The organism is Phenylobacterium sp., from assembly GCF_030646615.1.
Taxonomy (GTDB): Bacteria; Pseudomonadota; Alphaproteobacteria; order Caulobacterales; family Caulobacteraceae; genus Phenylobacterium.
Window position 1 is genome coordinate 1 of record NZ_JAUSLG010000050.1, and the last position, 42,338, is coordinate 42,338.

The 42,338-nt window shown below is 68.6% G+C and carries 42 protein-coding genes; 25 read left to right on the plus strand and 17 right to left on the minus strand.

Annotated features, from left to right (window positions below; genetic code table 11):
• The coding region (locus Q7S93_RS08730; RefSeq protein ID WP_304713498.1) for a 4-hydroxyphenylpyruvate dioxygenase family protein at positions 1 to 715 on the minus strand (715 nt) is incomplete at its 3' end.
• A gap of 170 nt (positions 716 to 885) precedes the next feature.
• On the opposite strand from Q7S93_RS08730, the gene Q7S93_RS08735 reads away from it, so the two are divergent.
• Both Q7S93_RS08735 and Q7S93_RS08740 read left to right on the plus strand, forming a co-directional pair.
• On the plus strand, positions 886 to 1,401 hold the full coding sequence (locus Q7S93_RS08735) for a disulfide bond formation protein B (RefSeq protein WP_304713499.1): 516 nt from the start codon (positions 886 to 888) through the stop codon (positions 1,399 to 1,401).
• Positions 1,398 to 1,961: a demethoxyubiquinone hydroxylase family protein gene (locus tag Q7S93_RS08740; protein ID WP_304713500.1), complete on the plus strand. Its 564-nt coding sequence runs from the start codon at positions 1,398 to 1,400 to the stop codon at positions 1,959 to 1,961. Before Q7S93_RS08735 ends, Q7S93_RS08740 begins: the two co-directional genes overlap by 4 nt.
• A gap of 66 nt (positions 1,962 to 2,027) precedes the next feature.
• Here the strand turns inward: Q7S93_RS08740 and Q7S93_RS08745 are convergent, their stop codons facing one another.
• Positions 2,028 to 2,309 carry a hypothetical protein gene (locus tag Q7S93_RS08745; protein ID WP_304713501.1) on the minus strand — a complete coding sequence of 94 codons (282 nt, stop codon included), beginning with the start codon at positions 2,307 to 2,309 and terminating at the stop codon, positions 2,028 to 2,030.
• Positions 2,310 to 2,488: 179 nt separating this feature from the next.
• Between Q7S93_RS08745 and Q7S93_RS08750 the strand changes: the two genes are divergently transcribed.
• The 3 genes from Q7S93_RS08750 to Q7S93_RS08760 all read left to right on the plus strand — a co-directional run bounded on the left by Q7S93_RS08750 (position 2,489) and on the right by Q7S93_RS08760 (position 5,551).
• A complete protein-coding gene (locus tag Q7S93_RS08750; RefSeq protein ID WP_304713502.1) occupies positions 2,489 to 3,358 on the plus strand; it encodes a UTP--glucose-1-phosphate uridylyltransferase in 870 nt (289 codons plus the stop codon).
• A gap of 119 nt (positions 3,359 to 3,477) precedes the next feature.
• Complete coding sequence (locus Q7S93_RS08755) at positions 3,478 to 4,686, plus strand: NAD-dependent epimerase/dehydratase family protein (protein WP_304713503.1); 1,209 nt, start codon at positions 3,478 to 3,480, stop codon at positions 4,684 to 4,686.
• A gap of 4 nt (positions 4,687 to 4,690) precedes the next feature.
• On the plus strand, positions 4,691 to 5,551 hold the full coding sequence (locus Q7S93_RS08760) for an SDR family oxidoreductase (protein WP_304713504.1): 861 nt from the start codon (positions 4,691 to 4,693) through the stop codon (positions 5,549 to 5,551).
• Here the strand turns inward: Q7S93_RS08760 and Q7S93_RS08765 are convergent.
• Positions 5,536 to 6,291 (minus strand): alpha/beta fold hydrolase, encoded by a 756-nt coding sequence (locus Q7S93_RS08765; RefSeq protein WP_370652108.1) that lies wholly within the window; start codon positions 6,289 to 6,291, stop codon positions 5,536 to 5,538. The two genes, Q7S93_RS08760 and Q7S93_RS08765, sit on opposite strands and share 16 nt — an antisense overlap.
• Before the next feature lie 81 nt (positions 6,292 to 6,372).
• Here Q7S93_RS08765 and Q7S93_RS08770 point away from each other — a divergent pair, with 81 nt between their 5' ends.
• The 9 genes from Q7S93_RS08770 to pheT all read left to right on the plus strand — a co-directional run bounded on the left by Q7S93_RS08770 (position 6,373) and on the right by pheT (position 16,279).
• Positions 6,373 to 7,536: a glycosyltransferase family 4 protein gene (locus Q7S93_RS08770; RefSeq protein ID WP_304713506.1), complete on the plus strand. Its 1,164-nt coding sequence runs from the start codon at positions 6,373 to 6,375 to the stop codon at positions 7,534 to 7,536.
• Positions 7,536 to 8,528, plus strand: coding sequence for a glycosyltransferase family 9 protein (locus Q7S93_RS08775; protein WP_304713507.1), 993 nt, complete (start codon positions 7,536 to 7,538; stop codon positions 8,526 to 8,528). Before Q7S93_RS08770 ends, Q7S93_RS08775 begins: the two co-directional genes overlap by 1 nt.
• Positions 8,529 to 8,638: 110 nt before the next feature.
• Positions 8,639 to 9,160 (plus strand): translation initiation factor IF-3, encoded by a 522-nt coding sequence (infC, locus tag Q7S93_RS08780; RefSeq protein ID WP_304713508.1) that lies wholly within the window; start codon positions 8,639 to 8,641, stop codon positions 9,158 to 9,160.
• A 120-nt stretch (positions 9,161 to 9,280) separates the two neighbouring features.
• Positions 9,281 to 10,570: an MFS transporter gene (locus Q7S93_RS08785; protein ID WP_441339427.1), complete on the plus strand. Its 1,290-nt coding sequence runs from the start codon at positions 9,281 to 9,283 to the stop codon at positions 10,568 to 10,570.
• Positions 10,567 to 11,781: an MFS transporter gene (locus tag Q7S93_RS08790; protein WP_304713510.1), complete on the plus strand. Its 1,215-nt coding sequence runs from the start codon at positions 10,567 to 10,569 to the stop codon at positions 11,779 to 11,781. Before Q7S93_RS08785 ends, Q7S93_RS08790 begins: the two co-directional genes overlap by 4 nt.
• Positions 11,782 to 11,927: 146 nt before the next feature.
• Positions 11,928 to 12,128 (plus strand): 50S ribosomal protein L35, encoded by a 201-nt coding sequence (gene rpmI, locus Q7S93_RS08795; protein WP_304713511.1) that lies wholly within the window; start codon positions 11,928 to 11,930, stop codon positions 12,126 to 12,128.
• Between the two features lie 17 nt (positions 12,129 to 12,145).
• The gene (rplT, locus tag Q7S93_RS08800) at positions 12,146 to 12,502 is read left to right on the plus strand and encodes a 50S ribosomal protein L20 (protein ID WP_304713512.1); all 357 of its coding nucleotides are present in this window, start codon (positions 12,146 to 12,148) and stop codon (positions 12,500 to 12,502) included.
• A gap of 123 nt (positions 12,503 to 12,625) precedes the next feature.
• On the plus strand, positions 12,626 to 13,735 hold the full coding sequence (gene pheS / locus Q7S93_RS08805; protein ID WP_304713513.1) for a phenylalanine--tRNA ligase subunit alpha: 1,110 nt from the start codon (positions 12,626 to 12,628) through the stop codon (positions 13,733 to 13,735).
• Positions 13,736 to 13,846: 111 nt separating this feature from the next.
• Positions 13,847 to 16,279: a phenylalanine--tRNA ligase subunit beta gene (pheT, locus tag Q7S93_RS08810; protein ID WP_304713514.1), complete on the plus strand. Its 2,433-nt coding sequence runs from the start codon at positions 13,847 to 13,849 to the stop codon at positions 16,277 to 16,279.
• 34 nt (positions 16,280 to 16,313) lie between these two features.
• Here the strand turns inward: pheT and Q7S93_RS08815 are convergent, their stop codons facing one another.
• Together Q7S93_RS08815 and Q7S93_RS08820 are read right to left on the minus strand one after the other, a co-directional pair.
• Entirely contained in the window at positions 16,314 to 16,934 is a 621-nt protein-coding gene (locus Q7S93_RS08815) for a DUF1134 domain-containing protein (protein ID WP_304713515.1), read from the minus strand.
• Positions 16,935 to 17,045: 111 nt separating this feature from the next.
• The gene (locus Q7S93_RS08820; RefSeq protein ID WP_304713516.1) at positions 17,046 to 18,563 is read right to left on the minus strand and encodes a CehA/McbA family metallohydrolase; all 1,518 of its coding nucleotides are present in this window, start codon (positions 18,561 to 18,563) and stop codon (positions 17,046 to 17,048) included.
• 84 nt (positions 18,564 to 18,647) lie between these two features.
• On the opposite strand from Q7S93_RS08820, the gene Q7S93_RS08825 reads away from it, so the two are divergent.
• Both Q7S93_RS08825 and Q7S93_RS08830 read left to right on the plus strand, forming a co-directional pair.
• Positions 18,648 to 19,898: a hypothetical protein gene (locus Q7S93_RS08825; protein WP_304713517.1), complete on the plus strand. Its 1,251-nt coding sequence runs from the start codon at positions 18,648 to 18,650 to the stop codon at positions 19,896 to 19,898.
• A gap of 93 nt (positions 19,899 to 19,991) precedes the next feature.
• A complete protein-coding gene (locus Q7S93_RS08830) occupies positions 19,992 to 20,837 on the plus strand; it encodes a universal stress protein (RefSeq protein WP_304713518.1) in 846 nt (281 codons plus the stop codon).
• 19 nt (positions 20,838 to 20,856) lie between these two features.
• On the opposite strand, the gene Q7S93_RS08835 is transcribed toward Q7S93_RS08830, so the two are convergent.
• Both Q7S93_RS08835 and Q7S93_RS08840 read right to left on the minus strand, forming a co-directional pair.
• Positions 20,857 to 21,789, minus strand: coding sequence for a phytanoyl-CoA dioxygenase family protein (locus tag Q7S93_RS08835; RefSeq protein WP_304713519.1), 933 nt, complete (start codon positions 21,787 to 21,789; stop codon positions 20,857 to 20,859).
• A 73-nt stretch (positions 21,790 to 21,862) separates the two neighbouring features.
• Positions 21,863 to 24,064: an arylsulfatase gene (locus Q7S93_RS08840; protein WP_304713520.1), complete on the minus strand. Its 2,202-nt coding sequence runs from the start codon at positions 24,062 to 24,064 to the stop codon at positions 21,863 to 21,865.
• A gap of 167 nt (positions 24,065 to 24,231) precedes the next feature.
• Between Q7S93_RS08840 and Q7S93_RS08845 the strand changes: the two genes are divergently transcribed.
• Together Q7S93_RS08845 and Q7S93_RS08850 are read left to right on the plus strand one after the other, a co-directional pair.
• Positions 24,232 to 25,884 carry a sulfatase-like hydrolase/transferase gene (locus Q7S93_RS08845; protein ID WP_304713521.1) on the plus strand — a complete coding sequence of 551 codons (1,653 nt, stop codon included), beginning with the start codon at positions 24,232 to 24,234 and terminating at the stop codon, positions 25,882 to 25,884.
• Complete coding sequence (locus Q7S93_RS08850; RefSeq protein ID WP_304713522.1) at positions 25,884 to 26,018, plus strand: hypothetical protein; 135 nt, start codon at positions 25,884 to 25,886, stop codon at positions 26,016 to 26,018. Before Q7S93_RS08845 ends, Q7S93_RS08850 begins: the two co-directional genes overlap by 1 nt.
• 15 nt (positions 26,019 to 26,033) lie before the next feature.
• On the opposite strand, the gene Q7S93_RS08855 is transcribed toward Q7S93_RS08850, so the two are convergent.
• From Q7S93_RS08855 to Q7S93_RS08880, 6 genes are all read right to left on the minus strand, one after another.
• Positions 26,034 to 27,116 carry a DUF2855 family protein gene (locus Q7S93_RS08855; protein WP_304713523.1) on the minus strand — a complete coding sequence of 361 codons (1,083 nt, stop codon included), beginning with the start codon at positions 27,114 to 27,116 and terminating at the stop codon, positions 26,034 to 26,036.
• Between the two features lie 99 nt (positions 27,117 to 27,215).
• Complete coding sequence (locus Q7S93_RS08860; RefSeq protein WP_304713524.1) at positions 27,216 to 28,115, minus strand: haloalkane dehalogenase; 900 nt, start codon at positions 28,113 to 28,115, stop codon at positions 27,216 to 27,218.
• A gap of 25 nt (positions 28,116 to 28,140) precedes the next feature.
• Positions 28,141 to 28,296, minus strand: a complete 156-nt coding sequence (locus tag Q7S93_RS08865; protein ID WP_304713525.1) for a hypothetical protein — start codon at positions 28,294 to 28,296, stop codon at positions 28,141 to 28,143.
• The gene (locus Q7S93_RS08870; RefSeq protein ID WP_304713526.1) at positions 28,254 to 28,805 is read right to left on the minus strand and encodes a hypothetical protein; all 552 of its coding nucleotides are present in this window, start codon (positions 28,803 to 28,805) and stop codon (positions 28,254 to 28,256) included. Before Q7S93_RS08870 ends, Q7S93_RS08865 begins: the two co-directional genes overlap by 43 nt.
• Positions 28,806 to 28,887: 82 nt before the next feature.
• Complete coding sequence (locus Q7S93_RS08875) at positions 28,888 to 29,982, minus strand: MBL fold metallo-hydrolase (protein WP_304713527.1); 1,095 nt, start codon at positions 29,980 to 29,982, stop codon at positions 28,888 to 28,890.
• A 30-nt stretch (positions 29,983 to 30,012) separates the two neighbouring features.
• Positions 30,013 to 31,059, minus strand: coding sequence for a formylglycine-generating enzyme family protein (locus tag Q7S93_RS08880; protein WP_304713528.1), 1,047 nt, complete (start codon positions 31,057 to 31,059; stop codon positions 30,013 to 30,015).
• A 207-nt stretch (positions 31,060 to 31,266) separates the two neighbouring features.
• On the opposite strand from Q7S93_RS08880, the gene Q7S93_RS08885 reads away from it, so the two are divergent.
• Positions 31,267 to 31,911, plus strand: coding sequence for a TetR/AcrR family transcriptional regulator (locus Q7S93_RS08885; protein WP_304713529.1), 645 nt, complete (start codon positions 31,267 to 31,269; stop codon positions 31,909 to 31,911).
• A gap of 19 nt (positions 31,912 to 31,930) precedes the next feature.
• On the opposite strand, the gene Q7S93_RS08890 is transcribed toward Q7S93_RS08885, so the two are convergent.
• Both Q7S93_RS08890 and Q7S93_RS08895 read right to left on the minus strand, forming a co-directional pair.
• On the minus strand, positions 31,931 to 34,183 hold the full coding sequence (locus Q7S93_RS08890) for a TonB-dependent receptor family protein (protein WP_304713530.1): 2,253 nt from the start codon (positions 34,181 to 34,183) through the stop codon (positions 31,931 to 31,933).
• 124 nt (positions 34,184 to 34,307) lie between these two features.
• Positions 34,308 to 35,501 (minus strand): serine hydrolase domain-containing protein, encoded by a 1,194-nt coding sequence (locus Q7S93_RS08895; protein WP_304713531.1) that lies wholly within the window; start codon positions 35,499 to 35,501, stop codon positions 34,308 to 34,310.
• A 173-nt stretch (positions 35,502 to 35,674) separates the two neighbouring features.
• Between Q7S93_RS08895 and Q7S93_RS08900 the strand changes: the two genes are divergently transcribed.
• A complete protein-coding gene (locus Q7S93_RS08900; protein WP_304713532.1) occupies positions 35,675 to 36,691 on the plus strand; it encodes an aldo/keto reductase in 1,017 nt (338 codons plus the stop codon).
• A gap of 12 nt (positions 36,692 to 36,703) precedes the next feature.
• Positions 36,704 to 37,405: a GNAT family N-acetyltransferase gene (locus tag Q7S93_RS08905; protein WP_304713533.1), complete on the plus strand. Its 702-nt coding sequence runs from the start codon at positions 36,704 to 36,706 to the stop codon at positions 37,403 to 37,405.
• Positions 37,406 to 37,445: 40 nt separating this feature from the next.
• Here Q7S93_RS08905 and Q7S93_RS08910 read toward each other — a convergent pair whose 3' ends face one another.
• Positions 37,446 to 37,916 (minus strand): hypothetical protein, encoded by a 471-nt coding sequence (locus tag Q7S93_RS08910; protein WP_304713534.1) that lies wholly within the window; start codon positions 37,914 to 37,916, stop codon positions 37,446 to 37,448.
• A gap of 264 nt (positions 37,917 to 38,180) precedes the next feature.
• On the opposite strand from Q7S93_RS08910, the gene Q7S93_RS08915 reads away from it, so the two are divergent.
• The 4 genes from Q7S93_RS08915 to Q7S93_RS08930 all read left to right on the plus strand — a co-directional run bounded on the left by Q7S93_RS08915 (position 38,181) and on the right by Q7S93_RS08930 (position 41,149).
• Positions 38,181 to 39,068: a DNA/RNA non-specific endonuclease gene (locus Q7S93_RS08915; protein ID WP_304713535.1), complete on the plus strand. Its 888-nt coding sequence runs from the start codon at positions 38,181 to 38,183 to the stop codon at positions 39,066 to 39,068.
• The gene (locus Q7S93_RS08920) at positions 39,065 to 39,691 is read left to right on the plus strand and encodes an SMI1/KNR4 family protein (RefSeq protein WP_304713536.1); all 627 of its coding nucleotides are present in this window, start codon (positions 39,065 to 39,067) and stop codon (positions 39,689 to 39,691) included. Before Q7S93_RS08915 ends, Q7S93_RS08920 begins: the two co-directional genes overlap by 4 nt.
• A gap of 93 nt (positions 39,692 to 39,784) precedes the next feature.
• Positions 39,785 to 40,672 carry a hypothetical protein gene (locus Q7S93_RS08925; RefSeq protein WP_304713537.1) on the plus strand — a complete coding sequence of 296 codons (888 nt, stop codon included), beginning with the start codon at positions 39,785 to 39,787 and terminating at the stop codon, positions 40,670 to 40,672.
• 87 nt (positions 40,673 to 40,759) lie between these two features.
• Positions 40,760 to 41,149, plus strand: a complete 390-nt coding sequence (locus Q7S93_RS08930) for a VOC family protein (protein ID WP_304713538.1) — start codon at positions 40,760 to 40,762, stop codon at positions 41,147 to 41,149.
• A 31-nt stretch (positions 41,150 to 41,180) separates the two neighbouring features.
• Here the strand turns inward: Q7S93_RS08930 and Q7S93_RS08935 are convergent.
• Positions 41,181 to 42,338: ABC transporter permease (locus Q7S93_RS08935; protein ID WP_304713539.1), on the minus strand; the 1,158-nt coding region annotated here is incomplete at its 5' end.

Consider the following 42,338-nt stretch of genomic DNA (forward strand, 5'->3'; position numbering starts at 1 on the left):
CCTCGATCTGCGAGTGGTCGTCCTGGCTCTCGTTCAGCGGGATGCGGATCTTGCCGCAGGGGCTGGTCATGGCCTTGGACAGAAGGCCCGTCTGGGCGCCCTCGATGTCGAAATAGCGGACCTCGCGGAAGTTGAAGATCCGCTCATAGAAGTCCGCCCACCTGGCCATGTTACCGCGGAACACATTGTGGGTCAGATGGTCGAGATAGGTCAGGCCAACGCCCTTGCCGGCCTCCGCCTCAGCGGCGCCGGGGATGGGGACAAAGTCGACGTCGTAGATCTCCTGAGCCCCGTAGCGGTCCACCAGATAGAGGTTCGAGCCGCCGATGCCCTCGATGGCCGGGATGTTCAGCTCCATGGGTCCCACGGGCCCCTGGACCGGGGTCGCCCCACGCTCGATCGCGAGCGCCAGCGCCTTGCCCGCGTCGCGCACCCGGAAGGCCATGGCGTTGGCCGAGGGACCGTGCACTTCACGGAAGTCGGCCGGCTGGCCCGAAGGCTCCATGTTGAGCAGGAAGTTGATGTCCCCCTGGCGATAGCGGACGACGGTCTTGGACCTGTGCCGCGAGACGGCGGTGAAGCCCATCAGGTCGAACAGGCCGCCCAGCCGCTCGGGCTCGGGAGAGGTGAACTCGACGAATTCGAAGCCGTCTGTGCCCAGCGGGTTCTCGAACAGGTCGGGGGTTGTGGTCGGCGCGGGCGCAAGCTTAGCCATGAACGTCTCCTGCCAGCGAGATAGTATCATATGCAACTATCAACCCGGCGGCGGCGAGAGACAAGCCACCGCGTCCCTGCTAGCAAATGGAGGGTCGCTAGCCAGCCGGGCTTGCGCTTTCTTCAGTCCCCCGTGGCTTACAGGCCGAATATGCAGTTCAATCGGACTCCATGATCAAAGGTCTCGACCCGATCCTTCATCGCTGGCGGCTTTCGGCCCTGGTGGCCTCGGCCGGCATGCTGGCCATCGCCCACGGATTCCAGACCTTTGGCGAACTCGCCCCCTGCGCCCTGTGCCTGCGCCAGCGGGAGGTCTACTGGGTCGCCGTTGGCCTGGCGCTGGCGGGCATGATCCTCACCCGGCTGCAGGGCGGCGCGAAATTCCGCCCGGCGTTTAATCTTGGCCTCGCCGTGGTGTTCGCGGTGGGCTTCGGTGTCGCGGCCTATCATGCCGGCGCGGAGTGGAAATGGTGGCCCGGCCCGTCCACCTGCGCCTCGACCGGCGCCGCCGTCAGCCTGGAGGCCCTGACAGGTCTGCTGGACGGCGCCGCCGTCCGCGCCCCGGCCTGTGACGAAGCGCCCTGGGTGTTCGCCGGCCTGTCCATGGCCGGCTGGAACGCCCTGATCTCCCTGGCCCTGGCGGCGCTGAGCCTGGCGGCTGCGTTTTATGAAAGAGGCAAGCGATGAGCGCGAAGCCCATTCCCGCCCGTCCTGGCGCCGGAACCCTTGAAGCCCGGCTGGCGGAAATCCTGCGGGTCGATCACGCCGGCGAACTGGGCGCGGTCCATATCTATCAGGGCCAGCGCGCTGTGCTGGGCGCGGCCAAGGACAAGGCGCGGATCGCCGCCCAGCTGGAGGAGATGGAGGGGCACGAGGCCGTCCATCTGGCCCGCTTCGACGCCCTGCTGAATGAACACGGCGTGCGCCCCACGGTCATGACGCCCCTGTGGCGTCTGGCCGGCTTCGCCCTGGGCGCCGGCACGGCCCTGATGGGGGAGAAGGCGGCCCATGCCTGCACCGAGGCCGTGGAGTCGGTGATCGAGCAGCACTATGCCGGTCAGGTGGCCGAACTGGCCGAACGCGAGCCGGAGCTGGCGGCGGAACTCTCCCGTTTCCGGGACGAGGAGCTGGCCCACAGGGACCTGGCGGTCGAGGAAGGCGCCCACGGCGCGCCGGGCTACGGCCTGCTGTCGGCGATCATCCGAGCCGGATGCCGTACGGCCATCAAGATCAGCGAGAAGGTCTGAGGGCGACAGAACGTCCCGACAAGAAAACGGCCCCGCCTGAGCGGGGCCGTATCGTCGTCACTCGGATCAGGGCGCCGGCGGGGCGCCGGTGGCCGGCGAGGTGGCCGCCCCATCCATGGCCGCGGGGTCATTGACCGGAGGCGGGGTCATGCCGTCGGCGGGCATGGCCGGATCCATCGCCGGATCCGTGGTCGCGGGCGGCATGGGCTCGGCCGGGGTGGTGGTCATGCTGTCGGCCGGCGCGGGCGTCAGGTCCGCGGTGTCGCCCGCATTGTTGTCAGAACAGGCGGCGAGCGTCAGCGCGGCGAGGGCGCCGACGGTGAAGGTGGAAAAGGTGCGAATGCTCACGGTTTTTGGCTCCCTGGGGCGAATTGCCTTTTCCCGGAACGCACGATCACAAGGCCGTGTTCCCAGCTTTTTAGCCCGATTGGGCCAAGGGCGCCCGGAACCGGGAATGTTTCGCTGATCGGCGGTGGATTTCGCGCAGCGCCTCGTCTAGGCGAGTCTGAACGCCAGTGGAGGACGAGATGAGCACCAAGGTTCGCAAGGCTGTGCTGCCGGTTGCAGGACTAGGGACCCGGGTCCTGCCCGGCGCCAAGACCACGCCGAAGAACATGCTCAACGTCTTCGACCGTCCCATCCTGTCCTACATCGTCGAGGAGGCCCGCGCCGCGGGGATCGAGCACTTCGTGTTCATCGTGGGCCGCGGCCAGGGGGCGATCGAGGACTATTTCGACGCCTCCCCCGAGATCGAGGGCGCCCTGGAGGCCAAGGGCAAGGCCGACATCCTGGCCGAGGTTCGCCGCGACCTGCCCCAGCCTGGCCAGATGAGCTTTGTCCGCCAGATGGCGCCCCTGGGCCTGGGCCACGCCGTCTGGTGCGCCCGCGACATCATCGGCGACGAGCCGTTCGCCGTGATCTTGCCTGACATGCTGATGGCCGCCGACACCCCGACCCTGGCCCAGGCCGTGGCCGCCTATGATCAGGTGGGCGGCAATATCATCGTCGTCGAGCCGGCCCCCGAGGGCGAGGCCCACAAGTACGGCATCGTCGACCTTGAGAGCCAGAAGGGCCGCATCAACCGCATGCGGGGGATGGTGGAAAAGCCCGCTCCGGGGACCGAGCCCTCGAACCTGTTCATCAGCGGCCGCTACATCCTGCAGCCCGACATCTTCCCCTTGCTGGAAAAGCAGGGGAAGGGCGCCGGCGGCGAGATCCAGCTGACCGACGCCATGGCCGAGCTGATGAAGGTCCAGGACTTCCATGCCCTGGAATATGAGGGCGTGACCTATGACTGCGGGGACAAGATCGGCCTCCTGCGAGCCAATGTGGCCTTCGCCCTGCGCCATCCGACATTTGGCGGAGCTGCCCGAGAGGCGATTACGGCCCTGCTCTGATAACCCGCGGAACGTCTGAACCCTGACCTCTTGAGCCCGTTCTGACGGACGACGCTTTCACAACGCCCCGGCGTTTGTTAGCCCTGGCGCAGGTGAAACCTGTACGGATCGGAGCGGCGATGCGCGTACTCATTCTCGGCGGTGACGGCTTTTGCGGATGGCCTACAGCCCTCCACCTCTCGGCCCGTGGCCATGACGTGGCGATCGTCGACAACCTGTCCCGACGCCGCATCGATGACGAACTGGGGGTTCAGTCCCTGACCCCTGTGCGCGACATCCAGGCGCGGATCGCCGCCTGGAAAGAGGTCTCCGGACATGAGATCGGCTTCCACGACATCACGGTGGGCAAGGACTACGACGCCCTGCTCGAGCTGCTGACCAGCTGGCGGCCCGACTCCATCGTCCACTTCGCCGAGCAAAGGGCCGCGCCCTATTCGATGAAGTCGGCCAAGCACAAGCGCTATACGGTCGACAACAATCTGAACGCCACCAACGACGTCCTGGCGGCCATCGTCGATTCTGGCCTCGACATCCATCTGGCCCACCTGGGGACGATGGGGGTCTATGGCTACGGCACGGCGGGCGCGGCGATCCCCGAGGGCTATCTGACCGTCAAGATCGAGACCCCGGACGGTTGGGTTGAACGGGAGATCCTTTATCCGGCGAATCCGGGGTCGATCTACCATATGACCAAGACGCAGGACGCCCTGCTCTTCCAGTTCTACGCCAAGAACGACCACCTTCGGATCACCGACCTGCACCAGGGCATCGTCTGGGGCACCCAGACCCAGGAGACCCGGCAGGACGAGCGGCTGATCAACCGGTTCGATTATGATGGCGACTACGGCACGGTTCTGAACCGCTTCCTGATGCAGTCGGCGGTGGGCTATCCCCTGACCGTCCACGGGGCCGGCGGCCAGACCCGGGCCTTCATCCATATCCAGGACACGGTGCGCTGCGTCGAACTGGCGCTCGCCCACCCGCCCGAACGCGGGGACCGGGTGAAGGTGATGAACCAGATGACCGAAACCTGGAGGGTCCGGGACCTGGCGCAGATGATCGCCAGGCTGACCGACGCCGAGGTCGCCCATCTGCCCAACCCCCGCGCCGAGGCCGACGAGAACGACCTGGTGGTGGAGAACAAGTGCCTGCTGGACTATGGCCTCAACCCCATCCGGCTCGAGGATGGCCTCCTGATGGAGGTCGCCGAGATCGCCCGGGCCTATGCTGACCGCGCCGATCTGAGCAAGATCCCCTGCCACTCGCACTGGAACGCCGAGCGCGCGGCTGCGGCCAGCGCGCCGGGCAAGGCGGTGGCGGCGGAATAGGGCCGTGCGGCTCTTCACCTTCGGCTACGGGTTCTCAGCCCAGGCCCTGGGGACGCGACTGATGGCCCTGGGCTGGAGCCTGGCGGCCACCTATCGCCGAGCCGAAGACGCCGAACGGCTCAAGGCGCTGGACGTCGAGGCGGTTTCCGTAAGCGATCCGGCGGCCCTGGCCGAGGCGGTGAAGGCCGCCGACGCGGTCCTGGTCACCGCGGCCCCCGACACCGAGGGCTGCCCGGGCCTGCGCGCCCTGGTTCCGGCCATGGCCAGGGCCGGGGCCTTTCCCGACTGGCTGGGCTATCTCTCCACCACCGGCGTCTATGGGGATCGCCAGGGGGGCTGGGTCTTCGAGACTGGCCGTCTGGCGGCCCAGTCCATGGAGGGCGCCCGCCGGGTCGCCGCCGAACGGGACTGGCTGGACGTGGGCAAGGGCATGGGCCTGACCACCGCCATCTTCCGCCTGCCCGGCATCTATGGCCCGGGGCGCTCGACCTTCGATCGGCTTCGGGCCGGCCGGGCCAAACGGATCGCCGCGCCAGGCCAGGTCTTTTCCCGCATCCATGTGGACGACCTGGCCGCAGGCCTGGCCGCCTCCATCGCCCGGCCGCGGGCCGGCGGAATCTACAATCTCTGCGACGACGAACCGGCCCCCAACAGCGCGGTGGTGGCCTATGCGGCGGAGCTGCTCGGCCTGCCCGTTCCCCCGGAAATCCCGGTGGAGGCGGCGAACCTGGCGGGGCCTGCGCAGCGCTTCTATGCCGAGAGCAAGCGGGTCTCCAACGCCCGGGCCAAGGCCGAGCTCGGCTGGCGACCGGCCTATCCCACCTATCGCGAAGGCCTGAGCGCCATCCTTCAGGCCGGGGGCTGAACCAGCTCCTCCACCGCCGCGATCAGGCGGGCGAGATCCTGGGGCCGCGACAGGCGGTGGTCGCCGTCCTCGATCAGCTGGAAGACCACGTCGGAGCCCTTGATCGCCTGGGCCAGCTCCAGGGCGTGGCGCCAGGGCACGTCCGGATCCTCCCCGCCCTGCAGGATGCGCACCGGCGCGGTCACCGGAACCGGACCCGGGAGGATCGACCAGCGATCGCCATCCTCCAGCAGGTTGCGGGTGATCGGATAGGGCGCGCCATAGTCCGAGGGGCGCATCCAGACGCCGGTCTCCTCCAGCGATCGCCGGGCCGCCGCATCGATCTCCGGACCCATCAGTTTTTCGGTGAAGTCCGGGGCCGGGGCGACCAGCACCAGACCCTGCACCGGCTCGGGCCGGACCATGGCGACGAGGCAGGCGATCCAGCCCCCCATGGACGAGCCGACCGGAACGACCGGCCCCGGCGCCAGCTCGTCGAGAACGGCGAGCGCATCCTCCCGCCAGCGGGTGATCGTGCCCTCGGCGAAGTCACCCTCGGACTCTCCGTGACCGAAATAGTCGAAACGCACATAGGCCCGGCCGGTCGCCTGCGCCCACTGCGCCAGGGCCTGCGCCTTGGTCCCGGCCATGTCGGACCGGAAGCCGCCCATCCAGACCACGGTGGGCCCCTCGCCCGCCACGCGGCGCCAGGCCAGGTCCGCCCCGTCGGGCCGCTTCAGCATGCCAGTCTCTTCGCCCATGAGGGTCTATAGCGCGGGTCCAGGCGCCTTCCCAGGTGGTGCGGGGTTTACCAAGCCGTGTTCTGCGTTATGCAGGGCGCCGTGACATTGCCCCCGGACTTCACGCTTCTGCAGGTCGTGCCCGAGCTCGACACGGGCGGAGCCGAACAGACCACGATCGATGTCGCCCACGCCATCGTGCGGGCCGGCGGCAAGGCGCTGGTGGCCACCCGTGGGGGGCGCATGGCCGCGCGGCTGGAGTCCGACGGCGGCCGGCTGGCCCAGATGCCGGTGCAGACCAAGAATCCCCTGGTGATGCTGGGCAACGCCGCCCGGCTGGCGGACCTGATCCGCCGCGAAAAGGTGAGCCTGGTCCACGCCCGGTCCCGCGCCCCGGCCTTCTCGGCCCTGTGGGCGGCCCAGGCCACCGGCACGCCCTTCGTGGCCACCTATCACGGGGTCTACAACGCGCGCTCCAGCCTGAAGCGCTGGTACAATGCGGTGATGACCCGGGGCGATCTGGTGATCGCCAATTCCGACTTCACCCGCGACCACGTGCTGGCCGAACACCAGCTCGATCCGGCCCGTATCGTCAGCATCCCCCGCGGCGTCGACCTGGAGCGCTTCAATCCCAACTGGGTCACGCCTGAGCGGGTAGAAACCCTGCGCCAGGCCTGGAACGTCGCGCCCGACCCTACCCGCACCACCTTCCTGCTGGCCGCCCGCCTGACCCGTATCAAGGGCCACGGCCCGGTGATCGAGGCCTGCGCCCGGCTGAAGGCCCAGGGCCGCGAGGACTTCCGTCTCCTGCTGGTCGGCGACGACCAAGGGCGGGTGGCCTATCGCGCCGAGCTGGAGGCTCAAATCGAGGCGGCCGGGCTCGGCGATCAGGTGAGGCTGGTGGGCCATTGCGACGACATGCCGGCGGCCTATCTGCTGGCCGACGTGGCCATTCTGCCGTCGATCGTGCCGGAGTCCTTCGGACGGACAGCGGTGGAGCCCCAGGTCATGGGCCGGCCGGTCCTGGCCTCGCAGCTGGGCGGCATGATCGAGACCGTGATTCCCGGTGAAACCGGCTGGCTCATTCCCCCTGGCGATGTCGACGCCTGGACCGCAGGCCTGGCCCGGGCGATCGAGGCCGGCCCCGTCCGCCTGGCCGCCATGGGCGCCGCCGCCGCCAACCGGGCGCGCCAGCTCTATTCGGTGGACGCCATGTGCGCCGCCACCCTTGAGGCCTATCAACGGGTTCTGGAGGCGCGCGCCTGATGGCCCCTCGCGAGATCAAGAAGGTTCTGGTCATCAAGCTGTCGGCCATGGGGGATTTCATCCTCGCCCTGGCGGCGGCCAAGAAGATCCGCCAGGCCCATCCGAAGGCGCAGATCACCCTGCTGACCACCCCGCCGTTCGAAGGGCTGGCCAAGCTCTGTCCCTATTTCAACGCCGTGGAGACCGACGGGCGACCGGAGGGACTTGGCGACTGGCTGGCCCTGGTGGGACGCCTGCGCAAGGCGCGCTACGACCGGATCTACGACCTGCAGACCTCGTCCCGGTCGAGCATGATCTTCTATGGCCTGTCGCCCTTCGCCCCGGAGTGGTCCGGGATCGCCGCCGGCTGCGCCCTGCCCCATCGCAATCCGCGGCGCGACCAGATGCACACCCTGGAGCGGCATGCCGACCAGTTGAAGGCCGCCGGCATATGGCCCGACGCGCCCACCGACCCCGGCTCGGCGCCTGGTCCCGACGTCTCCTGGATCCTGCGCAAGGTCGAGGCCCCGCGGCCGGTGGCCGGCGGGATCGAGGCCAGGCCCTATGTGCTGATGGCGCCCGGCGGCTCGGCCCATCGGCCGGAGAAACGCTGGCCCATCGAGAGCTACGCCCAGCTGGCGCGCGAGCTCTATGATGTCGGGTTCGACATCGTCGTGGTCGGCGGCCCCCAGGAAAGCGCCCTGGCTCGCACCATTCAGAAGTCGGTCGGCAAGGCCCGCGACCTGACCGGGCGCACCGATCTCGCCCGCATCGCCATGCTGGGCGCCCGCGCCGCCCTGGTGGTCGGCAATGACACCGGACCCGTTCACCTGGCCGCCGCCGCCGGGCCGCCGACCCTCGTGCTGTTCTCCAAGGCCTCCGATCCGATTCTGTCGGCGCCCCGGGGGCATGTGGCGGCTCTGCAGGCTCAGGACCTGGCCGACATGCCCGTCGCGCAGGTCATGCAGGCCGCCCGCGCCCTGACGCGGTTTCCGGGCGGGGCGAATGCTTGATCGCGTCCAGCGCCATCGTCATATAGTCTGTCGTTCGGTGAGCGCGCCCGCGCGCCCCCACGACGTTCGTCACTGAAACAGACTTAGGAGCTTTGCCTATTCGCCGCCCCATGCAAGCGCCGCCCCAAAAGGAAGGGCCGCGCATCAACGAGGACATCCGTGTTCCGCGCGTCCTGCTGATCGATCAGCAGGGCGAAAAGCAGGGCGTCATGCCCACGTCGTCCGCTCTCGAAGCGGCCGCGGAAGCTGGCCTCGATCTGGTGGAGATCGTGCCCAACGCGGATCCGCCCGTTTGCAAGATTCTGGACTATGGAAAGTTCAAGTTCCAGGAACAGAAGAAGAAGAACGAGGCGCGCAAGCGGCAGAAGGTGGTGGAGATCAAGGAGATCAAACTCCGCCCCAACATCGACACCCACGACTACGAGGTGAAGTCCCGCTCGATGCACCGCTTCTTCGAAGAGGGCGACAAGGTGAAGGTCACCCTGCGCTTCCGCGGTCGCGAGCTGGCTCACCCGGAACTCGGCATGAAGCTCCTGCAGAAGGTCAAGGCCGACTTCGAGGAAGTGGCCAAGGTGGAATACGAGCCCCGGATGGAAGGCCGCCAGATGATCATGATCCTGGCGCCCCGCTAGAGCCGGGCGATCTTAACGACAGATGAAGGGCCGGCGGCGACGCCGGCCCTTTTTTGACGCCGGCATCAAAGGCGCGAGGCGGACTGACGCGGGCCTCAGAAAATCTCGTTACGAGAGGCCTTGCCGGAATTCGAGGCTGCGCCTAACAACCCCGCCATGTCGAAGACTGCGCGTAGCGCGGCGACTCCGTCCGCTATGGCTGCGCCGTCGCTGATCGCCGTGATCTTTATCAATATGCTGGGCTTCGGGATCATCGTTCCGTTGCTGCCCTTCTACGCCAAGTCGTTCGACGCCCCGGCCTGGCAGATCGCCCTGATCTTCTCCGCCTATTCCGCCGGCGCCTTCTTCGGCGAGCCCTTCTGGGGCCGGCTTTCAGACCGTTATGGCCGCAAGCCGGTCCTGATCAGCACCATCGCCGGCAACTGCCTCTGCTATCTGGCCCTGGCCTTCGCGCCCAATGTCTGGATCGCCCTGGCCGTGCGGTTCCTGGGGGGCCTGGCCAGCGGCAACGGCTCGGTGATCCAGGGCTATATCGCCGACGTCACCCCGCCAGAGAAGCGTGCGCGCCGCATGTCCCACATGGGGGCGGCGTGGAATGTCGGCCTGATCGTCGGCCCGTCGGTCGGCGGCATCTTCGCCCACCCCGAGGCCGGGCCGCTGGGCTTCCGCCTGCCGCTGCTGATCGCCTCGGGCCTGGCGGCGGCCTCGGCCCTGTCGATCCTGGTCTTCATCCGCGAAAGCCGCGCCCGGCAGGAAGTCTTTGAACACCAGCCCAGCCGCTGGTCGGCCATCGGCGAGGCGGCCAGCCACCCCGTGGTCGGGCGCCTGATGCTGCTGACCTTTATGGTCGGCTTCGCCTTCACCGGCGTCGAATCGATCTTCGGCCTCTGGACCCAGGCGCGCTTCGACTGGGGTCCGCGGGAGATCGGCGTCTGCTTCGCCTTCGTGGGCGTCTGCGCGGCCACCACCCAGATGTTTGTCACCGGCCGCCTTTCGGAGCGCTATGGCGAGGGCAAGATGCTGGCCGTCGGCATGGGCCTGACCATGGTGAGCGCGCTCGCCCAGCCCTTTGCGCCCAACGGCACGGTGGTCATCGCCCTGATGTGCTGCATGGCCGTGGGCCAGTCGGTGGCCTTCCCCAATGTCAGCGCCCTGATCTCACGCACGGCCGACCCGCACCGCACCGGTCAGATTCTGGGGCTGAACAACGCCATGGGCGCCCTGGCCCGGGTGATCGGCCCCTTCTGCGCAGGCCTGGCCTTTGCGGGCATCTCCATCAGCGGCCCCTTCTTCATCGCCGCCCTCATGCTGGCGCCGGCCATATGGCTGGCCCTGGCCGCCAGCCGGCGCGCGCCGGCCCTGGAAGCCCAGGTTGAAGACCTGGCTGAAGTCGAGGCCAGTCGGCCGTGACCTCCGAGGCGCCCAAGGATGATCCCCGGGCGCTGATCGTCCTATTGTCGGTCATTTTTCTCAACATGGCGGGCTTTGGCCTGGTCATCCCGCTGCTGCCATTCTTTGGCCAGGCGTTCGACGCCCCAGCCTGGCAGATCACCCTGATGTTCTCGGCCTTCTCGGTAGGCCAGTTCATGGGCGAGCCCTTCTGGGGCAAGCTTTCGGACCGCATCGGCCGGCGCCCGGTTCTGATCCTCACCACCGCTGGCGGGGCGCTGGCCTATGTGGCCCTGGCGCTGGCGCCCGGCATCTGGGCGGCGCTCGCCGTTCGCCTGGTGAGCGGCTTCCTGTCCGGCAATATCTCGACCCTGCAGGGTTATCTGGCCGATATCACCCCGCCCCTCCAACGGGCCGGGCGCATGGGGATCATGGGATCGGCCTTCTCGCTGGGCTTCATGGTGGGTCCAGCCTTGGGCGGCCTGCTGGCCCGGCCAGAGCTTGGGCCGACAGGCTTCCAGATCCCCCTCTATGCGGCCGCCGCCTTCGGCCTGGCCTCGGCGCTCGGCGTCGTGCTGTTCATGCGTGAGACCATCGTTCCGCAGGCCAAGGGCGCAACCCGGCCGCCCACCGCGCCGCGGGGCTTGGTCCTGCGGGAGGCCCTGGCCGATCCGGTGATCCTGCGGGTCTTCCTGATCAGCTTCGTGACCATATCGGGCTTCGCCGGCATCGAGGCCACCTACGGCCTCTGGACCGAGGCCCGCTTCGGCTGGGGTCCGCGGGAGATCGGCCTGGCCTTCATGCTGGCCGGGGTGATCGGCGTGGTGGCCCAGGGCTCGCTGACCGGCCTGCTGGTGCGCCGCTATGGCGAGGGCCGCGTCCTGCTGGCCGGCCTCTGCCTGATGTTCGTCGGCATGCTGACCCAGTTCGCCGCCGTGGGCTGGCCCATGGCGGTCCTGGGCCTGGCCATCGTGGTCTTTGGCCAGTCGCTCACCTTCCCCAACCTGGTGGCCCTGATCTCCATGGCCACCCCGGCCGAGCGACAGGGAGAGGTGCTGGGACTCAACATGTCCAACAGCGCGCTCGCCCGCATCGGCGGACCGGTGCTGGCCGGCCAGCTCTTTTCGCTGGTGGCGCCGGGGGCGCCCTTCGCGCTGACGGCCCTCCTGATCCTGCCGGCCATCTGGCTGTGCCTGCAGATCATGGCCAGGGTCCCCGACCGCAGAGCCTGAACCGCCGACCAAGGCACGGGTCAGACTTGCCTTTTGTCCGAGCCTGGCGTAAGCACCCGCCCCTTCGGAGCCGTCTGGCCAACAGGCATGCCAGGACGGCTCATCAATACGCCAGAGGACGGGGCGCCTGGCGCTCCGCAAGTGAAATGCCGAAACTGAAGACGAAGTCAGGCGCCAAAAAGCGCTTCAAACTGACGGCGACCGGCAAGATCAAGGCCGGCGTCGCGGGCAAGCGCCACCGTTTGATCAGCCATAACAGCAAGTACATCCGCCAGAACCGGGGTACGAAGGTGATGAGCGCGGCTGACGCCAAGATCATCAAAACCTACCTGCCCTACGGCCTGTGATCGGGAGCGCATAAGATATGGCACGCGTCAAACGCGGTGTGGTCGCCCACGCCAGACACAAGAAGGTTCTCGAGCAGGCCAAGGGTTTCTACGGCCGCCGCAAGAACACCATCCGGACCGCCAAGGCCGCCGTCGACAAGGCCGGCCAGTACGCTTACCGCGACCGCAAGGTGCGCAAGCGTAACTTCCGCTCGCTGTGGATCCAGCGGATCAACGCCGCCGCGCGTCTGGAAGGCATGACCTATTCGACCTTTATCTTCGGCCTCGACAAGGCCGGGATCGAGATGGATCGCAAGGTGCTCGCCGACATCGCGGGCAATGATCCGACCGGTTTCAAGGCCATCGCAGACAAGGTTCGCGCCTCGCTGGCTTAAGGATTGCGGGGGGTCTCCGACCCGCCTCCGATCTCACAGAGAAGCCCTCCGGCGCCGCCGCCGGAGGGCTTTTTGCTGCGCGCCCTTCCCGCCGATACGACCACGCGATAGAGCACCCAGGCCATGACCGATCTCAACACCCTGAAGACCGACCTGATCGCCCAGGTGGAGGCCGCGCCCGACGCCGCCGCCCTGGAGGCGATCCGCATCTCAGCCCTCGGCAAGAGCGGCCAGATCTCCGAGCTGCTCAAGTCCCTGGGCAAGATGAGCCCGGACGAGCGCCGCGAGCAGGGGCCGCTGATCAACGGCCTGCGCGACGCCGTCGCCGCCCGCATCGCCGAGCGCAAGGCGCAGATGGAGGCCGCCGAGCTGGATCGCCGCCTGGCCGCCGAGGGCGTCGACCTCTCCCTGCCCGCCCCGCCCCGGCGCCGCGGCAGCGTCCATCCCACCATGCAGGTGATGGACGAGATGGTCTCGATCTTCGCCGAGATGGGCTTCTCGGTGGCCGAGGGGCCGGACATCGAAACCGACTTCAACAACTTCACCGCGCTGAACTTCCCCCCCAAGCACCCGGCGCGGGAGATGCACGACACCTTCTTCATGGCGGCTGACGAGGCCGGCGAGCGCAAGGTGCTGCGCACCCACACCAGCCCGGTGCAGGTGCGGGTGATGCGCCAGATCAACGAGAAGGTCCCGGCCTGGGTCGCCACCGGCCAGGCGCCGCCGATCCGTGTGGTGGTCCCCGGCCGCACCTATCGCTGTGACTCCGACGCCACCCACACCCCCATGTTCCACCAGATGGAGGGGCTGGTCATCGACCGGGCGGTCCATATGGGCCACCTGAAATGGACGCTGGAGACCTTCATCTCGCGGTTCTTCGAGACCGAAGGCGTGGTCAGCCGCTTCCGGCCGCATCACTTCCCCTTCACCGAGCCCTCGGCCGAGATGGACGTCCAGTGCGACCGCTCCGGCGGCGACATCAAGATCGGCCAGGGGACCGACTGGCTGGAAGTGGTCGGCTGCGGGATGGTGCATCCCAATGTGCTGCGCAATTGTGGCCTGGATCCCGAGATCTGGCAGGGCTTCGCCTTCGGCTTCGGCGTCGATCGGCTGGGGATGCTGAAATACGGCATGCCCGATCTGCGCGACATGTTCGCCGGCGACACCCGGTGGCTGGGCCACTACGGCTTCTCGCCCTTCGCCGCCCCCAACCCGGCCACGGGCCTGAGCTGACCTCTGTTCGAAGCGCCCCTCTGGGGGCGCCCCCCGGGCGCAAGCGCGAGGTCCGCCTCGCGGCTTGGCCAGCCCCCTCGCAGGAGGGGATGGACCTGACGAGCTGATACGATGAAGTTCACCCTTTCCTGGCTCAAGGAACACCTGGAGACCCAGGCCACCGTCGATCAGGTGGTCGAGGCCATGACCATGGCCGGCCTGGAGGTCGAGCATGTGGAGAATCCGGCGGCCAAGCTGGCGGCCTTCTCCGTGGCCAAGATCGTCGAGGCGGTGCAGCACCCCAACGCCGATCGCCTGCGAGTCTGCCAGGTGGACACCAAGGATGGCCGCAAAGAGATCGTCTGCGGCGCCCCCAATGCGCGGCCAGGCCTGACCACCATCTATGCGCCGCTGGGGGCCTATGTGCCCGGCTCCGGCATCACCCTGGAAGCGCGGCCGGTGCGCGGCGTGGTCTCCAACGGCATGCTCTGCTCGGCGTCCGAGCTTGAGACCGCCGAGGAGTCCGACGGTATTATGGAGCTGCCCGGCGATCTCGCCGTGGGGACGTCAGCCGCCGAGGCCCTGGGGCTGGAAGCCGTGATCGATTTCGAGGTCACCCCCAACCGCCCGGACTGGCTGGGCGTCGCCGGCATCGCCCGCGACCTGGCCGCCGCCGGCCTGGGGGTGCTGAAGGATACCTCGGCCGACCCGGTGAAGGGCGCCTTCCCCTGCCCGGTGGCCATTCGCCTGGATGCGCCTGACGCCTGCCCCATCTTCGCCGGGCGGCTGATCCGCGGCGTGAAAAATGGGCCTTCGCCCGCCTGGCTGCAGCAGCGGCTGATCTCCATCGGTCTGCGGCCGATCAACACCCTGGTCGATATCACCAACCTGGTCTCCTACGACCGCGCCCGGCCCCTGCACGTCTATGACCGGGCCAAGCTGGTGGGGGATGTCATCGTCGCCCGCCTGGGCGCCGGTCGGGATGCAAACGCCCCGGCCCACACCGATGAAGCGACGCCGGCCGAGCACCATGACGAGCAGTTGATCGCCCTGGACGGCAAGACCTACGACATCACCTCGGAGATGTGCGTGATCGCCGACGCGGCCGGCGAGCGCCCGGTGGGCCTGGGCGGGGTGATGGGCGGCGAGAGCACCGGCTGTTCGGAGGACACCACCGAGGTCTTCGTCGAGAGCGCCTGGTTCGACCCGATCCGCACCGCCCAGACCGGCCGCACCACCGGCATCACCTCCGACGCCCAGTATCGCTTCGCCCGCGGCGTCGATCCGGGCTTCGTGGTCGATGGCCTGGAGTTGGCCACCCGGCTGATCCTGGACCTCTGCGGGGGCGAGGCGTCCGACGTCGTCGTGGCCGGCGAGGCGCCCGCGGCGCCGGGTCCCATCAGCTTCGACCGAAGCTATGTGCGCCAGCTCACGGGCCTGGCCCTGACCGATGACCGCATAGATCAGATCCTGAAGGATCTGGGCTTCGCCGTGGACGGCGCACAGGTCACCCCGCCGACCTGGCGTCGGGACGTGGACGGCCGCGCCGACCTCGTGGAAGAAGTGGCGAGGATCGAGGGCTATGGCGCCCTGCCCACCGAGCCGCTCCCGGAGATGCCGCGGCCCGCCGGCGGGGTTCTGAGCGTACGCCAGGGCCGCATGCGGATCGCCCGCCGGGCCATGGCGGCCATGGGCTTTTCCGAAGCCGTCTCCTGGAGCTTCCTGCCGCGCGCTTCGGCCCGCCTGTTCGGCGGCGGCGATGACGCCCTGATGATCGCCAATCCGATCTCGGCGGATCTGGACTGCATGCGCCCCTCGGCCCTGCCCAATCTGATCGAGGCGGCAGGCCGCAATGCCCGCAAGGGCTTCGCCGATGTGGCCCTGTTCGAGATTGGCCCGATCTATCGGGACGATACGCCAGAGGGCCAGTCCATGGTGGTGGCCGGCCTGGTGGCGCCCCACCCGCCGCGGCGGTGGGACGGGGGCGGCGATGACGCCCTGTTCGCCCTGAAGGCCGATCTGACCTCCCTGCTTGAGGAGCTGGGCGCGCCGGCCCTGCAGACCGCCCAGGGTTCAACCTCGGCCTGGTGGCATCCCGGTCGCTCGGCCCGTCTGCAGCTCGGCCCCAAGACCATCGTCGCCGAGTTCGGCGAACTGCACCCGCAGGTGCTGAAGGCGCTGGATGTGGCCGGTCCGGTGCTGGCCTTCGAACTGAACATCGACGCCCTGCCCGAGGGCAAGCGCAAGGCGGTGAAGACCAAGCCCGCCCTGGCCTTGTCGCCCTACATGCCGCTCAGCCGCGACTTCGCCTTCGTGGTCGAGGAAAAGGTGGCGGCCGGCGATCTGATCCGGGCCGTAGCCGGGGCCGACAAGACCCTGATCGCCCAGGCGCGGGTCTTCGACGTCTATCGCGGGCCGAACCTGGGCGAGGGGGTGAAGTCCCTGGCCGTCGAGATCCTGGTCCAACCCCAGGACCACACCCTGGCCGAGGCCGAGATCGAGCAGCTCTCGGCCAAGGTGCTGGCCGCCGCGGCCAAGGCGGTGGGCGCGAAACTGCGGAGCTAGGATAATGGGCGCGGCGAGGGCCGCGCCCGACCCTTTAGAACGGGAAGATGTTGCGCTGCCGGCTATAGGCCAGGTAGCCGACATTCGCCCCCAGCCGCAGGCCCGCCCCAGCGCGGATCGGCGCCAGGATGATGTCGTTGGCCCGCTGGTAATTCACCCCCATGCCGCCGATCAGATAGGCCGTGCCTTCCACCCCAGGGAAGCGTTGGAAGATGGCGTCGGGGTAGTGCAGGTTGTAGCAGAGGGTGAAGACGCGGCTGGCGTTGCCCCCGAAGTCCCAGCCCACGGACGGCCCCTGCCAGAAGACCTCCTGCGTCGGCCGGTTCTTCATGTAGAGCAGGCCGCGACCGTAGCGGGCGCCGATGGCGATGGCGGCTGAGCCTTCCTCACCGGCGATATAGCCCGTGGGACGGCCGTTTTCGGCGAAGATGCGCTCCACCGCGCCGCCGGCGGCCTCGGCGGTCACCCCCATGAAGTCCGACACGTCGCGGACGATCTCGTCGCGGGAATAGGTCTCGGCCTGGCCTGAGGCCGGATAGTTGGGATCGTGTTGCGGCGGCGGCAGGCCCTCAGTGGTCTGGGCTGTGGCGCAGGCTCCCAGGCCTGCCGTGCCGGCGGCCGCCAGGCCCGATACGATCAGCGTGCGACGGTCCATGCGAATATTCTCCAAAGGCGGTGGCGATCCTCCCGTCTCTCGAAGGCATGAATGGGGCAGCTTGGTTAAACCCCGATTAAGCATGTTCGGCTGGACGGCGCCCTGCCCAACCTAGGGGGTGTCCCCCCAGTTCAGATAGATGGGATTGCCTATGGCCAGGAGGGCGCCGTGCTCGTTCCTCAGGTTGATGCGCAGCCAGCGCCGCCGACCATCGCTGCGGCGGGTGAAGGTCTGGACGATCGAGTCTCCAGCCTGGGCGGGCAGCAGCTCGCGGGCGCCGCCCGGCTCGATCACCTCAATCCGCGCCCCCGCGGCGCCGTCGACTGTGACACGGAATGAGACCAGCGCGCCGTCGGCGGGATCCAGGGCGCCGCCCATGGCCGCCGTGCGCCCGGCCGCCGTGGCCTCGAGCTCGAGCCGCTTCAGGCCGGGCAGGCCAAGATCGACGAAGGCCCGGCCGGCCCGGAGGCCCGCCATCAGGTCAGACTGCGAGAGACTGGCGGCGTGAATGACCGTGGCCGGCCGCCCAAGGGCGCCGGCCTCCCCCGCCGATCGGTCTGGATCGTGGCTGTCGCTTCCGCCGATGGCGGTCAGTCGGTGGCCTTGGTCCAGCAGGCCTTCCCAGAAGCCGACGCCGCTGAGCGGGCTCTCGGCGCGCCCCCCGAACGCGGCCATGGCGCCGCCGTTGAGAACCTCGATGGCGTGGACCTTCGACCAGTCGGTCTGCGCCTGCCAGCCACACCCCATGCAGGCCTCGCCTGACGGCATGCGTGGATGGTTGACCGAGATGGTCGCGCCCAGATCCGTGGCCCTGTCTAGCACCATGTCCAGGTCTGCCGCCCCCGGCGCACCGAGCCGGAACTCCAGCGGGGCGATCAGGCCAAGGAGATTGGCGTGCCCCTGGAAGGTGGGCAGCTCGCGGCCGGGGATCAGCAGGATGTCGTCGAAATAGGGCTGCAGCTCCCGCAGCGCCTGGGCGTGGGAGGCGGCGTTGTGTTCGGTGAGGGCGATGAAGTCGAGGCCCCGCTCGGCGGCGGTCTGGACGACACGAAAGAGCGGACAGGGGACGGCCGCGCCACGCCGGCTGCGGCAGGTTCCGTCGCTGTGTCCTGAGTGGACGTGGAGATCGCCGCGCCACCAGGCCGGGCCTGGGGCCAGGGGCGCGTCCGACAGGCCCGCAAAGGGCGCATCCTCTGGGTCGAGCCAGATCTCGGCGACATATGTGGTCGTCACCCCGGGGCGGAGGTTTGGGACACCCATGACGAGGTTCCAGGTCCCGGCTGGGAGCGGGCCGGGGAGGTAGGCCGGCGTGGCGTCGGCCTCGGCGACGGTGAAACGATCCCGCGCCCCGCCGCTCCAGCCGCGGAACCGATGAGGATCACGCAGGCCAAGATCGATCGTCGTACGGTCGGCGGCCCCGTCATGCCGAAACACCACCGTCAGCCGCCCGGTCCCTGGCGGCACGGCGAAGGGCAGCTCCACATAGGTCTCATGGCGCTGGCGGTTGAGTTCCCCCTCAAGGCGAATGTCGGCGGGGCGCTCTGCGAAGGCCGGGGCAGGCGCGGTGGTCCACGCCACCGCCAGGGCCACGATCCACGCCCTGGCGCCTGAGATCAGCAATCGGCCCATGTCAGCCTCCCTGGGGTCTATCCTGGCGCTAACGGCCCCTTCACCCCGCCCTGCAAGGTTACGCGTCTTTGGAGGAGTGCGCCCGTGTCGGCCCTGGCTTGTCTGCGCGTTGTGGTTCGTTCCGAGCAGGCCAACCTGTCAGAAGCCATGTTCAGCGCGCTTGTCGCCAAGTTCACCAGCGCCTTTCTGGAAGTGCGCTGGTCGTGGCCGCGCAAGTTTTCGGCGTTGAATCCCTACGCCTTTCTGCTCAGCGACCCGACGGCCTCCGAACTGGATACCGCCGAGCTCGGCCGGCTGTCGGCGGAACTTCATGCGCACCTGTTCGGCGTGACCGATGATGAGAGCGCCAAGGTGATCGTCCTGCTGTTCGAGGGCGAAGACGCCGCCATGGCGAAGTTCGCCGAACTCAGCGACGGCGAGCTTGAACGGGCCATGGTCGAGCCGGCGGCGGCTCCGGAAGGCGGCCGGCTGAGCCGCATCGCCATCGACGGGACTCGCCTGCAGGTGCCGCCCCCCGAAGGCTCGAACCCTGCTGAAGCCGAAGACGAGGTCCGGCCCCGGCGCCGTCCTGCCCCGCCCCGCGATCGCGAGCCGAATGTGGAGGGCTTGCAGGGCATCTATTACGCCGCCCGCCAGATCTTCGTCGGCGACGTGATCAGCAGCACGCCCGGAGAGTCTCGCACCCGCTACAGCCTGGTGGACGGCGAAGAGCATCTTCCCCCGGAAGCGGCGGCCTTCGACGCCGATTGCGTCATCGCCGCCATGGCCTTCCTGGCCGAGAGCCAGGCCGACACACCGCTCTACCTGCCGGTCTCGTTCTCGACCCTGCTGCGGCCGTCCACGCGGGCGGCCTATGCCGAGATCCTGTCGATCCTGCCGCATTCCGAACGACGACGGCTTTCCGCGGCCGTCTATGACGTGCCCCGCGCCCCCTCGTTCCAGGCGTTGAAGCAGCTGCACAGCGCTTTGGACGAGCATTTCAGCGCCATCGACCTACGCACCCGCGACCCCGCTTTCGAGATCGAGCAGCTCAACCCCGAGGCGGTGACCAGCGTCACCCTGGTCCTGCCTCAGGCCGAACCGGAGCGGCGGCTCATCGTGCTGCGGCGCTTCCTCAGCAAGATCGACGCCTATAAGCGTCGTCGGATCTGGCCAGCGCTGACCAATGTGCGGCACCAGCGGGAACTGGACCTCGCCCTGGAGGCGCGGCTGCCGTTCGTCACCGGCCCCGCGGTCTGCCGGCTGCAATCCAAGCCCATGGGCGGGCGGTCCTGGCCGGTCGATCAGTTGCCCGTGCCCTCCATGGCCGAGACCCTGCAGAAGGCCAGCGCTTGACGGCGCGCCCCAGGGTCTGACCCAGATCAATGGCGAAGAGGATCGTCGGGCTCAGTATCCTGATGGCCGACAGCCAGACGCCAGGAGATGCCCATGCCCGCCCCATCCAAAGCCTCACCGCCCGCCATCGGGAGCATCCTTGTCCATGTCGGTCCAGGCGAGGACTCGGCCAGTCGGCTACGCGTAAGCGTCGCCCTGGCCGAAGAACTGGACGCCCGGCTGATCGGCCTGGGCGCCGAGATGGTCGAGCCCCTGCTGGCCACCCCCTACAGCGGCGTGAACACCGCCGAATGGGTCACGGCCATGGCCCAGCAGGTGGAGACCGACCTGATTGCGGCCAGGACGAGCTTCGACCATCTCGCCGCCCGCGTGGAGCGCGAATGGCGCGAGGCGCGCGACATGCCCGCCCACGCCCTGGCCCTCGTCGCCCGGGCCTGTGACCTGATCGTCGTGTCGGCCCATCCGAGCACGAACTATTTCCATGCCGCCGACCCCGCCGAGGTGGTCATGCGCAGCGCTCGCCCGGTGCTGGTCATGCCTGACTCCGCCGAGCCTCTGAGCGGCAAGCGCATCGTCGTGGCCTGGAAGGACGCCCGGGAGGCTCGACGCGCCTTGGCCGACGCCCTGCCCTTCCTGCATCGGGCTGAGGAGGTGCTGGTCATGGGGGTGTGCGGCAAGGATCAGCAGGGCGCCGTCCAGGCGCAGGTGGATGACGTGACCGCCTATCTCGTTGGCCGCGGCGTGGCGGCTCGGGGACAGGTCAGCCTCGCCGCCGAGGCGGGCGTGGTCGGCGAACTGAACAAGGCCGCCGAGGCTCTGGGCGCCGATCTGATCGTCGCCGGCGCCTATGGCCAGAGCCGGCTGCGGGAATGGGTGTTCGGCGGGGTGACCCGTACGCTGCTGGACGAGCCCGGCCGCTATCTGCTGCTCAGCCACTGAAGAGACCCGAGCCCGGGCCTCAGACCTGATTGACGATATTGCCCTTCACGGCCGCGCGGCCGTCAGGGGCCAGGTCGGTGCGGGTCTGTGGCAGGGCGAGCGGGCCCGTCAGGCCGGCGTTCACCGTGTCCAGGCCGGCGGGACCATGCCCCCGGGCCAGGAGATAGCGCAGGGATATCCGCTCGTGGTCGGCCGCGTCGGGCTGAGTGCCATGCAGGGTGCAGGCGTGCCAGATGGCGGCGAAGCCCGCCGGCCCGGTGAGCAGGCGCTGATGGACCGTCACCTCGCCCCCGCGGCCGTCGCGATAGGTCCAGGCCTCAGCGCCATCCCGCTGAAGATCGTGGGGAAACACCGTGCCCCCCAGGCGATGGCTGCCGGTCAGCAGGAACAGGGGCGCATCCTGCCGCCCCACCGGATGCAGATAGACATAGAGGGTCAGGAAGTCGGCCGGCCGGTCTCGGTAGTCGATCAGGTCCTGGTGGAAATCGATGCCGTAGAAATAGGTCACGTCCCGGTATTCCGGCCGCACATAGGCGCCGAGATTGTTCACCGGGTTGCCGAGGATCCGTTGGCGCAGCCAGTCGGGCACGGAGGCCTGAGGCACGCCGCAGACCACCTTGCGATTGAGCAGTTCGTAGCCCTCCCCCAGCAGGGCCTGGAGGGCCGAGGCGATGTGGGGCGCCTGATCGACGAAGCCCAGCCGGTCTTCAAACCGCTCCAGCAGGTTACGCCCCGGACGGGGATTGACGCCCACATATTGCGGATCGGCGTCGAACTCGGCCTCGGTGAGGAACAGCCGATGGTCGAAGGGGCGCGTGGCGCGGATGTCGGCCAGGAGGGCGGCCGCCGCGGCGGGATCCACCAAGTCCTCAAAGACGTGCGCGCCATCCCGCGCAAAATCGTCGATGGCGGGATGACTGGAAACCGGGGTTGAAGCGCGGACGGCGGGCATGGGGCCTCCCAGAATGCCCCGAAGTCTCACCCCCTGGCGCTGAAGATAGCGTTAACCATAGCTTGTGAGACGCTCACCGGGGCGTGAGAACGCGCCAGCCCGCGGCCAGGATGAGGATGAGCGCCGCCTCCAGCACCATGGGCGGAAGCGACATGAGGTCCCAACCGCCCGCCAGCAGGCTGACGACCCGCCCCATCAGGGCCAGGCTCAGCAGCGCCTGGGCTGGCGCCAGCCAAGACCGCTTGTCCCGCACCGCCGCCGCCAGGACGAACAGCCCGCCGCCGGCGAAGAATGCGCCCATGTCGGCGCGCAGGGTGGCCAGGCCAAGCGGGCTCTGGGCGGCGAGGCCCAGGGTGGCGGCCATGGACTCCGGGCGCGTCCAGATGCGCAGGGCGATGGCCACGAAGAGCAGGCCCACCGCGCCCAACAGGCCCCGCATCGCCAACCGGCCCAGGCGCGCCGCCCGCTCCGGCTGGCGGCGGCCATAGTGACGCGCGCCAAGGACGACGGCGGCGATGACGGCAATGACCAGGCCGAGGCCCGCCAGCAGCGGGATGCGGAAGTCCGCGAGGATATGGAGCCCCAGATTCGCCGCGACCTGCCGGTCGGCGGAAAAACCTTCCGGAATCTCGGCCGCGCCGACAGCCTCGGCATAGGCCTGATAATCGGCCAGCATCTCGGCGACCCTGGCGGGCTGTTCAGCGGCCAGGTCCCGGGTCTCGCCGGGATCACGGACGATGTCATAGAGCCGCCAGGCCGGATCGCCCCAGGCGCCGGCGTTGCGGGTGAGTTTGTAGTCGCCCTTGAACAGGGCCGCCTCGCCGGCCGCCTCCAGTCCCACCGGGTCCTGCGGCCCATAGACGGCGCTGGCCTGCCCGCGAAGAACCGGACCCAGGGTGCGACCCTGCATGGGGGGGCCGCTACCGGGGACTCCGGCCAGATCCAGCACGGTGGGCGCGATGTCGGAAATCAAGGTGAAGGCCCGCTCGGTCTGGCCCTGTGGCAGGCCGGGACCGGCCAGGATCAGCGGCACGCGCAAGCCGCCCTCGCCGGCATAGAACTTGTAGAGGGCGCCGGGCGCCGCCGCCGCGCTGGCCCAGCCGGGACCGATCGCAGCGTAGGTTCCCGGCCCGCCGAGGGTCTCGACCTCCTGGCTATAGCCCTGGCGCCGCATCCAGGCCCGAAACAGGGGATGGGCGGTCGGGTCGCCGGCCTCTGGACCATTGTCAGACAGCACCACGAACAGGGTGTTGTCGTACTGGCCGCGGGCCTTGAGGTGCGCCACCAGGCGGCCGAGGTGGTGATCCATGGCCTCGAGCATGGCGGCGTTCACCGCCATGCTACGGGCGGCCAGGGCCTGTTCGTCAGCCGTCAGAGCATTCCAGTCGGCGACGCTGCCGGGCGCTGGCCCCATGGGGGTGTCGGCGGCGATCAGGCCTGAGCGGATCGCCCCTTCTCGACGCCGGGCGCGTTGCGCGGCCCAGCCGTCCAGATAGGTCGCCTCGTACTTGCGGACGAAGGTCTCCGGCGCCTGGACCGGAATATGGATGGCGAGGAACGGCAGGTAGGCGAAGAAAGGGCGGGCCGCCTCTCCCCCTGGCGCCCCGTCGATATAGGCGATCATCCGGTCGACCAGGAAGGCGGAGGAATAGAAGTCCTTGGGCAGAGTCGCCGGCTGGCCGTCCTCGAACCAGGGCGCCCGCTCATAGAGGGGGAAGTAGGATCGCTGGTCCCAGTTGTCGGCGCCTGTGGCGTCCATGGCGAAGGATCGGTCGAACCCATGGGAGTCGGGCAGGTCGCCGGGTCCATGGCCCAGGTGCCACTTGCCGGCCATGTAGGTCCGGTAGCCGCCGCGCTTCAGCCGGGTGGCGAGGGTCTCCACGCCCGGCGCCAGACGCCCCTGATAGGCAGGAAGGTCCCGGTGCGCCCGGGGCGTCGATTCCGGCAGGTTGGCGACGCCGGCGTTGTGGCTGTCCACCCCGGTCATGAGCATGGCCCGCGAGGGCGCGCACATGGGGGTGGCGTGGAAGTTGGAAAAGCGCACGCCGCGGGCGGCCAGGGCGTCGATGGTCGGGGTGGCGATCTCGCTCCCATAGGCGCCGAAGTCGGTATAGCCGGCGTCGTCCACCAGGATCAGGACGATATTGGGCGGCCCGGCCGCAGGCTGCGCCAGGGCCAGGCTGGCGGCCAGGACGGCGAAGACGACCCCGAGCCCGCAGGCGCCGGACGCTCGACGGGTCCGGGCTATTCCTGTCCAGATCGCGCGGATCGACATCGAAGCCTCCACCTGACGCTTATTGTTGCATGTTAAGTGCCATAATAGGCCGCGGCGAGGACTGTCGTCCAGGGGTGATCCCCCGGATGCGCTCGGGGAAAGCCCTTGAGCCCCGCACACATTGGCGTGTATCGTGCCAATATAATGACAGCCTGGGGAGGGCGACAATGGCGCGGAAAATCTGGCTCGGCCTTGCGGCGGCGCTCGTCGTCGTGGTCGCCCTCGGAGCGGCCAACTACAAGTCCATCCTCCTCTTCCTGGTGGGCAATCTGGGCAAGCAGGAGATCGCCGCCAACCAGGAGATCATCTGGGATCGAGGCCCGGCCCAGGCGGTGGGCGGGGAGCGCCCGCCGAACGTCATCGTCATCCTGGCTGACGACCTGGGGATCAACGACATCAGCACCTTCGGCGGCGGGATCGCCGGGGGTCTGGTGCAGACGCCGCATATCGACGCCCTGGCCGCCCGGGGCGCCAACCTGACCCAGGCCTATGCGGGCCAGGCGACCTGCGCGCCGTCCCGGGCCATGATCATGACCGGACGCTACGCCACCCGGCACGGGTTCGAGTTCACCCCGACCCCCGACGGCATGACCCGCATTCTCCCGCTGTTCTACAATGACGGCTCGCGGCCCCATCCCATGCTGCGGGACGCCGAACGGGCCCGCGAGATGCCGCCCATGGTCGAGCAGGGCCTGCCAGGCAGCGAGATCACCCTGGCCGAGGTGCTCAAGGCCCGCGGCTACCACACGGTCCACATCGGCAAGTGGCACCTGGGCGACACCGAGGAGTTCAGCGCCAACGCCCAGGGCTTCGATGAAAGCCTGCTGATGGCCAGCGGCCTCTATCTGCCCGAGAACGACCCTAATGTGGTCAACGCCAAGGTGGACTTCGACCCGATCGACAAGTTCCTCTGGGCGCGGATGCAGGCGGCCGCCAAGTTCAACGGCGGGCCGATGTTCGCCCCGCGGGGCTATCTCACCGACTATTACACCGAGGAGTCGGTGAAGGTGATCGAGGCCAACCGCAACCGCCCCTTCCTGCTCTATCTGGCGCACTGGGGGATGCACACCCCGCTACAGGCCACCCGGGCCGACTATGACGCCCTGCCCCAGATCAAGGACCACCGCCTGCGGGTCTATGGCGCCATGATGCTGGCCCTGGACCGTAGCGTCGGTAAGATCATGGCCGCCCTCGAGGCCCAGGGCCTGGCGGACAACACCATCGTGGTCTTCACCAGCGACAATGGCGGGGCCGGCTATATCGGCCTGCCCGAGGTCAACCAGCCCTATCGCGGATGGAAGATGACCTTCTTCGAGGGCGGGCTGCGGACGCCGATGTTCATCTCCTGGCCCGGCCGGATCGCCGCGAGCACGGTGCTACGCGATCCGGTGGCCCATATCGATCTGATGCCGACCCTGGCGGCGGCGGCCGGCGCGCAGACGCCGACCGACCGGGTGATCGACGGGGTGGACCTGACGCCCTGGCTCACCGGCGCGAGCCCTGGCCGGGCGCCGCACGACACCCTGTTCTGGCAGAGCGGCTATTACCGGGCCGTCCTGCACAAGGGCTGGAAGCTGCAGACCTCTGACCTGCCCAAGAAGGACTGGCTCTACAACCTGGCGGTCGATCCCACGGAGCAGACCAATCTGGCGCAGGCCAATCCCCAGAAGGTGGCGGAGCTGAAGGCCCTGCTGGCGGCCCATCAGGCGGCCGGGCGCGGGCCCTTGTTCCCCAATGTCGGTTCGGTGCCCGTCATGGTCGACAAGACCCTTGGCGATCCCGCCACCGAGGCCGACGAATTCGTCTACTGGCCCGGATGATGGGCCAGCCCCACCCTCCCCGGATCACCGCCGACGGCGTCGCCTATCTGCGCACGGCCGAGGCGGCCTTCGCCGCAGTGGCGCGCCGCCCTTCAGACCTGGATCTGTTCCTGCAGCGACGGGGCGCGGCCTAGCCGCCGAGAACTCTTTCAGGCGAGGCTGGCGATCAATCCGACCGTGGGCGGCGTTCGGCCCGCGACAAGATCGCTCATCGCCGCACGCACGGCGTCTGGGCCGGAAACATGGCGCAGGGACAGGCTCCCCTTCAGCTCCTCGACCATCCGCATGGTCTCCGCCTGGATGCGGCGCTGGATGACGCCGGGTCCAAGATCGCCGTCGCGCTTGGCGATATGGGCCGGGATGAAGATGAAGTCGTGGGAGGGCGCGCCCTCCACCTTGCCGGTGGAGCGGGGTTGATCCCAATGGGTGAGGCCCACCGCGCAGCTGAGCTTCAGCTGCGGACCGAACCGGCGGTGGACGGCGCCGATGACCGCCCCGTCGCCGGCCATGTCGATAAAGGCCGAGGCGACCGCGCCGTCGAGGCTGTCAATGTCCCCATAGGCGACCACCTGGTCGCAGAGGCCGAGCCCCTCGACGAAGGCTAGATTGCCCGGCGAGGTCAGGCCGATCACCCGGGGCCGCGGCGCCGGATGGCGGGCCAGCATGTTGAGCAGGCCGATGGCCGTCTTGGACGAGGCGCTGCCCACCAGCACCTGTTCGGCGCCGAAGACGCCGTTATCGATCAGATAGTCATAGAGCAGATAGCCGGTGCCCAGCAGCGGCAGGAGCAGGCACCGCTCGTCCTCGAGGGCCGTCATGGCCTCAGGCTCGCCCGTGGTCCGCTGGTAGTGATTGTAGAAGGCCGGCAGCTCCGCGCGATGGGCCGCTGAATCCACAAAGCCCCGCGGTCCGACCGCATCCGGGGCCAGGACGACGTGGGAGGCGGTGGGAAAGAAGCCATAGATCCGCTCGCCCACGGCCAGATCGGGATGGCCCGAGGCGACCACATCGGCGAACCCCCAGACCGGGACGAGGCCCCAGGGCTCGGGCGCCGGGAAGTATCCCCAATAGCCGATGGTGGCGCCCGACAGGGCGTAGCTGACATTGTTGGCGGTCAGAGCGAACCGGTCGATGGCCAGCAGCACCTCGCCCTCGGCCAGTTCGGGGACCGGCAGCTCCACAACACGGCTTTCGGTCAGCGCGTCGCGCCGGAGTTGGAGTTGGATGATCATGGCGACGCCCCCTTCCGCCCGCATCGGGAGAGGACCAAGAAGACCACGGCCAGAAGGACCTGGGCAACCCGCGGGGAGCCGCAGGCCGGCCAGATCCGCCTAGTTGACCGCCAGGAAGGCCGTGACGGCGGCCACCAGTTGGTCCGGGGCGTCCTCCTGGATGAAATGGCCGGCCCCGGGGATGATCTGGTGCTTCTGGCCCTTGGCGCCGGGGATGCTCGCCTGGGCGCGGACCTCCCAGCCCTTGGCCACGGGGTCCAGCTCGCCAAACAGGGTCAGGAACGGCTTGTCGAAGCGGCAGAGCTTCTCCCAGGCGGCCTTGTTCAGGGGAACGCCGGGATTGTCCGGCTGGACGGCGATCAGCAGGGGGAAGGAGATCAGGCCCCACTCGTAGTCCGAGGATGGGAAGGGGGCGAGATAGGCCGCCCGCTCGGCCGCGCTGAGCTTGTTCTCCATCCCCTGGTCGAGCATGGGCCAGGGGAAGGCGGTGGCGGCGTTCATCATGCCGACCCACATCTTCATGAAGTCGCTCTCGCCCTCGCCGATGGGCAGGCCGGTATTGGCCGCCACCACCCGGTCGAACCGCTCAGGGTTCTCGGCCACCAGATAGAGGCCGATGGTGCCGCCCCAGTCCTGGCAGAAGAGCGTGATGTGGCGCAGGTCCATGGCGGTGAGCCACTTGCCCATCCAGTCGTAGTGGCGGGCCAGGGTGTAGTCTTCCTTGGCGGCCGGCTTGTCCGACCGGCCGCAACCCACCAGGTCCACGGCAATCACCCGGCGTCCGGTGGCCAGCAGGCCCGGGATCATCTTGCGATAGAGATAGGCCCAGGTGGGATTGCCATGCATGAGCAGGATCGGCTCGGCGTCCCTCGGCCCTTCGTCCACATAGTGGATGCGGATATCGGTCCCGTCATCATCCTGGATGGTGAGGTAGTGCGGCGCCCACGGGAAATTGGGCAGGCCTTCGAAGCGCGCGTCGGGGGTGCGCAGAACGTTCATGGCGGTCTCCAGGAGCTGGCCGGCCTCAACCGGCCAGGATCGGGGTCGAGTTCAGCTGGGCGTGAAGGATGGCGAGGTGGCCAAGCGCCGCGGCCAGGGCGAGCGTCAGGGGGACCCAGACCTTGGGCCCTGCCAGGGTCATGATCTGGGGCTGGGTCGGGAAGGAATAGGTCTGCGGCATGGCCGCGAACTTGAACTCATGGGCGCCTGCGAACCGGGGATCGACCACCAGGGCGGCCAGGTCGCGGCGGCTGCGGTAGCGCATATAGCCGATGATCGACCAACCGGGGTCGGCCTCCACCCCCAGGCGTCGAAATAGCCGCCGATCTTGCGCGCCGCGATGGCCGGGTGGCCGCCCCGGGCGAACAGGGCCGGCAGGAACATGCGGGTATAGCCTTCCATCACCTGCCGGGCCGGCCGGGGCTGGCCGCTGACGGGATCTGGAATGTCGCCTGGGGCGATCCGCACCAGGTTGAGCATGAAGAACTCCCGGCCGTCGTCGGCCTCCAGGAAGCTCTGCAGGGTCGCCAGGTCGTTTCGCCCGTCCATCTCCAGGCCCGTGGCGATGAGCTCGGCCAGGGCCGACTGGACCTCGGCCTTGGACAGGGGACCGCGCCAGTTGACGTACCAGGCCAGAAACAGGGCGTAGGCCAGGAGGGCGAGGCCCCAAGGCGCCATCCAGATCGCCATCAAACCCGCGCTCCTTATGACACGAACAATGTCATTGTATTCGCAAGCCCTGCCTTGGCAACACCATCTTGCCGACGCCAGGTCAGCGCTGAGCGCTCATCCGGCGGCCCTGGCGCACCTGGTCGCTCCCCGCTGGCAGGGAGATCAGGTCCCCGTCACGGCCGACCTTCAGCCGACCGGAGAACTGCTGGCGGGCCTCCCCCAGGAAGGGACCTTCCAGGGCGGCGATCGGCAGGGGCGGCACGATGTGGTTGAGCAGCAGGAACTTGACCCCGGCCCGTTCGGCGAGCTGGGCGGCCTGTTCCGGCGTGGTGTGATAATCGGTGATGTCCCCGAAGATCTGGGCGAGGTTGGCGCGCCCCGCGGCCTCGGCCGCCGCGCGCTGCCGGTTCACCAGATCGAGGGACAGGGCCTCGTGGACCAGCAGGTCGGCGCCCCGGGCCTGGGCCTCCACCACCGGCGAAGGCGTGGTGTCGCCGCTCAGGACGGCGCTGCGGCCCTTATAGTCGAACCTGTAGCCGACGGCGGGCTCGATGGGGTCGTGATCGACCCGGAAGGCGGTGATCTTCAGGTCGGGCTCGTCGAGGATGACCAGGCTCGTCTGGCCTTCAGGAATGGCGAAGGGTCGCGCAACCCCGCCATAGCCGGAGGGCGGCGTGACATCGGGTCCGTGGTGGGCGATCCGGTAGCCCCTGTCGAGGCTGTAGGCCTGGGCGAAGCCGGCCAGCACGGTCTCGACGCCCGGCGGGCCATAGACCGGCGTGGGGGCCGCCGCCGAACTGGACGCCCAGCGCTGCATCAGAAGCTCCCCCAGCCCGTCCATGTGATCGGAATGGAAGTGGCTGAGCAGGATGGCCTCAACCCGGGACGGCGGCAGGCCCATCAGGGTCAGGTTGCGGCTGGCGCCGGATCCGGCGTCGACAATGAACAGCCGCCGGCCGGCGATCACCGCGGTACAGGGGCCCGAGCGCGCGACGTCAGGCATGGGCGAGCCGGCGCCGCACAGGGCCACATGCAGGCCATCGGGCAGGTCGGCCAGGGGATCGGCCGCCATGTTCCGCGCCATCACCCGGTCCATGAGGGCGAGGGCTAGGGGGCCGCGGGCGAGCCACAGCCCTCCCCCGGCGACGAGGACCACAGCGAGAAGGATGAGGGCGAGCTTGGCAGGCCAGCGCATGGCGAGGCTCCGGGTTCAGTCTTGGCGGGATCAGCCGGGCGCCGGCGCGGCGGGGACCCGCAGGACCGTCCGGAACCCCACATGGGAGGCGCCGCTGTCATGGGGCCCCGGCGCCCGGGCCGCCGGGCGATAGCGGAAGCAGAAGTTGTCGGCGCAGAGGAAGGAACCGCCCTTGATCACATGCTTGGGCTGGCCCGGCTCGTCAGGGTCCCGGGACATGGCCCGGGAGGGTCCGCCCTGCTCCAGCACCGCGGCCGGGACGAGGCCGGGGCGATACCAGTCCGACGTCCATTCCCAGACATTGCCGGTGATGTCGTAGAGGCCGTGGCCATTGGCCGGAAAACAGCCCACCGGGGCGGGCCGCGCCTTGTGGCCGTCATCGCCGGTGTCGGCCACGGGGAAGACCCCCTGCCAGGTATTGGCCAGCGGCGCGTCCCTGGGCGCCGGCTCATCGCCCCAGGCGTAGCGGGCGCCGTCAAGCCCGCCCCGGGCGGCGTATTCCCACTCCGCCTCGGTGGGCAGGTCGCGGCCGAGCCAGCGGGCATAGGCCAGGGCGTCCTCCCAGCCGATGTGCACCACCGGCCAGCTGTCCTTGCCGTCGATCGAGCTGGCCGGGCCCTCGGGATGGCGCCAGTCGGCGCCCGGTATGATCCGCCACCAGGCGGCCGGATCTCCCCCCGGGGCGCCGGCGCCCACGAAGACCAGCGAGGCCGGCCGCCGCTCTTCGGCCGACAGGCCCGGATAGGCCGCTTCCGGCAGGGGACGCTCGGCCTGGGTCACATAGCCGGTGGCTTCGACGAAGCGGGCGAAGGCCGCATTGGTCACCTCGGTGCGATCGATCCAGAAGTCGCCCACCTGAACCTGCCGCGGCGGCCCCTCCTCGGCGTGCTCCGCCGCCGCCCCCATGACGAAGGTCCCACCGGTCAGGCGCGCCATGCCCGCGGTCGGCGCCTGCGGGTCCGGAAGCTCTGGGGCCGCCAGGCAGGCCTGGGGCGCGGCGTCCGACCCCGCACAGGCCGCCAGGGCGCCCAGGCCAGGCAGCAGGATGCCGAGACGAACCCGCCCAAGGGCATGCATTACGCCGCGCCTCATCGATGTCCCCTCCCCTCGCCGACAGGTTTCGGCGGCGTGAGATCTAGCAAACTATTGGCATATATCGTGCTGATTTCAAGGGTGATATGGATCTGCCCGCAAAGGGGCGGCCTTTGGGCAGGCGGCGCATCCGACTCGCCCCTGACGCGTGAAGCGCTGGCGCCTTCGCCCGCTGCGTTCTAAGCAGCGATCATGACCGGGTCCAAGTCTTCAGCCGTCAGCACACCGCGCAAGAAGGCCGGCGTCGCCACCACGCCCGCGCCGGCACAGGACGCCGACGGCCGCCGTCGACGGTCCCAGGACAGCCGGGCGCGCATCGTCCAGGCGATGCTGGAATTGGTCTATGCCGGAGAGACCTCTCCGCCGGCCGAACTGGTGGCCGACCGGGCCAAGGTCGGCCTGCGCACGGTGTTCCGGCACTTCAACGAGATGGACAGCCTCTATCGCGAAATGTCGGCGGTGATCGGGGCCGAGCTGCAGGCTGTCATCGCCCAGCCCTTCAAGGCCGAGGACTGGCGCGGCCGGGTCGTGGAACTGGTCCAGCGCCGGGCGAGCGCCTATGAGCGGATCGCGCCCTTCCGCCGGGCCGCCGACGTGCATCGCCTGCGCTCGCATGTGCTGGAGGCCGACCACGCCCGGTTCGTCGCCCTGGCGCGGGAGATCCTGCAGCGGGAACTGCCGGCCGACGCCGCCCGCGACAAGGCCCGCTTCGAAGCCCTCGACATGCTGCTGAGCTTCGAGGCCTGGGCCCGTCTGCGCCGCGATCAGGGCCTTTCCGCCAAACGGACGGTTGAGGCCCTGGAACTGGCCGTCGCCGCCCTGGTGGATCCGATCTGAGCCTCGCCGCCCGGAGCTGTCAGAAGCGCGCCCGAACCCCGGCCATCACCAGACGCGGCGCCCCTGGCCGGGCGCCAGCGGGCGAGAACGACACGTTGTAGGTCTCATCGGCCAGGTTCTGGACCGTGCCGAACAGAGCGAAGTTTGGCGTCAGGTCGTATTGCGCCGCCAGATCAATCACCAGGCGCTCATCGATCTTTTCGCCGGGCAGAATCGGCCCCGATCCCGCCGTCTCGCGGGCTTCGGCCACCCAGTTGAATCCGCTGGTAAGTTTCAGTCGCGCAAGCTCAAGGCCAATCGTGAGGTTGATCTGTTGCTCCGGCAGATAGGGCAGTTCGTCACCCGCGACCACCGCCCCCCAGGGTCCATAGGCGCTGGCGAAGCTCGACTTGAACTCTGCGTCGGTCAGCGTGTAGGCCAGCGAAACCGGCACGGCGAAGCCACGGGTCGCCAGGTCGCCGAAGCGGTTCGAGGCGGTGACCTCCAGGCCGCGCACCTCCACGGCCCCGCCATCGAACTGGTCGCCGATATTGCATCCCCCGCCCGTGGAGGCCGTGCAGGTTCCGAACAGGTTGTCGTAGTCGTTCAGGAAGGCGATGGCCTCGGCCTGCCAGCCGCCGCGGGTCCAGCGCGCGCCCGCTTCATAGGACCAGCTTGTCTCGGCCTCGGCGGTGGAGCCTGGACCCGGATTGGCGAAGCCCCGGTGCGCGCCGGCCAGCAGCAGGACCTCGGGATTGACCCGCCACGTGGCCGACACGCCGGGAATCCACACGTCCACGTCCGAGTGGATGACGCCCGTCGGCGCCGTACGCGCCGGATCGGTCAGGGACCAGTTGGTGCGTTTCAGGCGGATCGTCTCATAGCGCAGGCCAGGGGTCAGGGTGACCGCCCCGATGCTCATCTCATCGCGCAGGAAGAAGGACCAGGCCCGGGCCTCGCCCAGGCGGTTCTCCTGGCTGCCGGGCGCGCCGGCCGAGGCCAGCACCATGACCCCGTCGACCATGGTGTAGCGGTCATCCTGCTGGAAGCGATCTTCCTCGTCACGATGGTGGCGAACCGAGAACTCCAGCCCGTGATCGATGGCGCCGGTGTCGAAATCGACCGCCACAACGGTCTGAAGCCCGGTGGCTGAATAGAGGCGGTTGTTGTTGCGCACCCGCAGGGCGCCCGCGCGACCGGTGACCCCGGGGGCGCCCACCAGATCGGCCATCTGCACTGCATTTGCGGTCGGATCTGCGACCACGGCGCCGATGCCCACCCAGCCGGTGTTGGCGGTATTGCGTACGTCATTGAGCTTGTACCAGGCCCGCGCCGTCTCATGGTGATAGGCGAGCGTCGTCAGGCTGACATTGGGCGAAATCTGGAAGCGGTGCGTGAGCTGCCAGGTCTCGTGACCGACCTTCATCACGTCGGCCCCGCTGCCGTTATAGCGACGGTAGGGACTGGCGTTGAAGTCGGCCAGGGTCAGGCCGAGATAGGTCTCATCACTGGTCTCGTCGTAGCGCTGGTACTTGGCCTCCCACTGGTGGCGGCCATCGTCGGAGCGCAGGCCGATCTTCACCAGGCCATCGGTGATCTCGAAGCCCGTGTCGCCACCGTTATCGATAGTCTTGAAGCCGTCTGAAGCCTCATAGAGCCCTTCGACCAGACCACCGATCTCCCAGCCGCCGCCCAGCCCCGCCCAGCCGCCGACTGAACCCAGGGCGCGACGTCCGCCGTAGTCGCCGCCCAGGATGTCGAGCCGCCCCGACAGCCGCCCCGCTTCCACATCCGGGATCGGGGTGGAGAACAGGTTGAGGGCGCCGCCGACGGTGAGCGGCCCGTACTTGATCGCCGCCGGGCCCTTGCTGACCTCCACGGCGGCGATGCGGGTCATACGCGGAAAATAATAGGCCGCCGGCGCCGCATAGGGGGCCGGCGCAATCAACACCCCATCCTCCATCACGGTGATGCGGCTGTTGCGATCAGACCCGGAGCCGCGGATGCCGATGTTGGGCCTCAGGCCGAAACCTTCCTCTTCCTGCAGATAGACCCCCGGGGCCTGGCGCAGGATGCGGTTCACATCGCTATAGGCGAAGGTGGAAAGCGTCTCGGCGTCGAGCACCTGCACCGATCCCCCGAGGTCGCGGGAATCGGTGGTCGAGCCCGTCACCAGGACGGCGTCCAGCAGGGGCGCGGGCCCATCGTCCAGGGTCGCCGCCCACGCTGGTGACGTGGCCATCGCCGAAACGGCGACGCCGCAAAGAAGCGCAGTCAGACGATGTACAGGCATGGACTCCCCCGGCGGATAAGAACGCGTCGCATTCGCCTAACCGCCGGGAGGGGTTATTGCAAGTCAATCGCACGACAACGGTCTGTGAGTTGCAGGGGATCAGGCGGCCGCCTGCCTGATCGGCCTATTCCTTCGCCGCGGCGTGAACCGCGTCCAGGAAGGCCGAGCGGGCGGCCGACAGGTCGGCCCCCGTGGCCCGGGGCCAGGCGGAGTTGATGACGATCACCAGGCCGTCGTCGCGATAGGTGGTGATGGACTGGCCGAAGATGCCCGAGGCCTGATAGGCGCCGCTCGGGTTCATCCACCAGAAGTAGCCATAGCCGGCCGCGCCATTGTCGATCTGGCGCGTGGTCGCCGCCTCCACCCAGCCGGCCGGCAGCACCGCCCGGTCGCCGGCCATGCCGCCCTCCAGCACGAACTGGCCCACCCGGCCATAGTCGCGGAGCGTCATCGAGATGCAGCAGCCGCCCCGCTCCTGGCCCGTGGGGTCGACCATCCAGATGGCGTCGCGCTCCATGCCATAGGGCTTCCAGATCTTCTCAGAGGCGTAGGCGGCCAGGCTCTGGCCCGTCGCATTGGACACCAGCAGGCCCACCAGGTCGGTCTCACCGGTATTGTAGTTGAACACCGCGCCCGGCGGATTGGCGCGGGGCAGGCGGCGCATATAGCTGACCATGGCGTTCATCCCGGGCTCGCCCGGGGCCACGCCGGCATTGGCCACGTCCGACTTGGGATCGGTATAGTCCTCGTTCCACGTCACGCCCGAGCTCATCATCAGCAGCTGGCGCACGGTCACCCCGTCATAGGCCGAGCCCGCCAGTTCGGGGATGTAGTCGGTGACGGGGGCGTTCAGGCCGGCGATCTTGCCGTCCTGGATGGCCGCCCCCACCAGGGTCGAGGTCACCGACTTGGCCACCGAGAACGAGGTCCAGCGATCGGCCGGCTGGCGGCCCATCCCATAGCGCTCCAGCAGGATCTGCCCGTCCTTCAGCACCAGGACGCCGGAGACGTTGAAGGCCTCCATGTAGGACGCAACCGTCCAGTCCTGGCCGTCGTGGGTGAAGGTGGGATCGATCTGGCGATCGGCCATGACCAGGGGTCGGACGGCCTCGCCGCGTTCGATGGTGTTGACCTGAAAGACGTCCTCGATGGCCCGGTAGCCGCGGCTCTGCAGCTCCGGCGACCACATGAGGAAGTTGGGCGTGGCCGGGTCCAGCGGGACCTGGGCGTGGGCCGGGGCCAGCGCCGGCGCTGCGACGAGACCTGCGGCGGCTACGGCGCCGGCGAGGACGGTTTTGCGGATCAGGTGGTGACTCATGGAACGTTTCCCGATGTTGTTTTGTGGCCAAGCTAGCCCATTCCGCGGCCGCCGCCAGGGACCTGCACGCATGACGTTGCGGCAGCTGTTCAGGCCGCTGGCGAGGGATCGCAAAGCGATGCTATCCCAGTCGCCAATCAGAATTCCGATCAGGCCATTGGGGAAGAACCGTCATGGGCAATAAGCGACTGGGCCGCAGCGCCATCGTGGTCTCCGACATCTGCATGGGCACCATGACCTTTGGCGGCCAGGCCGACGAGGCCATGGCCCACCGCATCCTGGACAGGTCCTTCGAGGCCGGGATCAACTTCTATGACACGGCCGAGAACTATCCCGTGCCCCCCAGCCCCGAATGGGCCGGCCGCACCGAGGAGATCTTCGGCCGCTGGCTGAAGACCAAGAACCGTGACGCCGTCATCGTCGCCACCAAGGTCTGCGGGCCGAGCCATGGCTGGATCAAGGGCTCCATGCGGGCCGGCATGACCGCGCTGGACCGCCACAACATCACCCGCGCCATCGAGGGCAGCCTGATGCGCATGGATGTGGACTATGTGGACCTCTACCAGACCCACTGGCCCGACCACGGGGTCGGCTATGAGGAGACCCTGCGCACCCTCGACGACCTGATCCAGGCCGGCAAGGTGCGCGTCATCGGCTGCTCCAACGAAACCAGCTGGGGCCTGACCAAGTCGGTGGCGGTCGCCGAGCGCGAGGGCACGGTGCGCTATGAGACCATCCAGAACAATTTCAGCCTGAACAACCGCCGGTTCGAGGACGAGCTGGCCCAGGCCTGCCGGCAGGAGGGCGTCAGCCTGATCCCCTATTCGCCCCTGGCCGGCGGCGTGCTGTCAGGCAAGTACAAGGACGGCGCGCGGCCCGAGGGCGCGCGCTTCTCCAACTATCTGGCCCTGGGCGGGCGCCAGGGCGCCATGGCCCAGCGCTTCGTCAACGACAAGACGATGGCCGCCACCGACCGCTTCGCCGCCATCGCGGCCGAGGCCGGCATGTCGCTGGTCACCCTGGCCACAGCCTGGAGCAAGCAGCACGACTTCGTCGCCTCCACCATCGTCGGCGCCACCCACGAAGACCAACTCCCCGACATCCTGGCCGCCATGGACCTGACCCTCAGCGACGAGGTCATGAAGGCCATCGACAAGGTGTCGAAGGAGATTTTGTACCCGATGGGGTGAGGGGGCGTTGAGGTGAGCGAGGAACTGCGATCTGGCCTTCTCGAGGCGCGCATCGGCGCCCTCTATCGCACCGATAGCGATGGCCGCCTCCTCGCCACCAACGAATGGGACAGCCGGCCGGCGCCCCGGTTTCACCTGATGCGAACCGCTGCAAGGCCGATCCTGCGGGGCCGCGCGGGCCTTCCGGCTGATCTCCTGCAGAGGCTCCAGGCCCTGTCTCTCAGGGAGCCGGCCGACCAGGCCTTCACCCGGCTTCCGGCCGAGCATGATCGATACCTGACGGTCTTGGCCGAGCACGCGCCGGTGGAGAAGATATGGGCGGGGCCGGCCTATGTGCTGCCGCCGGCGACGCCCGACCTGGACGTCGTCAACATCGATGAAGGCGCCCGCGAACGGCTTGCGGGCCGGTTCGACGACTGGCTCGAAGACGTCCCCCATCGGCGGCCCTTCGTGGCCGTGATCGCCGAGGGCGCCGCCGCAGCCATCTGCGCCAGCGTCCGCATCTCGCCCACGGTCCATTGCGCCGGGGTGGAGACCCATCCCGACTTCCGGCGGCGGGGCTATGCCCTGGCGGCCGTCGCGGGCTGGGCGCAAGCGGTGCGCGCCTGTGGCGCGACGCCCTTCTACAGCACCTCATGGGACAATCTGGCGTCCCAGCGGGTCGCCCAGCGCCTGGGCGGGCAGCTGGTGGGCGTGGACTTTCACGTCACTTGAAGCCTGGGGCTCGGATCTGGGACCTGGAGCCGCCTCGGCCTCAGCCTCGGCGGAGCGCCTCGCCCCAAATCGCCAGATTGCAGGCGAACTGGCCGGGCTCCGTGGCCTCCACCCTGATGGCGATCGGCACCATGCAGGGACCGACATGCTCCGGCGTCGCGGTGTATTCGGTGGCCATGCCATCCAGGATCAGGGGGCGGATGATGTTCATGTCGGTGCGATACTTCATCTCCTCCACAAAGGGCGGAACATAGACGATGTTCTCCGGCACGCGGGGGCCGCCGAACTCTTCCGGCAGCAGCAGGAGCTCGACCAGCACGCCCTCCTCCACCAGGGCCTTGGCCTTCGCTGGCGAGTCCACATACGACCAGTCGGGGCCGACAGGGGCTCCCGGACCGGGCTCGTAGCCAGCTTCGCGGAGAAGCTGGTCGGCGTCGAACGCCTCGGCGGCGCCACCCTCCGATGCGCCCCGGCCGAACCATCGGCGGAGCCGTTGAAACAGAGCATTCACGGCTAGTTCCCCCTCTGCCGCCGGATTGTGGGCGGCGCCTTGCGCGCACGAGCGCGCTGCCTTGCCCACTATCGTCGAGACACTCGCAAAGGCCAGCCCGACAACCAGGACGGCTACGCAGGCAGGCGAGAATGTTCCTACTTTGTTCTTTCCGAAAATCAATACCCGTGAGAATATCGGGGCGTCAACCCATGCAAGGACGGTGCGATGAAACAGAGGGCTGGAGGCATCTCCAATTCGAGATACCAATTAGGCTCGCCGCTGATGAGCACGAATGATTACTCGTTTGTCCAACCCGGAATACAAAATTCAAGCGCCTATCTGATCTACCCCTCGCCTCTGGACTACATACGCCAACTCTTAAAACGTCCAAGCCCACCCTCAATACCGACAATTGAAATAGGCGATGCACTATTCTATGCGGTAGATACTGGATATTCAACAGCATTGGTTCCACTGCAGGAGGTTCGCCCGTGGTCACCGTCAGATGATGCGCGGCGAAGACGGGATGCAGAGCGGTTCACAACGCAGACCCATGCGACGATCGGCTCGGGGCTCTATGGCGTGGCTAAATTGCTGGGCGCAAGCGACGGACTTGCAGATTCTGTTCTCGGCATTGGGTCGATCGCAGACATCGCGCTGGGGTCCGCGCGATTCGGAGGCGTAGTTCGGACGCCGCGCGCGCCGCCGCGGCGCGTCGCCTCTCCCACCCAGCAGCAGCCCGCTGTTCGGTTCGGGCTCCCGAAAGCGAGCGGCCAGGCGACACGCACCAACAGCACGGTGACAAGCAAGCAAGTGGGTGCCGGCTCGGAGGCTGCGAGGTCAATCAAGCCGCCAGGCTGGCAAAAACCACTGCCAGACAAGCCGAGACATGATCAGGAAAGAGGCCATCTACTCGCGAATGTTCTAGGCGGCACCGGAAAGGACCCTCGAAATCTCGTCACAATTCCGAAGAAAACAAACCGATATATGTGGGAGTTTGAAAAGATTGTCCGCGATCGGGCCAAATTAGGTGAAGTCGTCAAATATCATGTTCAGCCGCTTTACGATGGTCCAGGTCAATCCCCCTCAATAATTCTGATGACGGCAACTGGCTCGCGGGGGCTGCAAATGAGCCGAGTCATCGTTGTAAAGAAGCCGAACCAGCCATGACCATCGAGGCGCTCATCAAGGCGATCCCGCCGCCGGTTGTGGCCTCGGCGCCGTTTGAGGGGCCTTGGGAGCCCTTGGAGCATCAGCTCGGGACCGCCCTGCCGGAGGACTACAAGGCCCTGGTCCGGCGCTATGGGCATGGGACCTTTTTCGACGTCCTGCATATCCACATCCCCAGAAGCCGGGTCTCGCACATCCGTTTCGAAACCAGCATCCGGGAGATCTGCGAGCCCCTGCGCGGAGCCGACGAGCTGCCCTATCCCCTGTGGCCGCAGGCCGGCGGGCTGCTGCCGGTGGGACGGTCGGAGTTCGGCGACACCGTCTTCTGGATCGTGGACGGCCCGCCGTCGACCTGGCGCATCTTCCTGTGCGATCGCGATGTCGTGGATATGGAGACCCTGGACTGCGACCTGACGGGCTTTCTCGCCGGCCTCGCCACCCGTCACATCCAGCCCAAGGCCTTCCTGCGCCTGACGCCCGAAGACACCCTGTTCGACCCGTGGCTCAGCCTTGGGGCGCCCCAGGCGGAGGCGGCGCAGGGCTGGACGCGGTCTGGCGGCTATGGACCGACCAGGCTCCGGTCTCTCACCCTGACGGCGCAGCTCAAGCCGCCGAAGCCGTGAGGACCTCCCAGCTTCCCTGACATCGAAGGCGCCTCAGGCAACTGAGGGGCGGGGCAGCCGTTCTACAAGCTGAGCCTTTCCTAGGAGCGCCCGATGACCTCGATCCGGACCCTGTCCGCCGCCACCCTCGCCCTGTCCTTGACGGTGGCGCCCGCGGCGCTGGCGCAAAGCAGCTCCCAGGGCTCGACTGAGCAGCAGGAGCGCATCGGCGCCATCCTGGGGGCCCTGTTCGGGGACCGCATCGGCGTGACCACCTCGGTCGAGTCCCAATGGGCCGCAGGCCTCACCCCGCTGCGGACGCAGCAGAGCCAGTTCGACAGCCGCGTGGACGCCGACATCCGCGCCCGCGCCCTGGACCAGGCCACGGGCCTGCGCCTGAAGCGTGACTACGCCGCCCTGGTGGAGCTCGAGACCCGCTACGGCGCCGACCGCCGCTTCACGGACCAGGAGCGCGCTGAACTCACCCAGCGCTATGGCGCCCTCACCCAGGTCCTGGCCGATGGTCAGTACTCTGATGGCGGATACAACACGGCCATGGTGGCGGACGGCCGCGCGGCGTTCGACCGCCGGCTGGACGCCGCCGTCGCTGCGCGGCGCCTGCCCCGCACCGAGGGGACCCGACTGAAGTCCGACTATGCCCAGTTGGTCCAGATCGAGCAGGGCTATCTGCGCGATGGCCAGCTCACGGCCAACGAGAGGGCCGACCTGGAGGCCCGCCTTGACCAGCTGGACGCCCGCGTCGGCGATGTCGCCTATGGGAATGGCGCCGTTCAGACGCCGCGCGCGCGCCTCGACAACGTCCTTCGCGCCCTGCCCAGCTCCGGCTTGTCGGCCAGCGCCCAGGCCCAGCTCCGGATCGAGCATGAAGACCTGAACCGCCTCGCCGCGGCCTATGAGCGGGTAAGCCCGACGGCGGAGGAACGCGCCTATCTGGACCGGCGGATCGGCCAGCTGGAAACCACCGCCCGCGTCCGGCGCTAAACCGCAAGGGGTTCGCTGAGCCCCGTAGACGGACCCGGTCCCATGCCCCTAACCTCGCCGGACAAAGGCAGAGGTTAGGGGAAACACATGTTCAATCACATCATGGTCGGGACCAACGATATCGCACGGTCCAAGGCCTTCTATGACGCCGTGCTCGCGACGCTGGGGGCCGGGCAGCCGATGGCCAATGCGGCGCCCACCGGGCACAAGCGGCTGTTCTACATCCACAATGGGTCGGTCTTCTGCGTCAGCGAGCCGATCAATGGCGAGAAGGCCAGCTTCGGCAATGGCGGCACCATCGGCTTCAAGTGCGACAGCCCTGAACAGGTGAAGACCTTCCACGACGTGGCCGTGGCCCACGGCGGGGTCTCCATCGAGGACCCGCCGGGCCTGCGCGAGGGCGGCATGGGCGCCCTGCACCTGGCCTATGTGCGCGACCCCGACGGCAACAAGCTCTGCGCCCTGCACCGGCCGTAGGACCCCGGCGCGAGGCGGACTGGAGCGCGCTTCAGCCCACCTCGCGCAGCACCGCGGCCGGCCTGCGCGACAGGGCGGCGAACGCCGCCAGCGCCCCGCCGATGACGCCGAGCGCCGTGGTTCCGCCGAGAATCCCTAAGATCACCGGCCAGTCCACGCGCCAGGCGGCGTTGAACACCTGCGTCACCACCGGCCAGGCGCCGGCCGCGCCCAGGGCTGCGCCGGCCAGGCCCGCGATCACCCCCACCAGGCCGTACTCCACCAGATAGGCGGTCACGATCTGGCCGCGGGTCCCGCCCAGCACCTTGAGCGTGGCGGCCTCCCGGGCGCGGAACCGGGCGCCGGCGGCGATGGCGCCGATCAGCACCAGGACGCCGGCCGCGCCAGCCACGGCCGCGGCGCCGCGGATGGCCAGCGCCAGGCGGTCGAACAGGGTGGCGGCCTGTTCCAGCTGGTCGCGGACGCTGATGACATTGACGCCGGCGAAGTCGGCGGCGAGGCCTTGCGTGACGGCGGCCTCTTCGGCGCGGCTGGCCATGGCGATGGCCACGTGGCGGGGCCTGGCGCCCTCGATGGCGCCCGAGTTCAGGATGACGGCGAAGTTGGCGCCGAAGCCGCCCCAGTCCACCTCGCGCAACACGGCGATCTGGGCGTCGATCTCGCGCCCCAGGACCTGCAGGGTGATGGTGTCGCCGACCTTGAGGCCGGCGCCGCGGGCGGCGTCCTGTTCGAAGGCGACCAGGGGCGGGCCGGCATAGCCCTCGGGCCACCAGGCGCCGGCGGTGACCTCGGACACCTCCGGCGGGCCGTCTAGGGCCGACAGGGTCAGGTCCTCGTCAAAGGCCCAGCGTTCGCCCCGGTCGATGGTTTCGATGTCCACCGGCTGGCCCTTCAGGCGGGTGATGCGGCCGGTGATCAGCGGCAGGCGGGCATAGCGGTCGGGGCCCGGATCGTTCAGCGCCTGGTCGATCACCGCGTCGAAGGCGTCCACCCGGTCGGCGGGGATTTCGGTGAAGACCAGCGAGGGCGCGGTGCGGGGCGCCACCTCGCTCACCTGGGCCAGCAGGCTCGACTGGATCAGCACGATGGCTGAGAGCAGGGCGACGCCGAGGCCGATGGCCGGCGTCGCCGTGCGGGCGGCGGAGCGGGGTCCGGCCAGGTTGGCGAGGCCGAGGCGAACCGCGCCCCG

Excerpts from the sequence above, each read along its gene's own strand:
- Q7S93_RS08920 (WP_304713536.1), top strand. The coding sequence starts at position 39,065 with ATGACCATCGAGGCGCTCATCAAGGCGATCCCGCCGCCGGTTGTGGCC.
- Q7S93_RS08900 (WP_304713532.1), top strand. The coding sequence starts at position 35,675 with ATGGGCAATAAGCGACTGGGCCGCAGCGCCATCGTGGTCTCCGACATC.
- Q7S93_RS08820 (WP_304713516.1), bottom strand. The coding sequence starts at position 18,563 with ATGGGCCGATTGCTGATCTCAGGCGCCAGGGCGTGGATCGTGGCCCTG.
- Q7S93_RS08890 (WP_304713530.1), bottom strand. The coding sequence starts at position 34,183 with ATGCCTGTACATCGTCTGACTGCGCTTCTTTGCGGCGTCGCCGTTTCG.
- Q7S93_RS08925 (WP_304713537.1), top strand. The coding sequence starts at position 39,785 with ATGACCTCGATCCGGACCCTGTCCGCCGCCACCCTCGCCCTGTCCTTG.
- Q7S93_RS08740 (WP_304713500.1), top strand. The coding sequence starts at position 1,398 with ATGAGCGCGAAGCCCATTCCCGCCCGTCCTGGCGCCGGAACCCTTGAA.
- Q7S93_RS08845 (WP_304713521.1), top strand. The coding sequence starts at position 24,232 with ATGGCGCGGAAAATCTGGCTCGGCCTTGCGGCGGCGCTCGTCGTCGTG.
- Q7S93_RS08855 (WP_304713523.1), bottom strand. The coding sequence starts at position 27,116 with ATGATCATCCAACTCCAACTCCGGCGCGACGCGCTGACCGAAAGCCGT.
- Q7S93_RS08815 (WP_304713515.1), bottom strand. The coding sequence starts at position 16,934 with ATGGACCGTCGCACGCTGATCGTATCGGGCCTGGCGGCCGCCGGCACG.
- rpmI (WP_304713511.1), top strand. The coding sequence starts at position 11,928 with ATGCCGAAACTGAAGACGAAGTCAGGCGCCAAAAAGCGCTTCAAACTG.
- Q7S93_RS08875 (WP_304713527.1), bottom strand. The coding sequence starts at position 29,982 with ATGCGCTGGCCTGCCAAGCTCGCCCTCATCCTTCTCGCTGTGGTCCTC.
- Q7S93_RS08865 (WP_304713525.1), bottom strand. The coding sequence starts at position 28,296 with ATGCCGCAGACCTATTCCTTCCCGACCCAGCCCCAGATCATGACCCTG.
- Q7S93_RS08860 (WP_304713524.1), bottom strand. The coding sequence starts at position 28,115 with ATGAACGTTCTGCGCACCCCCGACGCGCGCTTCGAAGGCCTGCCCAAT.
- Q7S93_RS08835 (WP_304713519.1), bottom strand. The coding sequence starts at position 21,789 with ATGCCCGCCGTCCGCGCTTCAACCCCGGTTTCCAGTCATCCCGCCATC.
- Q7S93_RS08765 (WP_370652108.1), bottom strand. The coding sequence starts at position 6,291 with ATGGGCGAAGAGACTGGCATGCTGAAGCGGCCCGACGGGGCGGACCTG.
- infC (WP_304713508.1), top strand. The coding sequence starts at position 8,639 with ATGCAAGCGCCGCCCCAAAAGGAAGGGCCGCGCATCAACGAGGACATC.
- pheS (WP_304713513.1), top strand. The coding sequence starts at position 12,626 with ATGACCGATCTCAACACCCTGAAGACCGACCTGATCGCCCAGGTGGAG.
- Q7S93_RS08830 (WP_304713518.1), top strand. The coding sequence starts at position 19,992 with ATGCCCGCCCCATCCAAAGCCTCACCGCCCGCCATCGGGAGCATCCTT.
- pheT (WP_304713514.1), top strand. The coding sequence starts at position 13,847 with ATGAAGTTCACCCTTTCCTGGCTCAAGGAACACCTGGAGACCCAGGCC.
- Q7S93_RS08885 (WP_304713529.1), top strand. The coding sequence starts at position 31,267 with ATGACCGGGTCCAAGTCTTCAGCCGTCAGCACACCGCGCAAGAAGGCC.
- Q7S93_RS08915 (WP_304713535.1), top strand. The coding sequence starts at position 38,181 with ATGAGCACGAATGATTACTCGTTTGTCCAACCCGGAATACAAAATTCA.
- Q7S93_RS08755 (WP_304713503.1), top strand. The coding sequence starts at position 3,478 with ATGCGCGTACTCATTCTCGGCGGTGACGGCTTTTGCGGATGGCCTACA.
- Q7S93_RS08930 (WP_304713538.1), top strand. The coding sequence starts at position 40,760 with ATGTTCAATCACATCATGGTCGGGACCAACGATATCGCACGGTCCAAG.
- Q7S93_RS08840 (WP_304713520.1), bottom strand. The coding sequence starts at position 24,064 with ATGTCGATCCGCGCGATCTGGACAGGAATAGCCCGGACCCGTCGAGCG.
- Q7S93_RS08775 (WP_304713507.1), top strand. The coding sequence starts at position 7,536 with ATGGCCCCTCGCGAGATCAAGAAGGTTCTGGTCATCAAGCTGTCGGCC.
- Q7S93_RS08895 (WP_304713531.1), bottom strand. The coding sequence starts at position 35,501 with ATGAGTCACCACCTGATCCGCAAAACCGTCCTCGCCGGCGCCGTAGCC.
- Q7S93_RS08750 (WP_304713502.1), top strand. The coding sequence starts at position 2,489 with ATGAGCACCAAGGTTCGCAAGGCTGTGCTGCCGGTTGCAGGACTAGGG.
- Q7S93_RS08850 (WP_304713522.1), top strand. The coding sequence starts at position 25,884 with ATGGGCCAGCCCCACCCTCCCCGGATCACCGCCGACGGCGTCGCCTAT.
- rplT (WP_304713512.1), top strand. The coding sequence starts at position 12,146 with ATGGCACGCGTCAAACGCGGTGTGGTCGCCCACGCCAGACACAAGAAG.
- Q7S93_RS08880 (WP_304713528.1), bottom strand. The coding sequence starts at position 31,059 with ATGCATGCCCTTGGGCGGGTTCGTCTCGGCATCCTGCTGCCTGGCCTG.
- Q7S93_RS08870 (WP_304713526.1), bottom strand. The coding sequence starts at position 28,805 with ATGGCGATCTGGATGGCGCCTTGGGGCCTCGCCCTCCTGGCCTACGCC.
- Q7S93_RS08735 (WP_304713499.1), top strand. The coding sequence starts at position 886 with ATGATCAAAGGTCTCGACCCGATCCTTCATCGCTGGCGGCTTTCGGCC.